The 57373-nt window shown below is 68.7% G+C and carries 48 protein-coding genes and 2 pseudogenes (2 of these 50 running past the window's edge); 26 read left to right on the top strand and 24 right to left on the bottom strand.

What is annotated here, in order from left to right; genetic code table 11:
- Window positions 1-416, top strand: partial view of an alpha/beta fold hydrolase gene (locus tag ACQEV1_RS30595; protein ID WP_433398001.1) — the end only. The gene continues 457 nt to the left of window position 1, outside the view; the window shows 416 of its 873 coding nt (coding positions 458-873); its start codon lies off the left edge, out of view; the stop codon is at window positions 414-416.
- 93 nt (window positions 417-509) lie between these two features.
- Window positions 510-884, top strand: a complete 375-nt coding sequence (locus tag ACQEV1_RS30590; RefSeq protein WP_433397999.1) for an ACT domain-containing protein — start codon at window positions 510-512, stop codon at window positions 882-884.
- Between the two features lie 78 nt (window positions 885-962).
- On the opposite strand, the gene ACQEV1_RS30585 is transcribed toward ACQEV1_RS30590, so the two are convergent.
- Complete coding sequence (locus tag ACQEV1_RS30585) at window positions 963-2609, bottom strand: beta-N-acetylhexosaminidase (protein ID WP_433397997.1); 1647 nt, start codon at window positions 2607-2609, stop codon at window positions 963-965.
- Between the two features lie 77 nt (window positions 2610-2686).
- A complete protein-coding gene (locus ACQEV1_RS30580; protein WP_433397995.1) occupies window positions 2687-3106 on the bottom strand; it encodes a hypothetical protein in 420 nt (139 codons plus the stop codon).
- A 346-nt stretch (window positions 3107-3452) separates the two neighbouring features.
- On the opposite strand from ACQEV1_RS30580, the gene ACQEV1_RS30575 reads away from it, so the two are divergent.
- Window positions 3453-5375, top strand: a complete 1923-nt coding sequence (locus ACQEV1_RS30575) for a beta-galactosidase (protein WP_433397993.1) — start codon at window positions 3453-3455, stop codon at window positions 5373-5375.
- Between the two features lie 73 nt (window positions 5376-5448).
- On the opposite strand, the gene ACQEV1_RS30570 is transcribed toward ACQEV1_RS30575, so the two are convergent.
- Window positions 5449-7860 carry a beta-propeller fold lactonase family protein gene (locus ACQEV1_RS30570; RefSeq protein WP_433397991.1) on the bottom strand — a complete coding sequence of 804 codons (2412 nt, stop codon included), beginning with the start codon at window positions 7858-7860 and terminating at the stop codon, window positions 5449-5451.
- Window positions 7861-8070: 210 nt separating this feature from the next.
- Between ACQEV1_RS30570 and ACQEV1_RS30565 the strand changes: the two genes are divergently transcribed.
- From ACQEV1_RS30565 to ACQEV1_RS30555, 3 genes are read left to right on the top strand one after another with little or no spacing between them, the layout of a single operon-like run.
- Window positions 8071-8979, top strand: coding sequence for an ABC transporter ATP-binding protein (locus tag ACQEV1_RS30565; protein WP_433397989.1), 909 nt, complete (start codon window positions 8071-8073; stop codon window positions 8977-8979).
- The gene (locus ACQEV1_RS30560; protein WP_433397987.1) at window positions 8976-9809 is read left to right on the top strand and encodes an ABC transporter permease; all 834 of its coding nucleotides are present in this window, start codon (window positions 8976-8978) and stop codon (window positions 9807-9809) included. Before ACQEV1_RS30565 ends, ACQEV1_RS30560 begins: the two co-directional genes overlap by 4 nt.
- Window positions 9810-9815: 6 nt before the next feature.
- Entirely contained in the window at window positions 9816-10262 is a 447-nt protein-coding gene (locus ACQEV1_RS30555) for a hypothetical protein (protein WP_285622432.1), read from the top strand.
- 86 nt (window positions 10263-10348) lie between these two features.
- On the opposite strand, the gene ACQEV1_RS30550 is transcribed toward ACQEV1_RS30555, so the two are convergent.
- Together ACQEV1_RS30550 and ACQEV1_RS30545 are read right to left on the bottom strand one after the other, a co-directional pair.
- On the bottom strand, window positions 10349-10792 hold the full coding sequence (locus ACQEV1_RS30550) for a hypothetical protein (protein WP_285571455.1): 444 nt from the start codon (window positions 10790-10792) through the stop codon (window positions 10349-10351).
- 148 nt (window positions 10793-10940) lie between these two features.
- Entirely contained in the window at window positions 10941-11333 is a 393-nt protein-coding gene (locus ACQEV1_RS30545; protein ID WP_433397985.1) for a ribonuclease domain-containing protein, read from the bottom strand.
- Window positions 11334-11593: 260 nt separating this feature from the next.
- Between ACQEV1_RS30545 and ACQEV1_RS30540 the strand changes: the two genes are divergently transcribed.
- From ACQEV1_RS30540 to ACQEV1_RS30530, 3 genes are all read left to right on the top strand, one after another.
- The gene (locus ACQEV1_RS30540; protein WP_433397983.1) at window positions 11594-12985 is read left to right on the top strand and encodes an alpha/beta fold hydrolase; all 1392 of its coding nucleotides are present in this window, start codon (window positions 11594-11596) and stop codon (window positions 12983-12985) included.
- Between the two features lie 195 nt (window positions 12986-13180).
- Window positions 13181-13636, top strand: a complete 456-nt coding sequence (locus tag ACQEV1_RS30535) for a universal stress protein (protein ID WP_433397981.1) — start codon at window positions 13181-13183, stop codon at window positions 13634-13636.
- Window positions 13637-13773: 137 nt separating this feature from the next.
- Window positions 13774-14853 carry an alpha/beta hydrolase gene (locus ACQEV1_RS30530; protein ID WP_433397979.1) on the top strand — a complete coding sequence of 360 codons (1080 nt, stop codon included), beginning with the start codon at window positions 13774-13776 and terminating at the stop codon, window positions 14851-14853.
- A gap of 55 nt (window positions 14854-14908) precedes the next feature.
- Here the strand turns inward: ACQEV1_RS30530 and ACQEV1_RS30525 are convergent, their stop codons facing one another.
- Together ACQEV1_RS30525 and ACQEV1_RS30520 are read right to left on the bottom strand one after the other, a co-directional pair.
- Window positions 14909-15571, bottom strand: a complete 663-nt coding sequence (locus ACQEV1_RS30525) for a hypothetical protein (RefSeq protein WP_433397977.1) — start codon at window positions 15569-15571, stop codon at window positions 14909-14911.
- A gap of 3 nt (window positions 15572-15574) precedes the next feature.
- Window positions 15575-16372 carry a hypothetical protein gene (locus tag ACQEV1_RS30520; protein ID WP_433397975.1) on the bottom strand — a complete coding sequence of 266 codons (798 nt, stop codon included), beginning with the start codon at window positions 16370-16372 and terminating at the stop codon, window positions 15575-15577.
- Between the two features lie 263 nt (window positions 16373-16635).
- Between ACQEV1_RS30520 and ACQEV1_RS30515 the strand changes: the two genes are divergently transcribed.
- The gene (locus ACQEV1_RS30515; RefSeq protein ID WP_285622414.1) at window positions 16636-17379 is read left to right on the top strand and encodes an MBL fold metallo-hydrolase; all 744 of its coding nucleotides are present in this window, start codon (window positions 16636-16638) and stop codon (window positions 17377-17379) included.
- Between the two features lie 49 nt (window positions 17380-17428).
- Here ACQEV1_RS30515 and ACQEV1_RS30510 read toward each other — a convergent pair whose 3' ends face one another.
- Genes ACQEV1_RS30510 through ACQEV1_RS30500 form a run of 3 tightly spaced genes read right to left on the bottom strand, consistent with a single transcriptional unit; the run spans window position 17429 to window position 20197 of the window.
- Window positions 17429-18481, bottom strand: coding sequence for an ABC transporter substrate-binding protein (locus ACQEV1_RS30510; protein WP_285622412.1), 1053 nt, complete (start codon window positions 18479-18481; stop codon window positions 17429-17431).
- Between the two features lie 11 nt (window positions 18482-18492).
- Entirely contained in the window at window positions 18493-19371 is an 879-nt protein-coding gene (locus ACQEV1_RS30505) for an ABC transporter permease (RefSeq protein WP_433397973.1), read from the bottom strand.
- Entirely contained in the window at window positions 19361-20197 is an 837-nt protein-coding gene (locus ACQEV1_RS30500) for an ABC transporter ATP-binding protein (RefSeq protein ID WP_285622408.1), read from the bottom strand. The genes ACQEV1_RS30505 and ACQEV1_RS30500 overlap by 11 nt, the downstream gene beginning before the upstream one ends.
- Before the next feature lie 153 nt (window positions 20198-20350).
- Between ACQEV1_RS30500 and ACQEV1_RS30495 the strand changes: the two genes are divergently transcribed.
- The 7 genes from ACQEV1_RS30495 (at window position 20351) to ACQEV1_RS30465 (ending at window position 26584) form a co-directional block, all read left to right on the top strand.
- The gene (locus tag ACQEV1_RS30495) at window positions 20351-21943 is read left to right on the top strand and encodes an ATP-binding protein (protein ID WP_285622406.1); all 1593 of its coding nucleotides are present in this window, start codon (window positions 20351-20353) and stop codon (window positions 21941-21943) included.
- A 5-nt stretch (window positions 21944-21948) separates the two neighbouring features.
- Complete coding sequence (locus tag ACQEV1_RS30490) at window positions 21949-22614, top strand: response regulator (protein ID WP_433406009.1); 666 nt, start codon at window positions 21949-21951, stop codon at window positions 22612-22614.
- A gap of 220 nt (window positions 22615-22834) precedes the next feature.
- The gene (locus ACQEV1_RS30485; protein ID WP_285622403.1) at window positions 22835-23272 is read left to right on the top strand and encodes a hypothetical protein; all 438 of its coding nucleotides are present in this window, start codon (window positions 22835-22837) and stop codon (window positions 23270-23272) included.
- The gene (locus ACQEV1_RS30480; RefSeq protein ID WP_433397970.1) at window positions 23269-24888 is read left to right on the top strand and encodes a hypothetical protein; all 1620 of its coding nucleotides are present in this window, start codon (window positions 23269-23271) and stop codon (window positions 24886-24888) included. Before ACQEV1_RS30485 ends, ACQEV1_RS30480 begins: the two co-directional genes overlap by 4 nt.
- The gene (locus tag ACQEV1_RS30475) at window positions 24878-25765 is read left to right on the top strand and encodes an NAD-dependent epimerase/dehydratase family protein (protein WP_433397968.1); all 888 of its coding nucleotides are present in this window, start codon (window positions 24878-24880) and stop codon (window positions 25763-25765) included. The genes ACQEV1_RS30480 and ACQEV1_RS30475 overlap by 11 nt, the downstream gene beginning before the upstream one ends.
- The gene (locus ACQEV1_RS30470; protein WP_433397966.1) at window positions 25758-26240 is read left to right on the top strand and encodes a GtrA family protein; all 483 of its coding nucleotides are present in this window, start codon (window positions 25758-25760) and stop codon (window positions 26238-26240) included. Before ACQEV1_RS30475 ends, ACQEV1_RS30470 begins: the two co-directional genes overlap by 8 nt.
- Window positions 26241-26323: 83 nt before the next feature.
- Window positions 26324-26584, top strand: coding sequence for a hypothetical protein (locus ACQEV1_RS30465; protein ID WP_285571406.1), 261 nt, complete (start codon window positions 26324-26326; stop codon window positions 26582-26584).
- A 949-nt stretch (window positions 26585-27533) separates the two neighbouring features.
- On the opposite strand, the gene ACQEV1_RS30460 is transcribed toward ACQEV1_RS30465, so the two are convergent.
- Window positions 27534-28805: a glycosyltransferase family 2 protein gene (locus ACQEV1_RS30460; protein ID WP_433397963.1), complete on the bottom strand. Its 1272-nt coding sequence runs from the start codon at window positions 28803-28805 to the stop codon at window positions 27534-27536.
- Window positions 28806-29117: 312 nt separating this feature from the next.
- Complete coding sequence (locus ACQEV1_RS30455; RefSeq protein ID WP_433397961.1) at window positions 29118-31343, bottom strand: hypothetical protein; 2226 nt, start codon at window positions 31341-31343, stop codon at window positions 29118-29120.
- A 612-nt stretch (window positions 31344-31955) separates the two neighbouring features.
- Here ACQEV1_RS30455 and ACQEV1_RS30450 point away from each other — a divergent pair.
- Window positions 31956-33548: a hypothetical protein gene (locus ACQEV1_RS30450; RefSeq protein WP_285622391.1), complete on the top strand. Its 1593-nt coding sequence runs from the start codon at window positions 31956-31958 to the stop codon at window positions 33546-33548.
- A 1215-nt stretch (window positions 33549-34763) separates the two neighbouring features.
- Window positions 34764-35249: a hypothetical protein gene (locus ACQEV1_RS30445; protein WP_285622389.1), complete on the top strand. Its 486-nt coding sequence runs from the start codon at window positions 34764-34766 to the stop codon at window positions 35247-35249.
- 175 nt (window positions 35250-35424) lie between these two features.
- On the opposite strand, the pseudogene ACQEV1_RS30440 reads toward ACQEV1_RS30445, so the two are convergent.
- A pseudogene (locus tag ACQEV1_RS30440) lies at window positions 35425-35543 on the bottom strand (ATP-binding cassette domain-containing protein); the annotation flags it as partial.
- A gap of 627 nt (window positions 35544-36170) precedes the next feature.
- Here ACQEV1_RS30440 and ACQEV1_RS30435 point away from each other — a divergent pair.
- Both ACQEV1_RS30435 and ACQEV1_RS30430 read left to right on the top strand, forming a co-directional pair.
- Window positions 36171-36449 carry a hypothetical protein gene (locus ACQEV1_RS30435; RefSeq protein WP_433397959.1) on the top strand — a complete coding sequence of 93 codons (279 nt, stop codon included), beginning with the start codon at window positions 36171-36173 and terminating at the stop codon, window positions 36447-36449.
- Between the two features lie 2284 nt (window positions 36450-38733).
- The gene (locus ACQEV1_RS30430; RefSeq protein WP_433397957.1) at window positions 38734-39066 is read left to right on the top strand and encodes a hypothetical protein; all 333 of its coding nucleotides are present in this window, start codon (window positions 38734-38736) and stop codon (window positions 39064-39066) included.
- Window positions 39067-39223: 157 nt separating this feature from the next.
- On the opposite strand, the gene ACQEV1_RS30425 is transcribed toward ACQEV1_RS30430, so the two are convergent.
- Window positions 39224-40183, bottom strand: coding sequence for an ABC transporter ATP-binding protein (locus tag ACQEV1_RS30425; RefSeq protein WP_433397955.1), 960 nt, complete (start codon window positions 40181-40183; stop codon window positions 39224-39226).
- A gap of 2 nt (window positions 40184-40185) precedes the next feature.
- Window positions 40186-40989 carry an ABC transporter permease gene (locus tag ACQEV1_RS30420; RefSeq protein ID WP_285622377.1) on the bottom strand — a complete coding sequence of 268 codons (804 nt, stop codon included), beginning with the start codon at window positions 40987-40989 and terminating at the stop codon, window positions 40186-40188.
- Window positions 40990-41087: 98 nt separating this feature from the next.
- On the opposite strand from ACQEV1_RS30420, the gene ACQEV1_RS30415 reads away from it, so the two are divergent.
- Window positions 41088-41636, top strand: a complete 549-nt coding sequence (locus ACQEV1_RS30415) for a hypothetical protein (RefSeq protein ID WP_433397953.1) — start codon at window positions 41088-41090, stop codon at window positions 41634-41636.
- A gap of 6 nt (window positions 41637-41642) precedes the next feature.
- Here the strand turns inward: ACQEV1_RS30415 and ACQEV1_RS30410 are convergent, their stop codons facing one another.
- The 3 genes from ACQEV1_RS30410 to aceA all read right to left on the bottom strand — a co-directional run bounded on the left by ACQEV1_RS30410 (window position 41643) and on the right by aceA (window position 45480).
- Window positions 41643-42428, bottom strand: coding sequence for an ABC transporter permease (locus ACQEV1_RS30410; protein ID WP_285622373.1), 786 nt, complete (start codon window positions 42426-42428; stop codon window positions 41643-41645).
- Between the two features lie 145 nt (window positions 42429-42573).
- Window positions 42574-44019 (bottom strand): M1 family metallopeptidase, encoded by a 1446-nt coding sequence (locus ACQEV1_RS30405; RefSeq protein ID WP_433397950.1) that lies wholly within the window; start codon window positions 44017-44019, stop codon window positions 42574-42576.
- 165 nt (window positions 44020-44184) lie between these two features.
- On the bottom strand, window positions 44185-45480 hold the full coding sequence (gene aceA / locus ACQEV1_RS30400; RefSeq protein ID WP_285622368.1) for an isocitrate lyase: 1296 nt from the start codon (window positions 45478-45480) through the stop codon (window positions 44185-44187).
- A 151-nt stretch (window positions 45481-45631) separates the two neighbouring features.
- Between aceA and ACQEV1_RS30395 the strand changes: the two genes are divergently transcribed.
- Complete coding sequence (locus ACQEV1_RS30395) at window positions 45632-47068, top strand: helix-turn-helix transcriptional regulator (RefSeq protein ID WP_285622365.1); 1437 nt, start codon at window positions 45632-45634, stop codon at window positions 47066-47068.
- A gap of 89 nt (window positions 47069-47157) precedes the next feature.
- A complete protein-coding gene (locus ACQEV1_RS30390; RefSeq protein WP_433397948.1) occupies window positions 47158-48123 on the top strand; it encodes a glucosyl-3-phosphoglycerate synthase in 966 nt (321 codons plus the stop codon).
- Here ACQEV1_RS30390 and ACQEV1_RS30385 read toward each other — a convergent pair whose 3' ends face one another.
- A complete protein-coding gene (locus ACQEV1_RS30385) occupies window positions 48124-49404 on the bottom strand; it encodes an MCE family protein (protein ID WP_433397946.1) in 1281 nt (426 codons plus the stop codon). It abuts the gene before it with no gap.
- Between the two features lie 236 nt (window positions 49405-49640).
- Here ACQEV1_RS30385 and ACQEV1_RS30380 point away from each other — a divergent pair, with 236 nt between their 5' ends.
- The gene (locus ACQEV1_RS30380; protein ID WP_285622358.1) at window positions 49641-50870 is read left to right on the top strand and encodes an acyl-CoA dehydrogenase family protein; all 1230 of its coding nucleotides are present in this window, start codon (window positions 49641-49643) and stop codon (window positions 50868-50870) included.
- A gap of 815 nt (window positions 50871-51685) precedes the next feature.
- Here the strand turns inward: ACQEV1_RS30380 and ACQEV1_RS30375 are convergent.
- From ACQEV1_RS30375 to ACQEV1_RS30355, 5 genes and pseudogenes are all read right to left on the bottom strand, one after another.
- Window positions 51686-52243 (bottom strand): DUF6328 family protein, encoded by a 558-nt coding sequence (locus tag ACQEV1_RS30375; protein WP_433397944.1) that lies wholly within the window; start codon window positions 52241-52243, stop codon window positions 51686-51688.
- The gene (locus ACQEV1_RS30370) at window positions 52240-52854 is read right to left on the bottom strand and encodes a DUF6328 family protein (RefSeq protein WP_433397942.1); all 615 of its coding nucleotides are present in this window, start codon (window positions 52852-52854) and stop codon (window positions 52240-52242) included. The genes ACQEV1_RS30375 and ACQEV1_RS30370 overlap by 4 nt, the downstream gene beginning before the upstream one ends.
- 371 nt (window positions 52855-53225) lie before the next feature.
- Window positions 53226-53771: a RidA family protein gene (locus ACQEV1_RS30365; RefSeq protein ID WP_433397940.1), complete on the bottom strand. Its 546-nt coding sequence runs from the start codon at window positions 53769-53771 to the stop codon at window positions 53226-53228.
- Window positions 53772-54135: 364 nt separating this feature from the next.
- A complete protein-coding gene (locus ACQEV1_RS30360; protein WP_433397938.1) occupies window positions 54136-54438 on the bottom strand; it encodes a hypothetical protein in 303 nt (100 codons plus the stop codon).
- Window positions 54435-54841 (bottom strand): annotated as a pseudogene (locus tag ACQEV1_RS30355) (transposase). The gene ACQEV1_RS30360 and the pseudogene ACQEV1_RS30355 overlap by 4 nt, the downstream one beginning before the upstream one ends.
- A 350-nt stretch (window positions 54842-55191) precedes the next feature.
- On the opposite strand from ACQEV1_RS30355, the gene ACQEV1_RS30350 reads away from it, so the two are divergent.
- Window positions 55192-57373, top strand: the 5' portion of a protein-coding gene (locus tag ACQEV1_RS30350) for an ATP-binding protein (protein ID WP_433397936.1). 119 nt of this gene lie beyond the right edge of the window; the window shows 2182 of its 2301 coding nt (coding positions 1-2182); its start codon is at window positions 55192-55194; its stop codon lies off the right edge, out of view.

The following is a 57373-nucleotide window of genomic DNA, read 5'->3' as shown; positions in this document are numbered from 1 at the left end:
TGGCGGCTCCAGAGCCGATACCGGAGAAGATGATCGCGGCGGCGCCGCAGGTCCTGGTCGACCACATGCTCGACGCCTGGTCCCGGGTGCCCGGCGTGTTCCCCGAGCGGGTACGAGCCGCCTACACCGCGGCCTTCGCCGATCCGGACACGGTTCATGCCATCTGCGAGCAATACCGCGCGGCCGCCACCTTGGACGTGGCCGATGACCTGGCCGACCGGGGCCATCGGCGCATCGCCTGCCCGACGTTGGTGTTGTGGAGTGCCACCGGCCCGGTCGGGCAGTGGTACGACCCGCTTGAGGTATGGAAGGCATGGGCCCCTGACGTGCGCGGCGGACCCGTCCAGGCCGGCCATTTCCTGCCAGAGGAGGCGCCCGAGGAAACCCTTCGCCACCTGCTGGAGCTACTGACATGAGATTGAGACCGCGCCGGCACCAGAGCCCGTAGATCCTCCGCCCGGAGGCGCAGCACGGTGATGCGAAGGTCCGGCCGTCGTACGCTGACGCTCATGTCCGACGTCTCTGGGCCACCGCCTCGGCAACGACTCCGATCACTGAGCGGGGCCTTTCGCGTCGAGCGTGGGCACGGCGCGGAACCGGGGTCCGTCACCGTGTTCGTGCGGGATCCGGACGGCGTCACCGTCGTCCGTGCCGCCACCGCCGACGACCCGCCGGAAGAACTGTGGCACGGCCTGCGGGGCGTCTCGGCGCACGATCTCGACCAACCGGGGATGCTGGCCGCGCTCCTCGTACCGCTCGCGGACGCCGGCGTGCCGGTCTTCGTGGCCTCCACCTTTGACGCCGATCTCGTGTTCGTGCCGGTGGAGCGGCGCGACGCCGCCGTCGGCGCGCTCAGGGCGGCGGGCCACATCGTGGAGCCCTGACCAGGCGGCGCCCCGGCCACCGCGAGGCGCGACAGCGCCGGCGCCCCCGGTCGGGGACGGCCGGCGCTGCCGCCCCGGTCACCGCGTCGCGCTCTGCGCGTCCCAGGAGATCTCCGGGGAACGGTAGAAGTTGACGCCCATGACCGTCCAGCGCGGTCCCTGGGCGGCGAGGCGGGTCCGGTACTCGTCCCACGAACGGCCCGTCCGCGGCGACCAGCCGATCTCGGCGATGCCGGGGAGGCGGGGGAAGGCCATGTACTCCACCTCATGGATGTTGGTGAGGGTCTCGCTCCAGATCGGCGCCTCGACGCCTCGGATGTTCTGTTCGGTGACGCCGGTGAACAGCGTCGCCGGGTCCCACTGGTAGGACTTCTGCACGCTGACGTACCCGGCCCAGTGCAGGCCGTAGGGGGAGTTCGCGTCGTACTGCATGTCCAGGTACGCGTGGTTCGCCGGCGAGGTGACCAGCTGGACGCCCTTCTGCACGGCCGCCGTGGCCAGCGGGTCGGCGGCCGGTGTGTTGCCGTCGAGGATGCTCCAGTTCTGGGCCAGCGTGGCCGGGCTGCCCTGCACGTCCGCCTGGGCGATCTCGTTCCAGCCGATCATGTTCTTGCCGTGGGCGTGCACGATCGGCTGGAGCCGGTCGAGGAACGTGACGTAGTCCGCGAGCGGTGTGCTGTGCGCCTCGTCGCCGCCGACGTGTATGTACGAGCCGGGGGTCAGCTTCGCGAGCTCGCCGATCACGTCGTCGAAGAACTTGTAGGTGAGGTCCTTGTCCACGCACACCGAGCTGAAGCCGACGCTCGTGCCGGTGTAGAGCGGCGGCGCCTTGCCGTCGCAGTTCAGGTCGGCGTACGAGGCGAGGGCCGCGTTGGTGTGGCTGGGGCTGTCGATCTCCGGCACGACGGTGATGAAGTGCTGCGCCGCGTACCGCACGATGTCGGTGTACTGCTTCTGGGTGTAGTAGCCGCCCGGCCCGCCGCCGACCTCCGTACTGCCGCCGTACGTCGCGAGCCGCGGCCACGATTTGATCGCGATACGCCAGCCCTGGTCGTCGCTGAGGTGCAGGTGCAGGACGTTGATCTTGTACATCGAGATCTCGTCGATGTACCGCTTCGCCTCCGCGACGGTGAAGAAGTGCCGTGAGACGTCGAGCATCGCGCCGCGCCAGGCGAACCGCGGGTGGTCGCTGATCGTGACGCCGGGAACGGTCCACGGTCCCCGTTGCGCGCTGTGACTCTCCACCTTGGCCGGCAGCAGCTGGCGCAGGGTCTGTACGCCGTGGAACAGCCCGGCCGCCGTCGGAGCCGCCAGCTGGACGCCGCCGCGGGACACGTTCAGCTGGTAGCCCTCGGTGCCGAGCTGCGGCAGGGCGGCCAGCCGCAGCGAGATGGCGTCGTGGGCGCCGGCGCCCGCGCCCACCACGGGCAGCGGGTACCCGGTCGAGGGACGCGCCAGCCCGGCCAGGGACGCCGCCACACGGGCGACGTCGGCCGATCTCGACCCGACGACGATCTTGGTGTGCCGGGTCAGCGTGAACGACTGCCCGGGGACCGTGTTCATGGACACCGGCGCCGGGACGATCCGCGGGACGGTCGTCGCGGGGTCGGCCTGCGCGGACGGCGTCACGGCGAGCCCCGCGACGAGCGAGCCGGCGAGGACCCCCGCGGCCGCGATCCGCGTACCGGGACGGGCGGGCCGGCGGCGGGTGGATCTCCACCGCACCGCTCTCTTGCTACCAGTCAACATGTCATGCCTTTCTTCGGCGGGTGACAGGACGAGGTCCGACGGGCCGCGCGGCCTCAGGACGGCGGCGCGGTGAGATGGAGACCGGGGGAGGTCACGTACGGGACCGTCCGCGACTGTTCGACGCGGACGCGGAGGCGGCTCGTGGTGACCGGGGCCGTGAGGGTGAGGACGCGGCTGTATCCGATGGTGGTCACGGCGGTGAGGCGCCGCGGACTTTCCATGCCGAAACAGATGAAAGCGGCGATCCCATTACGCTGCCAGGCGACCTGCCCTGGGCGCGGAACGAGATGCGCGGCCTTGTCGATGATTCGCGTCGCGTCGTCGCAGGAGTCGATTCTCATGACGGAGGACGACCGTATCGGGCCGGCGCATCGGGACTCGGCGGCCTGACCGTGGGCCGCGACGAACGGCGGAGCCGCCAGCGCGATGGCGGCCATCGGCGCCACGGCGAGAGCCCTTCTGAGGTTCGTCATTCCTTCGCACTCCAATAGCCGGAACGGCCCGGATCGTGTTCTCGATCTCCGATTGAGTCAACCCTCCACGCCCGATAAGGGACCGACCACTTTCGGCCTTCGGTCGTGCGCCGACCCCGGATCGCCGGCGGTGCGTGGCTCGCCGGGCCGGGCCCGAGGGCGGTCCGGCAGGCCCCGGACCTGCCCAAGCGCGGATGGCGCCGTGCCGCCGATGGGCATGACCGAGGCCGGCGGATTGCGTGTACGTGCTCGGTTCAGGCCCAAATCGAGCATGGACAATCACCGAACCCCGTACTAGCTTCCATGGCGGCCGCACCTGCCCGATGCGTCACCAGGGAGGCAGAACGTGGAAAGACGTCACTTCCTGCAGGTCAGCACGCTGAGCGCCCTCAGCGCGATGGCGGTGACCGGCAACGCGGCCGCTGCGGCGGCGGGCGAGACGAAAGGACACACGTTCGGCTTCGCCGACGACGGCAGTGAGTTCCTGCTCGACGGGCGGCCGTTCCAGATCCGCAGCGGCGAGATGCATCCGGCGCGCATCCCCGTCCAGTACTGGCGCCATCGGATCCGCATGGCCAAGGCCATGGGCATGAACACCGTCGCGCTGTACGTCATGTGGAACTACATCGAGGAACGGCCCGGCGTCTTCGACTTCCACACCGACCGCCGTGACGTGGAGGCGTTCGTCCGGCTCTGCCAGGCGGAGGGCATGTGGGTGCTGCTGCGCCCCGGCCCCTACGTGTGCGGCGAGTGGGACCTCGGTGGCATCCCGCCCTACCTGCTGCGGCACCCGGACATCAGGCTGCGCGTCAAGACCGCCGACGACCCGCGCTACATGGCGGCGGTGGCGCGGTACATCGAGCGGCTCGCGCCGCGGATCAGGCCGCTGCTCGTCGCGCGCGGCGGGCCCATCCTGATGGTCCAGATCGAGAACGAGTACGGCTCCTACGGCGACGACGCGGAGTACCTCGCCGAGCTGCGGCGCCTGTGGATCGACCACGGCGTGGACGGGCCCTTCTACACCGAGGACGGGCTCTCGCAACTGCAGCGCGATCACACCAACGTGCCGGGTGGCGCGATCGCGCTGAGCGGCGGTGACGCGTCGTCGATCGCGGCGGCGCGTGCGGCGTACCCGGCCGTGCCGGCCATGGCGGGCGAGGTGTACCCGGGCTGGCTGACCCACTGGGGCGACAGCACGTTCCAGGGTGCCGACTCCGACGTCTCCGGCACGATCAGGGACTGCATGGACGGCGGCCTGTCCTTCAACCTCTACATGATCCACGGCGGCACCAGCTTCGGCTTCTTCGCCGGGGCCAACGCCGACGACGCCTCCGGCCACTACCAGCCGGACATCACCAGCTACGACTACGAGGCGCCGATCAGCGAGCAGGGCGTGGCGACGCCGAGGTACATGAACTACCGCGACCTGATCGGGCGCTACCTGACGGCGCCTCTGCCGGCGGTGCCGGCGCCGATCCCCACGATCGGCGGGACCACGGTCGAGCCGGCGCCGTACGCCTCCGTCTGGGACAACCTGCCGGACGCGCTGCCCGCGGACCGGACGGTCGACCCGCGGCCGTTCGAGATGTACGGCCAGAACTCCGGGTTCGTCCTCTACCGCAAGAAGCTCGACGGCTACTCCGGTGGCACGCTCGACATCCGGTGGGTGCACGACTACGCCACGGTCTTCCTCGACGACACCTACGCGGGCGGCTTCTCCAGGCCGTTGATCCCCGACACCGTCGCGAGCGCCCGGCACGTGACGAACGGCGACGCGCCGCTGCCGCTGCCGCCGGCCGGCCAGGTCGGTGACCATCCGCGGCTGGACATCCTCGTCGAGGGAATGGGCCGCACCAACTACGGCCATGCCCTGGTCGACCGCAAGGGGATCCTGGAATCGGTCGCGTTGCGCGACGGCGGCGCCCTGACCGGGGATCTCACCGGCTGGGAGGTGTTCCTCCTGCCGATGGACGACCGGTTCGTCGCGACCCTGAGGGCCGGCGCACGGACCCCGTCACGGCCCGGCGTCTTCTTCCGGGCCACCGTGCACCTGCGGTCCACCGGCGACACCTATCTCGACATGTCGCGCTGGAGCAAGGGCGTGGTCTGGGTCAACGGCCACAATCTCGGCAGGTACTGGGAGATCGGCCCGCAACGGCGGCTGTACTGCCCGGCACCGTGGCTCAGGCGCGGACGGAACGAGATCCTCGTCTTCGACCTGCACCAGACCGAGACGGCACCGATCACCTTCGAGCGCACCCTGCACTGACGCGCAGGACGCGGCCGCCGGGGTTCGGCGGCCGCGCCCGTGTCGCGGTGGTCGGCGCAGCGCCCGAGTCGGCTCAGTCGTCCGGCCCGTGCTGGATCGGCGGCGGCATCACGCTGCCGGCCCCCTTGACGCTCTCCCAGATCGCCTGGTTGAGCTGTTGCTCGGGAGCGCGGTCGGCGGAGCTGAAGTCCATCCGCCGCGACTCGGCGGCCATCGGGGCGTTGGCGCCGTTCTTCTCGGTCAGCGACTGCTTCGGCGTGATCGCGTCGAACGGCACGGTGTTCGGCCGGCCGGTGAAGCCGGCGGTCATCGGCGTGGCCATCGCGTCGAACTGGGTCAGCGGGCCGATGCCGTCGAGCAGTTCCATGGTCCGCATCATCGACACGGTGCTGTACTGCGTCGAGTCCACCTTCCCGGTCTGGGTGTACGGGCTGACCACCAGGGCGGTGGTCCGGTGGGCGTCGACGTGGTCGGGCCCGTTCTGGGCGTCGTCCTCGGTGATGAAGATCGCCGTGCTCTTCCAGTACGGGCTGTGCGAGACCGCGTCCACGACCCGCCCGACCGCCAGGTCGTTCTCGGCGACAAAGGCTTTCGGCGTGAACGCGCCGGGCGTCGTGCCGCTGGTGTGGTCGTTGCCGAGCCGGAGGAACTCCATCCGCGGCAGGTTCCCATCCCCGACGTACTGGTCGAACTCCTTCTTCCACGCGTCGACCCGGCTGTTGTCGGTGAGGCCGAGGCTCTGCGCCGCGTAGTCCGGGTCCGTGTGGCCGGCCAGCCGGGGCTCGGTCGCGAACACCTTCGCCGGCAGCGGACCGCCCGCCCACATGCCGTAATTGCGGTAGGAGATCCCGGCGTCGTCGAGGCGGTCCCAGATCCGCGAGTCACCGGTGACCTTGCCCGGGTCGGTGGCCTGGTTGGTGTACACGTCGTCCGAACGGCCCCGGCCGCCGTACGCGACGGGCCACAGGTGCTCGTTGTAGCTGTTGGACTCCGAGCCGGTGGCCCACTCCCAGCCGTCGGAGGAGACCGCGCCGTCGGCGTAGAAGTTGTCGAACGTGACGAACCGGCGGGCCAGCGTGCGCTGGTTCGGCGCCACGTCGTCGTCGAAGAGGTTCAGCGACGGGTCGCCGTTGCCCTTGCCGAGCGAGCCGAACACCTGGTCGTAGGTGCGGTTCTCCTTGACGACGTAGATGACGTGCTTGATCGGCGAGGAGTCCCCGGGCCGGGCCGGTACGACAGGGTGCCCCTGCTTGCCGTGCGGGCCGTCGAAGCGGTCGTTGACGCGGACCTGCTTGGTGTAGTGCGCCAGGGCACTCGGGCTCGGCACGGGCACCGCCGAGAGCGTACCCATGATCATCGAGGCGACGTACTGGGAGTAGTCGGTGAGGGTGACGTTCGGGCCGCGCGGGTTCGGCCCGGCGCCGAGGCCCTTGGCGTTGGTCACCAGCAGCGTGGAGCCGTCGTGGGTGAGCGTGACCGAGGTCGGATACCAGCCGACCGGGATCAGCCCCCGGACCCGGCCCTTGGCCAGGTCGACGACCGCGACGTCGTTGTTGCCGGCGTTCGCCACATACAGGGTCCCGCCGTCCTCGGACACGTCCAGCCCCTCAGGGCTCGTGCCCACCGGCGCTCCCCGGTACGGCGCGAGGTCGATGTAGCGGCTCACCTCGGTGGCGCCCGGCCGGATGACGGCGATGCGGTCGGCGTCGGTCGCGGCGACGTAGAGATCCTTGGTCACCGGGTTGCGGGTCATCGTCGTCGGGTGGCTGCCCACCGTCATCGTGGCCCGGCCCGCGAGCGTCGAGGCGTCGAGCACCGAGACGGTGTTCGTGCCCCAGTTGGAGACGTAGAGGCTCTTCTCGTCGGGTGAGAGCGCGACGCCGTACGGGTTGGGTCCCACGGTGCCGACGGCGCCCAGCACCGTGCCGCCGGCCGTGTCGACCTCGGAGACCCGGCCGTTGCCGTTGTCCGCGGCGTACAGCCGTTTGCCGTCCGCCGACAGGACGATGCCGGCCGGGAACGAGCCCTTCGGCAGTGCGATGGGCGTGCCTTCGGTGAGGCCGTCGCCGCTGCGCGTGTACACGCGGATCTTGTCGTTGCCGCCGGCCGAGGCGTACAGCTTCGAGCCGTCCGGGCTCCAGGCCAGGCCGATGAACAGCGCTTCGGGTGATGTGTAGTCGATGTGCTGAAGCGTCGCGCGGGTGTTCGCGTCCAGGAGCGACAGCGACTGCGTGTGCGTGCCGTCGTTGCTGACGGCGAGGTACTTGCCGTCGGGGCTGAGCGCGGTGGCGAACGGCTTCTCCCCGAGCGGAGTCTGGTGCCCCGCGGGAGTGACCCGCCAGCCGTACGTGACGACGGCGGTGCCGTCGGGGCGTGGGCCGACCCGGTCCGATGGCGTCGTCGCCGCCACCGCCCCGGCCAGGCCGCTCACGGTGAGCACGGTGGCGCCGAAACCGACCCACCAGCCCCGGAGGATGCGTCTCATCCGGACTCTCCTTCAAAGGAATCGATGAGAGAACCCCGCGAGGCTAAGCAGGTTAAGGATCTTGCAGACGACGGCAAGGGAAATATCGGCGTAAACAGTGACCAATGCGTCAACTGGTAACGATCACGACAGAAGGGCGTCGGCCGGACGTCGCCTACGGGAAGTCCGGCCTGCCTAGCGTCACCCGCGTTGTCTCGACGAAGGGGACGAATGCCGACCACCGCCCTGGACGCGAGGGGCCTCATCAAGCGGTACGACGACGTCGTCGCGCTGGACGCCGTGGACCTGCGGGTCGCGGCCGGTTCGGTGCACGGCCTGCTCGGCCCCAACGGCGCGGGAAAGACCACCCTCCTGCGCGTCCTGCTCGGCCTCACCCACCCGGACGCCGGTACCGTCCACGTGTTCGACCGGCCGATGAGCGACTCACGCGGCCGGCTCCAACCGGACGTGGCCGGATTCGCGGAGGCCCCGCGGTTCTACCCGTTCCTGACGGGCCGGCGGAACCTCGAGCTGCTCGCCGCGTACGACCAGGATGACGGCAACGGGCGCGTCGAGGCAGTGCTCGACCGGCTGGGCCTGACGGCGAGGGCCGGATCCCGCGTCGCCGGCTACTCCCTCGGCATGCGTCAGCGCTTGGGCGTCGCCGCCGCGCTCGTACGCCGCCCGCGCCTGCTGATCCTGGATGAGCCGGCCAACGGCCTGGACCCGGCCGGCATCCGCGACCTGCGCGAACTGCTGCGCGAGCTGGCCGCGGACGGCGGCACCGTGCTGCTCAGCAGTCACCAGATGGCCGAGGTCGAGGCCTTGTGCGACGAGGTCACGATCCTGGGATCCGGCACGGTCGTCTACGACGGTTCCCTCCAGCGACTGCGCGAGAGCGCGCCCGCGCCGGAGTACCGGCTGCGGACGGTGGACGACGAGGCCGCGCTCGCGCTCGCGGAGGACGAGCTGGCCGTGGCTGCCGGCGACGGCCTCACCGTCCGGGCTCGGGCCGAGGCGCTCGACGGCTACGTGGCGAAGCTGGTCGCGGCGGGGATCGGGGTACGCGAGCTGCACCAGTCGGTCTCGCCGCTGGAGCGGATGTTCTTCACGCTGACGGAGGCCGGTGGCGCCCGATGACGACGGACCCGCGACCGCACGGCGTCGCGACGGCGTACCGCTGGGAGATGGAGAAGCTCGCCGCCCTGCTGCGGGTGCGTCTCACCGCGGTGGCCTGTTTCCTGGCCCCCTTCGGGCTGGTGGCCGCGCTGCGCCTGCAGGACGCGGTGCCCGCCGACACGCTGTTCGGCCGATGGACTCACTTCAGCGGCTTCGCCACGCCGATGGTGGTGCTGGTGTTCACCGGCCAGTGGGCGCTGCCGCTGCTGACCTGCCTGGTCGCCGGCGACATCTTCGCCTCCGAGGACCGGTACGACACGTGGAAGACGATCCTGACCCGCTCGTGCACCCGCCTGGGCGTCTTCTGGGGCAAGGCGTTCGCGGCCATGACCTTCGCGGTGCTGGTCGTCGTTCTGCTCGCGCTCGGCAGCCTCGCCGCCGGGGTCCTGGTGATCGGAGCGCGGCCGCTGGTGAGCCTGTCCGGCACGCTGATCCCACCGGGGCAGGCGGCCGGGCTGGTTCTGGAGAGCTGGGCGACGGCCGTCCCGCCGACGCTCGGCTTCACCGCGATGGGGCTGCTGTTCTCGGTCGCCACCCGCAACGGCCCGGCGGGGATCCTCGGGCCGAGCGCGGTCGGCCTGGTCATGCAGCTGCTGAGTTTCGTCAACGGGGTCGACGTCCTACGGCACCTGCTGCTCACCACGCCGTACGGCTCCTGGCACGGGCTGATGTCGGCGCACCCCTACTACGCGCCGCTGCTGTGGGGAGGGCTGGTGTCCGCGGTCTATCTCGCCGGCTGCCTGGCTGCCGGGTACCTGCTGCTGCGCCGCCGTTCCTTCGACGAGGGCTGAGCCGTCATGACATCGAACCGGACGAGACCACTGGCGACGCTCCTCACGGGCGCCGCGCTCCTCGCCGCCTCGGCGGGCTGTGGCACGGTCGACATCACGCGGGTCAAGCTGCAGGACGACGTCGGGCCGACGTACCGCAACATGTACGTGCTCCAGCACCGGCTGCTCGGCCAGGACACCGACGCGCCCGCGCGGCTCGCCACCGCGGCCTGCGCCAAGGGCGGCCCGGAGACCCCGGACGAGGGGCCGGGCGACGACTGGACCTGCCAGGTCTACTGGCCGGTCAACGGCACGCTGCAGACCTTGAGCTACGAGGTGCAGGTCAAGGCCACCGGCTGTTACACCGCCCAGGGCCCCGCCTACAACGTCGGGCAGCAGAACCTTCACGACCCGGACGGCCGCACGGTACCGAACCCGCTCTACGCCTTCGACGGCTGCCTGAACACCGGCTGAACCCGCGTCACCGTCCGCGTTGAGCGCGCCGGGCGCGGCCGCCGGGATCCGGCGGCCGCGCCCGTGTCGCGGTGGCTGGGCGCCGGCTACCGGCGCGCGACGACGATCACCTGGAAGGCGGTCTCCGGGCCGGGAACGTTCAGCCGGCCGACGGAGCCGGCGGCCCACGCGCGCAGCTGGACGGGGCCGAGCGGCTTGCGGACGACCATCGGAACGTCGACGCTGACGCGGCGGCCGGCGTCGAGCCCACCGAGTTCGCAGCGGAGGTTCGCGGCCACGTGCGTGCAGCCGGGACCGTCCTTGACCGTCCAGCCGGTCGGCACCGACGTGATGAGCCGTACGTGGTCGAGGTGCCCGTCGCCGGTGTTGGTCACCGTCCAGCGGACGGTCTCGACCTCGCCGACCGCGGGTCGCAGGTGGCTGGCCTGACCGGTGACGGTGAGGTGACTGCCGGCGCGAGTGGCGCCCGCGTTCGGTGCCAGGCAGAGCAGGCCTGCCGCGGCGAGCGTGGTGACGGTGAGTGTGCGCATGACGTACCCCCTGAGAATGCGCCTGAAAGAGCGACTGCCTCAGACGCTGTCACCGGGGGCGGCGCGCTCGCCGCGATCACGCGCCGATTTCCCGACTCATTGCCCGATCGCGGCGAGCGGTTGGCCTGGGCGGACCGCCCGGTGACCCTCAGCAGCCGAAGTCGATGGCGTCGAACGTCACGTAGTGGTCCGAGGTGTAGTAGTCGGTGCCGCTCCCGGCGGTGACGATCCGCCGGGCCCCGCGGTCGGACGAGCCCGGCGTCTTGACGGTGTACTCGTGGTAGTAGCCCTGCGGTTCCTGGGGGAGGACGCCCTCACGGTTCTGGAAGACCTCGCCGTCCTGCGGATAGGGGAACGGGCCGCCCTCGGCGATGAGCTCCAGGGTGTCGTCGGCCTCCGGCGGCAGCGCCGAGTGGCAGACGGTGCCGGTGGACAGCGGCACCACCGACGAGTGGGAGGCGTGGGCCAGCAGGCCCGCCGTCGCCAGCACGGGTACGAGGACGAGTGAGCGGAGACCGAGTCTCCTGCGGGGAGTACTCATGTCCAGAGACTTGCCGGTCCGGTCAGGGTCCAGTCAAGGGAGGGCGGATGAATTCGGGTGTCCGTGCGGTGACGCGCGGGAAGACCCATGAGAAGACGCACTGTTCAGCGATACAGCGGGCGAACATGGCCGATACAGGTCAGCGCACGGCTCCGGCGGGCCGGGTTTCGCCGGACGCGGTTCCGTGCAGACAATCCGGCATGCGCTGCTGTGTCTCCCGGTTCACTCGGGCCGCTCGCTCACGAGCGCTCATCGCCGCGGTGGTGACCGCGCTGACGGCGGGCCTGGCCGGCCCGGCCGCGGCGGGTCCGGCGCCGCGCCCGGCCGCCGCCGCACCGAGGCTGCGGGATCCGCACCCATGCCAGGGCCAGCCCGGGTTCACCTGTTCGACCATGACCGTGCCGCTGGACCATCGCGGCCGGGTGCCGGGCACCCTGGATTTGCAGGTCGCCACCGCCGACAACGTCGACGCGCCCAAGGGCACCCTGCTCTTCCTCAGCGGCGGGCCGGGCCAGCCGGGCGTCTCGATCGCCGACCGGATCGCCCACCAGCGGCTGCCGGAGATCGCTCGCCAGTACCGGTTCGTGCTGCTGGACCAGCGGGGCACCGGCCAGTACGGCGCGATCGACTGCCCGCTGCTGCAGGCCCAGGTGGGCAGCTCCGACATCGCCGCGCCGACACCCGCCGCGGTCCGGGAGTGCTCCGGCGTCATCGGCGACGACAAGGGTCTGTACGGCACCGAGCAGACCGTCGGCGACTACGAGTCGCTGCGCCGGGCGCTCGGCGTCGACACGATGGTCGTCGACGGGGTGTCGTACGGCACCTTCACCGCGGCGCGTTACGCGGCCGTCCACCCGACCCGCGTCCGGCGGGTCGTGCTCGACTCGGTGCTGCCGCACGTCGATCCCGAGGCCGACGACGGCCTGTACATCGTCGGCCTGCACGCCGAGGCGCGCGTGCTGCGCGACGCCTGCGCGGCGGCGCCCGCCTGCGGCTTCGACCCGGCCGACGACCTGGCCTGGGTGGTACGGCACCGCGGCGACGCGGACGGCGTGCGGATCTTCGACACGATCGTGTCGTACGAGTTCGCCGACCCGACGTACCGGAACGCCGGCGCCCTCCCCGGCGGGCAGGGCGACATCGTCGGCGCGCTGCACGCCGCCCGCCACGGTGACTCCTCGCGCCTGGACGCGCTGCTCGCCTTCTTCAAGCCCGGCGGTGACGAGCTCGCCGGTTACAGCTCCGGCCTGCACATCGACGCGTTCTGCTCCGACAGCGTCTGGCCGTGGGGCCGCTCGGACACGCCGACGGCCGGCCGCCAGGCCCGCCTCGACCGTGCGTTGCGCCGGATCCCGCCGGAGCGGTTCTGGCCGTACACCCGTGCGACCGCCGCCGGCAGCGGTTTCACCCAGGAGTGCCTGCGCTGGCGCTCACGGCCGTCCGCGGAGCCGCCGGCCCGGCTGCCGGACGTGCCGGTGCTGCTGCTGACCGGTGACCACGACCTGTCCACGCCGACGGAGTGGGCGTACGAGGAGGCGCGGCACGCCCTGGACGGCAAGGTCGTCGTGGTGAAGGGCGCGTCGCACTCGATCCAGAACCGTGAGCTCGGCCACGCGGGCCGCGACGCGGTCGCCGCCTTCCTCGGCGTGTGACCTGCGGAGCGGGCCGTCGCGGGGGCGCTCCGCAGGCGCGGAGTGCCAGGGCGACGGTGCTCACGCGCGGTCCTTCTGGCATTCTTGCGGATTCGTGAGCGCCCCCTCGGACCGGTCCGCCCCCGCGGCCGGGCCCGCCCGTGCGCGGACCGTGACAGGGTGGACGCCTCCCGTCGGCATTCGGAGCGTGGTCGTGTGGCCGTGATGGTGTGGATCAACCCGGCTGCCGCATGGGAGAGCGCGGTGGACGCGGTCGCCGGCATGGCCTTCGAGGAGATCGTGCTGCTCCTCGTCACCGAGGGCGGCGGCGCGGCGGCGCCCGACACCCTCACGGGCCTGCTCGGTCCGGCCGGCCACGAGCCCGGCGAGGCCTTCGCGGGCGTCGAGGAGGAACAGGCCGCCGCGCTGTTCGACGAGGCCGAGGCCCGCATGGGCCGTCCCGTCCGCCGCCTGTGGGAGCGGGGCGTCCCCGAGCACGAGGTGGTCACCGCGGCGAGCGGCGCCGACCTGCTCGTGTGCGTACGCGACGGCGCCCCCGGGCTGCCGGGGCCCGACAGCCTCGGCCCCGCCACCCGTTTCGTCGTCGACCACGCGCCGTGCGGGGTTCTTCTCGTCTGGCCGGGGGACAGGTCGCCGCGCGGGAAGGGGTGACCGCGGGGAAAGGTGAACACTGCGCGAACCCCGCGGGGCGGTCACCGGGTACGTCCTAGGGTGCGTCCGGCGACGGCGAAAGCGCCGGGCGCGTCCGGTGCCGGGGAGAGTCCTCGCGTCGATGTCTTGGGGGAGCCATGGGCCTGACGGGCCTGCCGTTGCTGGTGCTGGCCGTTCTTCTCGCGCTGGGCGCGCCGGTGGCCTGCCTGGTCCTGTGGAACCGCGTCCGCGGACGCGTGGCGGCCGCCGTGCGGTTCGCGATGATCGTCACCTGCCAGGCGCTGGCGCTGCTGCTCGGCGGGGTCGCGATCAACGACCACTACGGCTTCTACGCCTCATGGGAGGACCTGGTCGGCGGCGGGACGGGGGAGACCGCCGCGATCCAGGCGGCCGGCCCGGCCGGGGCCGGCATCGGCCGGGCGGACTTCCGGCGCGACCGGTCCCTCGGCGAGGACGTCTACTCCGCGACCTACAGCGGCGAGCACTCCGGCGTCCGATCACGGATCCTCGTGTGGGTGCCGCCGGGATACGACTCCCCGGCCGGCGCTCGCCGCACCTATCCGGTCGTGGAACTCCTGCCCGGCTATCCCGGCAGCCCGTCGACGTGGTTCCACGCCGTACGCGGGGTCGGGGCGCTCCAGGACGCGATCGCGGCCCGCCGGGCCCACCCGTTCATCCTGGTCGCGCCCACCATGACGGTCGAACCGGGCCGCGACACCGAGTGCGTCGACTTCCCGGCCGGTCCGCGCGTCGAGACCTGGCTGGCCGATGACGTGCGCACGGCGGTGACGAGCGCCTTCCGCGCCGAGTCCGGGCGGGACTCCTGGGGGGTCATGGGGTTCTCCACCGGCGGTTACTGCGCCGCCAAACTCGTCCTGCGCCGCCCGGACCTGTTCGGCGCCGCGGTCAGCATGCAGGGCGACACGACGCCGCAGACGCCGCAGGTCCGCGCCGACCCGGCGCTGGACGCCCAGAACTCCCTCCCGGAGATCCTGCGGACCCAGCGGCCGCCGGTCGGTCTCCTGCTCGCCGGCACCCGGCAGGACCGCGCGTCCTACCGCGAACTCGTCCGGCTCGTGCCGCTCGTACGGCCGCCGACACAGGCGTTCGAGTACGTGCTGAAGAACGGCGGGCACAACGCCGCCGTGTGGAACTCCATGCTGCCGAACGCCTACGCCTGGCTCAGCGACCGGCTGTCGTTCCCACGCCCGGCCTGACCCGGACGTGACGAGGCGGCGGACGCGCCGAGCGCCCGCCGCCGTCCGTCCGTCGTCAGTGGCCCAGGACGCGCTCGATCAGGGAGCCGTAGCCGCGCAGCGCCACCCGGAGCCGCTCGGTGTCGGACTCCTCGCCCTCGCCCCAGTGGTCGTCGAGCCGCTCCCGCAGCCGGCCCAGCGCCGCGGTGAGCTCGTCCACGGTCTCCCGCGACAGGGCGCTCGCCTGCCGTACGGCGTCCGCCGGGTCGTCCACGAAGTCGCCCTTGACCTCGCGCCAGCGCGTCCGGAACCGCTCGGCGGCGTCGGCGTCGATGAGCCGGTCGACGGTGAGCTCGTCGGCGGCCGTCGGGGCGGCGCCGGTCGCCGGCGGCTCGGCGCCCTCGGACACCGTCTCCTCTTCGGCGGTCGAGTCCGAGACGATGATCGGTTCCTCGGTGCCGAACGGCTCGCCGTAGCGGCCGCGGCCGGCCTCGTCCTCGGCCGTCGCGTCCGCGGTCTCCTCCGAGGAGACCGGCTCGCCCTCCCGGCCGGTCGCGGTTCCGGCGGGTTCGGTGGAGGCGTCCTTGTCCCAGACCTCGCCGACCAGCGGCTCCTCCTCACCGGAGGCCGCGGCCCGGTGCTCACCCTGGTCGGCCTCCTCGGCGGGCCAGCCCGCGACGGGCCGGTCCTCGGCCGGTGGGCGGGGGTCGTCCAATGAGCGTTCGTGGTAGCCGTTCATCGCCTACGCTCCCTCGTCGTCGCGCCGCGCGGTCCGCGTGGTCCGTGCGCGGGTCTTCGTGTCGGTCTCGGCGCGCTCGGCGGCGGCCTTCACCTTCGCGCCGGTCTTCGTACGCGGCGCGGTGCCGTCCCGCTCGGCCTCCGCTTCCTCTTCGGCCGTCTCGCCCCGCGCGCCGGTCTCGGTCGCGGGTGCGGCCGTCGTCTCCGACCCGGCCGCGTCCGGCTCGGCGGCGCGATCGGTGGCGTGGTTCGTGGCGTTCGCGTCGTCGCCGATGTCGAGCAGCTCGGTGAACAGCGCGCGGTAGTGCACCATGGCCTGCCGCAGGTCCTCGGTCGAGGCCTGCCCGCTCCCGGCACGGGAGCCGATGTCGTGGGCCTGCCGGTACCGGCCGATGGTGGCGGCGTGCTCGACGGACAGGTCCGCGACCTGCTGCTCGTAGCCCTCGTCGGCCGGGTAGCCGCGCTCGCTCATCACCTGGTGGATGAGCCGGTCGGCCTCGCTGACGGCGGTCTCCGGCGCGTCCACGAAACGCTCCTGGACCTGGCGCCACTCGCCGAGGTGGCGCTCGCGCACCTCGGGGGCCAGCGGACGGATCTCCAGCTGGTCGTGACGCTTCTGCCGGGCGAGCAGTTCCTGCTCGGCCTCGCGGGTGCTCTCGTGGTCCTTCACCGCCCGGTCGTACTCGGGGCCGAAGCGCTGCCGCAGGCCGCGTCGCCGCGCCTGCGCCCGGGCGAAGTACCCGGCGACGGCCAACACCACGAGCACGACTATGACGATGACGACCACTGCGACGGTCGACATGGTTGCCTCCTGAGGTGCGGTTGCCAGGCTCTTCTGCCCGTCTAAAACGCCCTAAAACAACCCGGTAAGGGCGCTGTGCCGGGATTGCTCGACGGGGCGGTGAAAACGGTGCCAGGCCGCGTATCGGCAGCTCAGGCGGTCCGTAGGCGATCGCGGGGGCGCGGCCGGTCTGATGTGTGAGATAACGACTCAGAGACGCCACCGGATGACGTTCCGTGGCGAGTCGGCACGAGTCCCGACACGACCGATGGGAGCTGACGCGAATGCGCATGACGGTGCTCGGCAGCTGCGGGGCGTGGCCCACGCCCGGACGCGCGTGCAGCGGCTATCTGGTCGAGAGCGACGGATTCCGGCTGCTCATCGACCCCGGGTACGCCACGCTGCCGCGCCTGCTGCGGCACGTCGACGCGCGGGAGGTGGACGCGGTCCTGGTGAGCCACGGGCATCCCGACCACTGCGCCGACCTGAATCCGCTGCTGCGGGCACGGGCACTCGATCCGGACCCGGCGCCGAAGCTGCCCGTTCACGCGCTGCCCGGCGCCCTCGACCGGGTCCTGGCCCTCGACCGGCCCGGCATGCTCGACGACGCCCTCACGCTCCGCACCTTCACCGCGGGCGGGCGGTTCGAGATCGGCCCCTTCACGGTCGATACGTGGGCGCTGCCGCACTTCGTGCCGAACGCGGGCCTGCGGCTGACCGCGGAGGGCAAGGTGCTGGCCTACACCGGCGACACGGGGCCGTGCCGCGAACTGGCCGAGCTGGCCCGCGACGCCGACCTGTTCCTCGCCGAGGCGACCCATCCGGAGGTCGTGCCGGCCGAGGACGCCCGCTACCTGTCCAGTGCGCGGCAGGCCGGCGAGTGGGCCACGAAGGCCGGCGCCGGGCGCCTGATGCTGACCCATCTGTGGCCCGGCACGTTCGCCGTCCACGCGGAGGAGGCGGCCCGCCGGACGTACGCGGGACCGGTCGAGGTGGCGCGCGAGGAGGAGACCGTCCCGATCGGCTGAACGCGCGAAGGGCCGGCGCGGGCGCCCGCACCGGCCCTTCGCGCGTTTCCTACTGCTTGGGCGCCTTGGCCGCGAACTCGGTCGTGTAGGTCTTGGACAGGTCGACGGTGTCCTTCTTGCCCTTGACGTTCGGGGAGAACTGGGCGAGGACGTTCAGCACGTTCTTCGCGCCGTCGGCCGGCATCATGCCGTCCCCGTTGAACATGCCGATGCTGTCGGCGACCGCCTTCTCGTACAGCTTGGGGTCACCGCCCGCGTAGTCGGCCGGCATCTTGGCCGCGATCTCCGCCGGCTTGTGCGCCTTGATCCAGCCGAGCGTCTTGACCAGGGCGTTCGCCAGCTTCTGCACGGCCTGCGTGTGCGTCTTGACGTAGTCGCAGCTCATGTACAAGGAGCTGGACGGGTACAGGCCGCCGAGCGCGGCGCGCGCCCCCGCCTCGGTGCGCATGTCCAGCAGGACCTTGCCCTTGCCGGTGCTGGTGAGCTGGGCGACGGTCGGGTCGGTCGTCATGCCGGCGTCGATGCCGCCGTTGTTCAGGGCGGCGATGAACGTCTGGCCCGCGCCCGCCTTCACCGTCGTGTACGCCGACGTGGGCACGCCGTTCTTGGTCGCCAGGTACTGGGTGAGGAAGTCGGTGGACGAACCCGGGCTGGTCACGCCGAGCTTGAGGCCCTTGAACGCCGCGGGCGAGGTGATCCGGCCGGCCTTGGGCGCCGAGACCACCTCGGCCTCGCCCGGCACGTCGGCGAGCTGCACGACGCTCTCGATGCACTTCCCCTTGGTCTGCAGGTCGATGGTGTGGTCGTAGAACCCGACGACGCCCTGCACGTCGCCGGAGAGCAGCACGTTCTCCGCCTGGGCGCCGGCGGGTTCGGTGAGCAGCTGGACGTTGATGCCCTGCTCCTTGAAGTAGCCGAGCTGCTCGGTCAGCTTCGCGGGCAGGTAGATGACCTTGTCGATACCACCGACCATGATCTTGATGGTGTCGTCCTTGCCGCCGTTCCCGCTCGACGCGGAGGTGCGCGAGTCGCGGCAGGCGCTGAGGGACAGGGCGGTGGCAGCGGCGAGCGCGGCCGCGGCGACGCGAGTGGCCGTACGCATGAGGGGCTCCTTCAGATCTGTGCTTCGATGCTGGACGCGGGGGGACGCCAGCGCAGGAGGCGGCGTTCGAGCAGGGTGAGCAGCCACTCGGCCAGCAGAGCGATCACCGTGATGATGATCATTCCGGCGTAGATGCCGGCCGAGTCGAACGTGCCCTGGGCATGGTTGATGAGCAGGCCGAGGCCCTTGTCGGCGCCGCTGTACTCGCCGACGATCGCGCCGATGATCGCGAAGCCGAACGCCGAGTGGAGGGAGGCGAGGATCCAGGACGTGGCGCTGGGCACGACGATCGAGGTCAGCACCTGCGTCCGGCTCGCCCCGAGGATCCGGGCGTTGTTCACCAGGTTCCGGTCGACCTCGCGGGCGCCCTGGAAGGCGTTGAAGAACACCGCGAAGAACACCAGGACGAACGCGGTCGCGACCTTGGACGACATGCCGAGGCCGAACCAGATGACGAACAGCGAGGCCAGGATGATGCGGGGGATGGCATTGGCCGCCTTGATGAACGGCGCGCACACATCGGACAGGAAGCGGCTGCGGCCCAGGACGATGCCGAGCACGACGCCGCCCACGCTGCCGAGCGCGAAGCCGATCAGCGCCTCTTCCAGCGTGTAGGCGATCTGCGTCCAGATCGAGCCCTGCGAGGTGCCGCTGGTGAACCAGTCGACCAGCCGGCTCCAGATCGCGCTCGGCTTGGAGTAGTAGAACGGGTCGATCCAGTGGGTCGCGGCCAGCTCCCACGAGCCCAGCACGGCCACGACCAGCAGCACCCGTACGGCGTTGATGCCGGTGAGGCGTCGCCGGTGAGCGGCGCGGGCCTGGGCGACCGCGGCGGCCTGGCCGTCGTCGACGCTGTCGGCCTGGGCGGGTTCCCTGGTGTCAGGCAGCACGATCCGCACCCCTCTCACGGGTGATCTGGACCTCTTCGCGCAGCGACTCCCAGACCTCGCGGTAGATGTCGAGGAACTCCGGGGTGAGCCGGATCTCCTCCGCGTCGCGAGGCCGTTCCAGCGGGACGTCGAAGGACGCCTTGACCGTGGCGGGTCCGGCGGTCATCACCACCACGCGGTCGCCGAGCACGACCGCCTCCTCCAGGTCGTGGGTGACGAACACCACCGCGGCGCCTCGCGCCGTGCCGGAGCCCGACCACAGCCGCAGCAGCTCGTCCTGCATCAGGCCGCGCGTCTGCACGTCCAGAGCGGAGAACGGCTCGTCCATCAGCAGGATCGACGGTTCGTTCACGAGCGTCTGGGCGAGCGCGACGCGCTTGCGCATGCCGCCGGACAGCTGGTGCGGGTAGTAGGACTCGAAGCCGCCGAGGCCGACCCGCTCCACCCATTCGCGGGCCTTCGCGCGGGCCTCCCGTTTGCCCGCGCCGCGGTAGCGCGGGCCGGTCGCGACGTTGTCGAGCACCGAACGCCAGGGGAGCACGGCGTCGGTCTGGAACATGTAGCCGACGCCCTCGGGGATGCCGCCGACCGGTGTGCCGTGCACCAGCACCTCGCCGCCGGAGGGGGGCTCGAGGCCGGAGACGAGCGACAGCGTGGTGGACTTGCCACAACCGGTGGGGCCGACCACGGCCACGAACTCCCCGGAGTCCACGGTGAGATCGAGGTCGCGGACGGCCGTGTGCACTCCGCCCGACGACGAGCGGAAACGCTTTGTGGCGCCGCGAAGCTCGATCGCGGGGCCGTCAGGGGTCTCTTGCGTGGGCATGCCGCCAGACGCTACGAGCATGTTTCGGGCGCGTTAAGCCTTGCCCGCGATGTGGTCACAAGCCGCGTTAACCGCGTTGACCGCATAAATCGAGGTTTTGCGCGTTCTGCGCGCGAAGCGGGTGGAGCCCGGTTCGGTTACGGTTTGCAGGTCATGCCCCGACCTGCCCGTATACGCTTCGCCCACCAGGTGCTGATCCTGCAGATCGGCGTCGTGGTGCTCGTCGCCGTGACCGGGTACGGCATGGCCGCCTGGGTGCAGTGGGGCGAACTGCGTCACCAGTACGGCTGGCGCGCGCTGACGCTCGCCCGCGCCGTCGCCTCCGACCCCGTGATCGGCGACGCCGTGGCGAGCGGCGACCCGCAGGGCGTGGTCGAGGACCGCGCGGAGCGGTTCCGCGAGGCCACCGGCGCGCTGTTCGTCGTCGTCACCGACCGGCACGGCATCCGCCTGGCCCACCCGAACCGCGCCGAGATCGGGCGGAGGGTCAGCACCGACCCGTCGGCCGCCCTGTCCGGGCACGAGGTCATCGTCTTCGAGCGTGGCACCCTCGGGCTGTCCGCGCGGGGCAAGGTCCCGCTCCACGACCACGTGGGGAGCCTCGTCGGCGAGGTCAGCGTCGGGTTCGACGCCGGCGAGATCGACCGGCGCGTGCACCGTACGCTGGCGGTCGCGGCCGGGTTCGCCGCGGGCACGGTCCTGCTCGGCGTGGCCGCCTCCGCCGGGATCGGCCGGCGCCTGAAGCGCCAGACCCTGGGCCTCGAACCCCACGAGCTCGCCGAGCTGGTCCAGGAGCGCGAGGCCGTGCTGCACGGCATCAGCGAGGGCGTGCTCGCGCTCGACGACGGCGGCCGGGTGACGGTCTGCAACGAGGAAGCCGCCCGGCTGCTCGACGTCACGCCCGCCCGCCACACCGCGGTCGCCGACCTGCCGGTGACCGGCCGGCTCCGGGCCGTGCTGGAGGGCGAGGAGGTGCCGCCCAACCTGTTCGTCGTCTCCGGCGACCGGGTCCTCGTCGTCAACCGGCGCGAGGTCAGCCACGGCGGACGGCGCCTCGGCGCGGTGATCAGCCTGCGGGACCGGACGGACGTGGAGTCGCTCGCCCGTGAACTGGACGCGGTGCGGACGCTGTTCGACGCGCTGCGCGCGCAGCGGCACGAGTACGCGAACCGCCTGCACACGCTGTCCGGTCTGCTCCAGCTCGGCCACTATGAGGAGGCGGCCGGCTACATCCGTGCCCTCGCCGAGGTCCCCGCCGCGAAGGAGGAGCCGCCCGGCACCGTACCCGATCCTTACCTCGGCGCCTTCCTCGCGGCCAAGGCCGCCGTCGCCGCCGAGAAGGGGGTCGAGCTGGAGATCGCCGAGACCACCTGGGTACCCGGCCGCGTGTCCGAGCCGCTCGACGTGACCACGGTGCTCGGCAATCTCGTCGAGAACGCCCTGGAGGCCGCGCGGCTCGGCCGCCGCCGGCCCGCGCGCGTCGAGGTCGAACTGCTCGGCGACGGTCACGACCTGCACGTGACCGTGGCCGACTCCGGCGAGGGCGTGCCGGAGGAGCTGAAGGAGGCGATCTTCCGTGACGGCGTGTCCACGCGCCAGGCCGACGGCGGTCGGCCGCGGGGCCTCGGCCTCGCGCTCGCCCGTACGGCGGCGCGGGCGCGCGGCGGCGACATCGTCCTCGTCGACCCCGGCGAGGACGAGGTGGGTGCCGTCTTCGTCGCCCGGCTTCCGGAGGTGCTCAATTGATCGACGTGCTGGTGGTCGACGACGACTTCCGCGTGGCCCAGGTGCACGCCGGGTTCGTCGAGCTCGTGCCGGGGTTCCGCGTCGCCGGCCGGGCCCGTACCGCCGCCGACGCGCGGGCCAAGGCGGCCGGCGCCGACCTCGTGCTGCTCGACGTCTACCTGCCCGACGAGTCGGGCCTGAACCTGCTGCCCGACCTGGCCGCGGACGTGATCATGGCCACCGCCGCCACCGACCAGGAGTCGGTGCGCACCGCGTTCTCCCGCGGCGCCCTGCACTACCTGATCAAGCCGTTCACCGCCGGTGAGCTGGGGGAGCGGCTGCGCGCGTACGCGCGGTACCGGGAACGGCTGGCGAACGGCGGTCAGCTGACGCAGGACGACGTCGACCGCGCCGTGCGCGTGCTGTACGACGTGCCGCGCGGCGTCCCGCGCGCGGTGAAGGGCCAGTCGCCGGTCACCTCACAGCTCGTCGCCGAGGCGCTCCGCCGGGCCGACCGGCCCCGCTCGGCGGCGGAGATCTCCGATGAGGTCGGGATCTCCCGCGCGACGGCCCAGCGGTACCTGGCCTCGCTCGCGCAGTCCGGCCGGGCGCTGGTGACGCTGCGGTACGGCACCACCGGCCGCCCCGAACACGAGTACGCCTGGCGCCCCGGAGCATCGTTCACGACCTGACGTCCGGTTCCGGGTATATCCGCTACCGCGCCAGTCCATACCGGCGCACGGCCGCGCAAATCCCGACATCGGGCAGCGGCCGAACATAGTCTGTCATTTCTGTCATGCACTCGACCGTGCATTGGCTGATATATGCGGCAGCCTGGCCCGATCTGTCTACCTCGGTTTTTGTTGGGCGTGAACCGGGAAGAGCCACCAGTACATCCGGGGGAACGCAGTGATGGACAGAAAGTGCATTATCGTGAAACGAATTATTATCGATAGTGACGAAGTCTTGCGCTGTGAAGCGAGAGTCCTGGGCCGCTATCTGGTGGGAGGACCGCCGGATGAGCCGGCCGTGACGCTCTATGTCAATGCGATAAAGACCAGGGCGTGCGCGATGAGTGAGCGTGAGCGCAAACGCCTGGCCTTCATCCATCGCCATCCCTGGGCGCTCGGATTCGTCGACGCGGGTCTTACTCTGATCGATTCGGCGTCTGAAATTCGCCATCGCATTTATATCATGTTCTCGATCCTGGAGTCCTCTCCCCGTTATCACCATCGATTTCTTCCCGTGCGCCGCGGCTGGTGGTACTCCACCGTCGTCGGCTCAACCGTCATCACCGGTGTCACCAGAACGATCGTAGGCACCATTCTGGTCAAGGTGATCACGCAGTGAACATCGCTGGTTTCATGGTCGTCGGCTCCGGTTGCTCTGCGGCGATGGCCGCGCAGACCCTGGTGGATGCGGGTGCGGACGTCACCATGGTCGACGTGGGGATCGACAACCCGGAGTATCACTCACAGGTCCCGGAAAAAGACTACATAGATATCCGGCGCAACGAGATCGACCAACATCGCTACCTGATCGGCCAGAACGCCGAGGGTGTGGTGTGGGGTCACGTCGGTAAGGGCGCCCAGATCACTCCGCCGCGTCGGCACATGATCGAGAAGGTCGACACGTATCTGCCGGTACGGTCCAGCACGTTCTCGCCGGTCGAAAGCCTGGGGTACGGAGGCCTCGGCATCGGCTGGGGGTTGCAGTGCTGGGAGTTCTCGGACGCCGACATCAGGGCCGCCGGACTCGATGAGACCCGCATGCGTGACGCATACGAGGTCGTAGCCCAGCGGGTGGGCATCAGTGCCACCAAGGACGACGCCTCGCCGTACACCATCGTCGACCTGAAGACCTATCAGCCGCCGGTGAACATGGACCGAAATCATCAGCGGATCCTCAACAGGTATCAGGCGCACAAGAACTACTTCAATAAAAGAGGGTTCGTGCTGGGCCGGACGCCGCTCGCCCTGCTCACGGAGGACATGGACGGGCGAGAGAAGTACGCCTACCGCGACATGGACTACTACACCGACAACGGCCGGAGCGCCTGGCGTCCTTGGGTCACCGTCGACCAGCTCAAGGGAAGTCCGAACTTCACCTATGTCGGCGGTCATCTGGTGACCCGCTTCGTCGAGAGAGACGGGTTCGTGGAGGTGGAGTGCCTCACGATCCCTCAGCATGAGAAACGAGTCCTGCGTTGCAGAACGCTCGTACTCGCCGCCGGGGCGCTGGGCAGTGCGCGGGTCGTGCTGCGGAGCATGGGAGAGTCGCACACGAAGCTACCTTTGCTGTGCAACCCGTACAGTTTCATTCCTTGCGTGCAGTTGTCGATGGTGGGCAAGGAAGTAGAGCGTAAGAAGCTCGGCCTCGCCCAGCTTTCGCTGATCCTGGACGAAGAGAGGGGCAAATCCGGGTTTTCCATAGCCTCTCTGTACAGTTACCAGTCGCTCATGCTCTTCAGGCTGATGGGCCAGGTTCCGTTCTTGGGTTTCTCGGACGCCCGCCACATCATGCGTTACCTGATGTCGGGGCTGGTGATCATGGGTGTGCATCATCCGGACAAACGCTCCTCGAAGAAGTATCTCCAGCTTGTCGGCGATGCGAGCTCCCCTGTTGGCGACCACCTCGACGCGAGCTATGTACTCGACCAGGCGGAGAAAGACGAGTTCGTGCGGCGCGAGCGTAAGTACATCGCTGCGGGGCGGCGGCTGGGCATATACGCGACCAAGCGGATTAACCCGGGATACGGCGCGAGCATTCACTATGCCGGCACCCTGCCGTTCAGCGATCGAGATAAGCCTCTGACGTTGAGTCCGAGCGGCAGGCTGCATGGCACCCAAGACGTCTATGTGGCCGACAGCTCGGGATTCAACTATCTTCCGGCCTGCGGTCTTACCTTCTCTCTACTGGCGAACGCGCACATCACCGCACAGAAGGCACTCAAGCATGAGCGATGAGCTCCCGACCGTTTTCGTCACCGGCGCCGGCGGATTCGTCGGCTCGCAGTTGGTGAGTTTCCTCGCTGCAAGAGGATGGAATGTCGTGGCCTCGGTACGCGACCCAGAGAGATTCGAGACGCGCGAGAACGTTCGCTATGTCGCTCTTGATCTCGGCAAGACGTTCGATGTGACGATGTTCAAGGGCGTCGACTATCTGGTCCATACCGCGTACGTGAAGCTCGATCGCGCCCACAAGGATGCCTTCGACGTGAACGTAGGTGGCACCGAACGTCTGCTTGCGGCGGCCCGGGAGCAGGGCGTAAAAAAGTCGATATTCATGTCGAGCATGTCGGCCCATGAAGACGCTGTATCGATATATGGCCGTCAGAAGCTGGCCATTGAAAGCATGCTGGACGACTCGAACGACGTGATATTGCGCTGCGGGTTGATAGTCGGCAGCGGTGGCATCGTGCAGCAGATGGCCAAATTCATGCGGACCAAACGGATCGTGCCGCTGGTGGATGGCGGAACTCAACCGCTGCAGATCATAAGCATACATGACCTGCTTCAGGTGATCGAGCAGGTCTTGGAGCGCGACCTGCACGGTCGATTCGTGGTCGCCAACCCCGAAGTCTACGCGTACAAGGAGCTCTACAAGGCCATGGGCAGGCAGCTCGGAGTGAACCCGATCTTCCTTCCGGTGCCCTTCTTCGTGCTGCTCACCGCCATGCGCACCATCGCGTTCCTGCGCCTCCCGCTCGCGGTGAACGAGGATAATCTATGGGGGCTCAAGAAGCTGCGTGCCGTCGATAACGCCGCAGACGTCAAGGAGCTGGGTGTCAAGCTCGATACGCTGCACGAGGCGCTGACTCGATTGGGGACACTCGATGCCTAGCGGCATCACCGCGTTCGCGGGGAAGCTGCTCCTGCAGCCGACCAGCCACGGATTCGTACAGTTCTTCAGGTACGGCATCGTGGCGGTCATCGCATTCACGGTCGATTTCGGACTGCTCTATGTGTTCACCAGCTTACTTTCTTGGTTCTATCTGCTGTCGGCGACATCGTCCTTCGTCATCTCTGTCGCCGTGAACTACCTGCTCAGCACCGTATGGGTGTTCGCTGAACGGGCCAGGCGTGAGCGTGGCGTCGAACTCGCGTTGTTCGTCGGCATCTGCGCCGTCGCCCTGTTGCTCAATGGCATATTTATGTGGATTTTCACGTCGGTTATCGGAATATTCTACCTGACTTCGAAGCTGATAACCGTCACCATCGTGCTCTTCTGGAGTTTCGGCGCGCGGCGATTTCTGTTCCATGCCTCCTGCTTGCGAAGCGGACGGCTTGGCAGGTTCCTTTCCTGGCAATCGGAATAGGCGACATCGTATTTGGGTATGACCAGAACATATGTGCACGCAGCAGCCTCACCGAGTGGGGCGAGAACTAGGGATGCCCAGCCATGAGTGGACCATACGAGGCCGAGTGCGAGGCCACCGCTGAAGTGCGCGACGTCTACGCGGGATACCACAAACGCGGGGTCATGCGGGAAAAGACCCTCAACCGGCTTCTTCGTACTTGCACTGATCACGGGCTTGAAGTGGGCTCGTACGACCGGGAAGTCCTTCGATGGCTCGCTGGACAGAAACCGGAGGCGGCCCAGGTGATCGTCGGCCTGGTCCACCGCGCCGCCGCCCTGAGAGAGCGAGTCGAGCAAGCCTGATGGACGGCGGGTCGATCCGACCTCGACGCCACGAGAACCGGCCGCTCCGTGGCCTGGCTCGTGGCGAGGAGACGGTCGTGAAGGCCCGGCAGGACACTGCCTCCCGCCCCGGGAGCTCGCCGGCATCGACACCCGCACCTGGTCTCGTTCCCTCGGAGACGAGCCGATCGCCGTCGCCGACCTGAGAGGTCGTCCGGTGGCGCGGCGGGGTGCGGGCATGCCGTTGATCTTCACTGCGTACTACGGCCCGTTTCCCGACCCGAGCACGCCAGGTGCCGATATTCCGACCCGATAACGGACTCACGGTCCGGGTGAGCAGGGCGCCGGCGTCGGCCACGGGCTCCGCGGCGGGCATGGACGACACCGCTTCGGAAGCGGTGCTCATCAAAGACTTCGAGCCGGATGCGACCTCATGCGGCGGCGCGCGCCTTCCACCCCTGACGACGGTCGGGCCGACGAACCGTCGACCAGGTCCGTGGCCGTGGCCCGGCCGGCGAGGTCCGCACCACACCGCCCAACCGTGATGTCGCGGGCGGAGAACTTCTTGAGCCGCCCGATCGCCGCAGACTCGATCCGCGTCCGCGTGCATGACCGAGTCCCGAGCGTCCCCGCGTACACGATCCGGCACCCGCCGGATCTCCGTGAAGTCCCGGATCATCGTGGATGCTCCCGGCCTTCTGATGGGCCGCTCGAAGTCGTTGACGTCGCGTTCGGAGGCCGCTCCCGCCGGGGATGCCGCGACCATCGACCATCAGCGAGCGTCTCATGTCCCGCGTGCGCCGATCCATCGGAGAGGGACCGGCGCACGCGCCGTCGTCGGGTGCCGACGACGCGGTCGCAGGCGTCCGGCGAGGTGCTCTTCAGCTGCGCGAGGACGCCGCGCTTGATCCATTCGTCACGTCGGTCGCGGATGGTGCTCGCCGGTTCGAATCACCGACCCGGCTCCGCGTCATGCCGTCTTGGCAGGGTTCATGCTCTCGGAGTCCGCGCTCGTGGCGCCGTTCTCGGTCCGTACGCGCTGGACCGCCGCGTCCACGACGATGGCGGCCTCCTCCGCCGGGTCGGCGACCAGCGGGTGGGAGGGGCGGCGGATCCCCAGGATGCTGACGAACAGCGACGCGAAGATCATCTGGAAGCTCATGATGAGCGCGGTGGCGGCCGGCACGACGATGCGCAGCAAGGCGTGCGGGTCGAGCTGGCCGAAGCTGTGGCCCTGCCAGTGGATCAGCGAGGCGACCAGGCCGACGAGACCGGCCAGTGCCAGGAGGCCGCCGACGACCAGGCCACGCTCCAGGCTCCAGGACCGGATGACGCGTTGCACCCGCGGGTCGTGAGGAAGGAAGCCCTCTTCCATGGCATAGACCTTGGTCAGTAGGGCTGACAGCACTGCTTGGAAGCCGATCACCAGTATCGCCGAGGCCCCGGCAAGGGTGTCGACGTCGAAGGCGATGTCGCCGACGTGGATCGGGCCCGCGGACAGGGTGATGCCGCCGATCAGTCCGAGGGTCATGAGCAGCAGGCCGGGGATGAGGAACAGCCAGCGGGGGCTGTAGAGCATGAGGAAGCGCAGGTGTCGCCAGCCGTCGCGCCAGGTGCTCAGGTGCGGGGCGCGGGAGCGGCCGTCGGGCGAGAGTGTGGTGGGGACCTCGCGGATGTCGTACTTGGCGAGGGTGCAGCGGACCACCATCTCGCTGGCGAACTCCATGCCGCCGGTCTGCAGGCCGAGTCGCAGGATCGAGTCGCGGCGGAAGCCGCGCAGCCCGCAGTGGAAGTCGCCGATCTTGCTGCGGAAGAACAGCCGGCCGACGAAGCTGAGCACCGGGTTGCCCAGGTACCGGTGCAGCGGCGGCATGGCGCCGGGCGCGATGCCGCCCTTGAAGCGGTTGCCCATGACCAGGTCGGCGCCGTCCCGCAGCTCGGTGAGGAACGGCATCAGCGAGGTGAAGTCGTAGGAGTCGTCGGCGTCGCCCATGACCACGTACGTGCCCCGAGCCGCCCGGATGCCGCCCATGAGGGCGTTGCCGTACCCCTTCTCGCTCACCGGCACGACGCGGGCACCCGCGTCGCGGGCGAGCTGCTGGCTCCCGTCGGTGCTGCCGTTGTCGGCGATGATGACCTCACCGTCGACGCCGTGCTCAGCGAAGAATCCGAGGGCCTTCCGCACGCATGTCTCTACGGTCTCCGCCTCGTTCAGGCAAGGCATCACCACGGAGAGTTCCATGTCCTGTCCTCCATTGTCCTGTGCCGCCAATTTCCGGGGGTTTCGACTGACCTCGTCATTGTTCCGACAATGGCATGTGTTACCCGTGAAGCCTGCCGTCAAGCGACGACGCGCCGCGAAGCAACAACCTTTAGCCCTACATGAGGACTTCCGGCCGATGCGGCCAATCACGCGCGCAGATGCTCCGTCCAGTATTTCGACGGACGTGTCGCATAAATTCCCATGCGTGGAGCCGATATCTATCTTCGGAAATGTCCCCTTAGTGGGGATCTTAAATTCCGCGCCGTCGCTTCCACGCGGAGACGTCCGTGATCATTCGGACGTAAGGGCGCCTATCGGGGAGGCTTGGGTGTCGGTCCACACTGGGCCGCCTGTCGGTAGCGTCTTCCACCGCTGTGAATTGGCCCGTAGCGGCTGAAGGTCGGCATCCGTCCGCGTGATGGCCACCCATGTCGAAGCCTGATACATGTGCAGGGGATCTACGTCGCCATCACCGGTCAGCGAGGCGAGGCCGGCCGACCGTGCGGTTGCCTGCAGCATCGGCGCGAGATCGAGGTTCCTCTTGGTGACGTGGAACGCGACCACCCCTCCGGGCCTGAGCTTGCGAACGTACAGCTGGAGCGCCTCACGGGTCAGCAGATGGGTCGGCACCGCGCCGGAATTGAAGGCATCCAAGATGATCATCCCATACCGGCCGTCGGGGGCCTTGTCCAGCTCGACCCGCCCATCGCCGAGAATCACGTCTACGTCGGCCTGGCTGCCGGTCAGGTAGCCGAACCGTTTCCGAGCGATATCGAGGCTCGCACGGTCGGGTTCGAAGAAATCGATCTGCTGCCGGGCGTGTCCGTAGCTCGCCTCGGCTCCTGTTCCCAGACCGACGACGGAGATGTTCTTACTCCGATCGCCGTAGTTCGCGAAAAGGTCGCCGAGCGGTCCGGGCCGTCCGTAGTACGAAACGGGCATCGACCGTATGGGAAGCGTTGCGTACTGGTAGCCGCGCATGGTCGCGCCGTCGGAGAGAATCGTCCAGCCACCTTGGGAATAGACCTCGTACGCGCCGAAGAACGTGCGCTCCCGGAAGGAGTCGTCCGGAGTCTGATACCAGAAGAGCGCACCGGTCGTCAGCAGCGCGCCGACCGCCATCACCCGGGGCCGCGATACGGCGAGAACACACCACGGCATGCAACCCGCCACAGCGATCGCGATGAGCCAGTAGCGGCCGAGATTGAGGTCCACAGCGACGACGAGAAGGGGACCGGCGAGCACGAACGACTTGACCAGCCCTTCGATTCCCGGCAGCCGCCATGCCTTGTTCGCGGCCGGTTGCCGGCGCAGCGCCAGGGGCAGGACCGCGAGCGCGGTCATGACCAGCGGAAGCTCCGCGCCCCAGTTGAAGACCATCGGGGCGATGAGGCTGTTGAAGGCGCCGCCGAGCGCGCAACCGAGCGAGACGATCACCAGGAACTCGGTCAGTCGACGCGGAGCCGGCCGGTCCCGCGCCAGGAGGCCATGGCAGGCCAGACCGGCGACGAGGACCAGCGCGAGGCAGAGCGCGATGTCGGCGGCCAAACCGCGGTGGAGATACAGGGTCCACGGAACAACGGCTGCGCTGATCGCCGCGGCCATGACCGTGGGAGTCATCCAGCGCTGGTTCCTCAAACCGAAGGCGATGATGAGCGTTGCGACGTAGAGGGCGAACGGCACCACCCAGATCAGCGGGATCGCGGCGATGTGGGCGGAGATACGCGTGGTAACGCCGAGCATGAGGGACGACGGGATGAAGGCCAGGCCGAGCCAGCGTGCCCTCCGCGCCCAGGAGACCTGCTCGGGCGGGACGGTTTCGGTTCCCGCGGGCGCCTCCGAAAGCCCGGCGAAACGGAATCGCATGACCAGTCCGCACGCGACCGCCAAGGCGATGAACACGCCATAAGCGACCATCCACCAGCGAGCCTGAGTCGCCAAATTCGCCATCGGCTCGATGACGAGCGGATAGGCGAGAAGCGCGAGCATACCGCCGATATTGCCTGCGGCGAAAACGAAGTATGGGTTGTCGGACCGAGGAAGACCTGACGATGAATACCAACGCTGAACGAGTGCTCCGATCGTGGAGAGTGCCGCGATCGGTGCGCCGACGACCATTGTCAGTGTGAGCAGAAGCCAGAGCGCGGGTGATGTCGACCCAACGGTTTGTGACCAGGCCGGCACGGTGAACGGCAGCAGGAAGAGCGGGGCGATGGCCAGCGAAATCTGGATCAGGAGCCGGCCACGGGCGCCGAGCATGCGCTGCGACCAATGCGTATAGGCGTAGCCCATCAGGATCACGACCTGGAAGAAGAAGATCGAAGTGCTCCAGACCATTGGTGATCCGCCGTAGACGGGCGACAGCATTTTCGTCACCATCGGTTCCATGACGAACAACAGACTAGAGCCGATCAAGGCTGTCAGGGCGAAGAGTGTGACCGCGACGCCATCAGGTCCTCTGGTCGGTCTCGCCCCGCCGACGTCGATGCGCGGCGCGACTTCAGCGGCAACACCCATGTCCATACTCCTACAAAAGTCCGAATAAATCGTACGAGTCCATATGTGAATTACTTGCTCGCCCCGGCGGCGCTGCTGTCGCTCTTCCCGGTTCTTGCTTTACAAAACTCGGGCGGACAGACAGGGACCACTCGGGTGTTCATGCATAGTTCCTGATTCAAGTCCGGACCTACCCAAATGCGCGCGAGATGCTGCGCATTGACCCATGTCGTGCGAATATCGGGCCGGGCTTGAACACCGGCGTCTTCGGCGGTTATCCTCCGCCGTGGATCACGGCCGGGTGTGAGGCCGCCCAGAGGTGAGAAAGCGGTGCGTTTGCCGCCATTTGCGGGTCGGCTCGTCGCTACTTACGTGTAGCCGTCGTCTGGGGCCGCGGCCGGCTCTACTTGTGTCGCAGAGTTGACGAACACTTTGTCAATATTTGCCGATTAGCGAGTTCAACACGACGGAGATGCCATGGGATTGCTTGGGGCCACAATATCGCGGGAGAGCTCCGTTTCCGTACCCGCAGGGCTCATGCGTCGCATCCGGCCCTGGCCTCTGCTGCTCCTCGGCGGCTGGATTCTTCAAGTGGGAATCCGGTGGGCGCTTGGCATATATCAGAGAGTTCCAATGCTCATCCCGGACGAGTCGGGATATCTCCTGGCGGCACGGCTGATCACGGGCGGAGCGGCCGGTGATCTCTCCGGGCGGACCTTCTACCAGGCCGGCTACCCGCTCGTCCTCACTCCCGCATTCTGGCTCAGCAGTGATCCGGCGACCGTCTACCGTCTCGTCATCCTCATCAATGCGCTGGTCGGCGCATCGGTCTTCGCACTCGCATACATCGCACTGCGCCGTCTCGACCTACCGCGCGGGCGCTCCTACCTGCTCGCGACCGTGACCGCTCTCCTGCCCTCGCAGCTCTACTACGGCCAGTTCGCCATGAGCGACGCCGTACTGCCGGTGGCGGTCCTCGGCTGGCTGCTCCTCGTACACGCGTGGATCACCAGCGGACGGTTGGGATACGGCGTGGTGGCGAGCCTCGTCGCCGCCTACACCTACTGCGTGCATGGACGGGGCGCGGTCATCGTGGTGGCGCATGCGGGTCTTCTGGTCGCCGTACTGTGGCGGCGCTGGGCGAGCAGGCGGGACATCGTCGTGACGGCCAACGCGCTGGTCGCCGGGTCGGCCGCCGCATGGGCGCTGAACGGCTGGGTTAAGTCACGAATCTATCGGGGTGGCGTCCAGGCGCACGGCGAATGGCTGCTGCATCGGCTGACCAGCCTGGACGGGATGGGGTGGACGATCGGCCTGACCGCCGGAAAGCTCTGGTACCTCATCGTTTCCACGTGGGGCGTCGCAGGCGTCGGCCTGGTGGCCCTCGGCGTAGTGGCTGTTCGCCGTCGCACACCGCCCGCGACCCGGGCGGTGGCGTGCCTCACGCTCGCCACCGTGGTGGGCATCGCGCTTGCCATGTCCGCTGCGACCGCGGACGAGAAGACCGTCGCCAACTTCGCCTATGGCCGGTATCTCAGTTGCCTGGCTCCGGTGGTCTTCCTGGCCGGGGCGGTGTTCGCGACTCGCTGCACGAGAAGGGCGGCCATGTGGGCGGTGCTCGCCTGTGCGGTGCTTGCCTTCGCGACAGCCGGGATCGTGCGGGTGCAAGCCGGCGGTCGGCTGTCCACCCAATTCTTCGGCACGGCCGACTTTCCTGAGATCTGCGTCCTCACCTGGAACTGGAACGCCCTGCAGTTGTGGTTCGCCACGTGGGTCGCGCTGGTGCTGCTGATACTGGCGGCCCTCATCATCACGAGCGGCGGCAGAGACGGATGGCGCATCGTCGCCGTTGGCTTCATCGCTCTCGATCTGACCGTCATGGCCGTGTCCACCGAACGGGAGACCCGGGCGTGGGAGGACAGGATCGAGGCTGCCACGAGCCTGGCCCCGGCCGGACTACGCCCCCAGGACCATGTCGCGGTCAATTATGTCGATCTGTCGTGGAGGATCTGGGTTTCACAGGCCTTCCAAGTACGCAACGGTCTGAAAGCGATTGATCGCTTTCGCCGAGAGACGCTCGCGCCGGATGTGACGCTCGTCATCGTGCCTTGGGACCTGGGGAAGACACCGCAACAGAGCTGGCCCGCCGCCCCACCGAACTGGCGACCTGTGTCGATCCGCCAAAGCTACGCCGGAGACTGGGTCGCCTGGCGCCGTATGGGGTGAGCCCCTCGTGATGAGGCGGGCGATCGGGCTGACGTGTTTCCCAGTGCGTTGGTCACCGACGCCCAACTGCGGCCGCTAGAAGGCTAGAGTCTCCCCGAAATCCAGTGGCATATCACGCGAGGATCCGCTCCAGGGAAATCACGTTGTCCTCCGCGTCCTCCGCGTGCGGGAAGTGTAACGCCCCAGCAGCCGCGACGATCGCCATCCCCGCCGGTCCTGCCGCGATGGGCCATCCCGCCGTGTGACCTGAGCCCCGACACGGCTCGCCGGATCGAGCGTCTGACCATCGTGGAACAACCGCGAGCAATATGCATTGCTCGACTATTAACTCGGTCATGTACGTCATGGAGGACGGGAGGGGTATCCATATCACAGTTCTATCGGTCCGATGCGATAAAACCCTATCTTCCGACTTTGATACAGCTGTCCAAATTGACTCGTTAAGGAAATAACGGCCGGTCGGCGGATCGGTGACGGCCATGGAATGAATATAGGGCGAATGTGGAAGTCTTCGGTGACTCGGACATAAATGTCTCATGGTCGTGCTCTGGAGCCTTCCAATTTCCAGCTAAGCCCTTTTTGGTAGCGCATTACCCGATGGGAACGTTGTTCGCGGCAAGGCCGGGGAATACATGCTATACGGCACTCTGAGTACATATATGAGCGCCCTGTAGGTGAGAGCCATCGCGCCATTCCGAAAAAGAGGAGACCATGCTTAAAAAGACGATCATGGCTACCGGAGTGCTTGCCGCAGTCGGCGGCAGCATTCTCGCAGCCCTCCCCGCGTCTGCCCAGGTTCCCGGGGACGGCTGGGGTCGGGGCAGCAGCGCGCACTCCCGCAGTACTTTCTTCCACGGCCATCGGAACCGTAACTGGAATGGGTCCGAGAACGAGCACTTCAATCACATCAGGCTGCACATCCGCAACCGCAACAACAACATCGCCGTCGCCCGTACTCGACCCAGCCGAGCCGAACAACTAGCGATCATCGAGGCCATCGGACCCACTGGGCCCACCGGCCCGACGGGCCCCACCGGGCCTACTGGTCCGACCGGTGCGACAGGTGCCACTGGTCCGACGGGTCCGACCGGTGCGACGGGCGCCACTGGTCCGACGGGTCCAACGGGTGCGACCGGTGCGACGGGCGCCACCGGCCCGACGGGTCCGACCGGTCCGACCGGTGCGACCGGACCCACCGGACCCGCGGGTCCGACCGTGTGCCTCGACTCGACGGTTCAGGGCAATACGAAGTTCGTGTCGTTGACCCGGAACAACCAGGTCTTCGTCGCGCAGGTCGACCTGACGCCGACTCCCGTAAGCCAGGGTTTCCAGAACGCGACCTCGGCGCTCACCCAGCCGCCATTCCAGAACTTCGTGCCGGTCTGCGCAACGGTGACCGTTCAGGGCAACAACCTGCACATTACGGCGCTCGGGGCCGACAACTCGGTCATTCAGACCGCCTGCACGATCAACCCGCTGCCGATCCAGTTCCCGGCCGACTGCTCGGTTCCGATCGTGGTCGGTTCGACGCCGGCCCTGCAGAGGGCCTTTGCCAGAAGCCTCCTGGCCGGCCAGCGGGCGCTCGGTAGGGGGGAAGTCGGCTCATTCGCTACGGGTCGACGCCACCGCTTGGCCGACGCACCGTCGAACGAGGCTGCCGAGGGCAACGGTCTCGCGGTTCGCCACAGCCAGCTCTGGTGAGCCGTAGGGGCTGAACCGTACGACGGTAGATCGAACGAATGGTGATTTCCGGGCATCCTCGATTGCGGGGATGCCCGGACGTCATTGATGAGGACGTGCCTTGTCAGTGATCGTTTCCGTGTGCCTGCATGGTCAGCGGGATCGTCGTGCCGCGTCAGGAAGTCGCGCACGGTCAGGTCGCCTTGCTCACGAGGTCGAGGCCGATCGTCGGCTCGTCCAGCACAAGCAACTCGGGGTCCGCACCAGGGCCGCCGCGAGGTCGTCGCGCATGCGCTGTCCGACGCTGACCGGCGTACCCGCAACCTCAGGGCGTTGCTCGCGGCTGAAAAGAGGGTCGTACTGCGGATCGCCGAGATCACCCGGGTGCCTGAGCCGCTGGATGTAACCGGGGTCCTCGGCAACCTGGTGGAGAACGCCCTGGAGGTGGCGCGGATCGACCGCCGCCTGTGTACAGCGGCCGCAGCGCCCGCAGGCCGGCGAACGCCGGGCGGCCGGGGACGCGGCGACCGGTGGCCGTCTGTTACCGCTCAGGGCGGTCGGCGCGCCCGCGCGCCGCACCTTCGTGCCGTGGCTGCTGCCCGACGGCCAGGTCGCGGCCGGTGTCGCGCCGAACCAGATGTCCGGCCAGCGTCGGTCGAGGTCGAGTTGCTCGGCGACGGGCTCCGGCCTGCACGTCACCGTCACCGCCTCGGAGGATGGCGTGCCGGCTTACCTCGGGGGGGCCATCCTCCGCGACGTGTATCCAGGCGTCCGGCCGACGGCGGTCCGCCGTGGGCCTCGGCCTCGTGCCGGCCCGCACGGCGGCGCGGGCGCGCGACAGCGACGCAGCCCTCGCCGGCCTGCTCGCACGTAAGCGACGACGAAGTACGAGACTTCTGGCAACGCCTCACGAGCCGCGACACCACTTTCCCCTCGTGACCCGTGCCTGCGGCTGGTGACCTCCTGCGCGTCAGGGGCGTCGCGGTCAAAGAGGGCGAGAACGCCTGCCTCACCGTGACACTCGTGCCCCATGCCGACGATGCGGAACCGAGCTACCTGCTCGCCGCGCCCATCGGTGACATCGCCCCCGTCCTGGTGCCTGCAGATCTCTGGCGGCATCGGCGCCGGATCACCATGAAGATGTTCTATCCGGTAAGTCTTCATTTCGGCATCGATCTGCGGGCCGGCCGGATCCCCAAGGTCGGATGTCGGGTGTGCTGACTGAGCCGAAGTTCGCGGGCAGCTCTATCCAGGCAGGTGAACCGTCTCCCGCCAGGACCGGAAACGGTCTCCGATGCCTGGTTCGCCGCCGCGTCCGCCGCGTTGGTGGCCATCCTGGCGAGCGCGGACGGTCGCGCGCAGGACCGGCCGCGCCGGGCATCGACCGCGCCCAGGGGCTAGGTCGACCTTCGCCGCAAGGACATACATGACCAGGCGAACAACGGTCTGGTCGACGCGGACGGGCGGCCGACCGCCGGTTCCTCCACCGGCCCCGGCACTTTCGGCGGCGCACGATCCGAGGTCTCGGACGCTGACGTCGACACGGCCCGAGTCCGCCTCGTTCCCATGGGGCAGGAGGACGTCGAGCGGATCAGAAACCGTTTCGGGTCGATCCACGCGATCTCGTGATCTTCGGCGCGTTGGGCCGGAAATCTTTCCGGCCCAACGATGACGCCGAAGCTGAGAGCAGGCCGTGGCGAAACTGCTCGACGGTGCCGGCGGCGCACCTCGCGCACCTGACAGACCTCGAGTTCGCTCCGTCGTGCGAGGGCCAAGGGTGCGCAGTGGATCGAAAGTGCCATATTTAGAGATATCCGGACTGAACTTCAATCGAACAGCGGACCGGTCGGAGGTCGGCCGGCCCTGCGGATCGAGCGTCTGACCATCGTGGAACAACCACGAACGATATGTATTGCTCGACTATTAACTCGGTCATGTACGTCATGGAGGACTGAAGGGGTATGCATCTCACGGCCCCGTCTGGGCCTATGCGATAAATTCCTATTCTCCAACTTGATACAGGTGTCCAAATTGACTCGTTACAGGAAAGAGTGGCCGGTCGGCGTCCTGGTCAGGCGGCCTCCGCCGACTCGGGTGGACGTCGGATAAAGGGCGGCTCGTGGTCGCGGTTTGCATCTGTGACGCTAGCCACCTGCGGTGGGCACGATGCATGATGTTCAATGCGTGAAGGTCGGAATCCTACCCGGTTGACCCCTGTCGCGAAGATCTCGTTGATCTGAGATTTGAACCCGACTTCAGAGTGGAGCTTAGGCTGCTCAACAATGACGATCGAGTTTCTGTCGCCGACCGCGCGAACGGCCGTTTCGAGCGTGCCGTATGGTCTGCACTTCGGGGCATTCAAATTTCCAGCTAAGCCCTTTTTGTTGGCGCATTACCTGGCGGGCACGTTGTTCACTGCGAGGCATGGGAAGACTCACGATGTGGCACTCCGAACACATATCTGAGCGCCCGTGCGTGAAAGCCATCGCGCCATTCCGAAAAAGAGGAGACCATGCGTAAGAAGACGATCGTGGCTTCCGGAATGCTTGCCGCAGTCGGCGGCGGCGTTCTGACAAGCCTTCCCGCGTCCGCCCAGGTTACCTGGGACGGCTGGCGCTGGGGCCGGGGTAGCAGTGCGCACTCCCGCAGTGCTTACTGGAACCACCATCGGAACCGTAACTGGAATGCGAACGAGAACGAGCACATAAATCGCATTCGTTTCAACGCCAACAGCCGCAATAACGTGATCAACATTATCCGAGGACGCGACGGGCGCGACGGGCTCAACGGGCTCAACGGGGCTACGGGTCCCACCGGGCCGACGGGCGCGACGGGCGCGACTGGGCCGACGGGTCCGACCGGTCCCACGGGTCAGACTGGGCCGACGGGTCAGACGGGCGCGACCGGTCCGACAGGTCCGACCGGTCCCACGGGTCAGACTGGGCCGACGGGTCAGACGGGCGCGACCGGTCCCACGGGTGCCACCGGACCGACGGGTCAGACTGGGCCGACGGGTCAGACGGGCGCGACCGGTCCCACGGGTGCCACCGGACCGACGGGTCAGACTGGGCCGACGGGTCAGACGGGCGCGACCGGTCCGACAGGTCCGACCGGTCCCACGGGTCAGACCGGGCCGACGGGTCAGACGGGCGCGACCGGTCCGACAGGTCCGACCGGTCCCACGGGTCAGACCGGGCCGACGGGTCAGACGGGCGCGACCGGTCCGACAGGTCCGACCGGTCCCACGGGTCAGACCGGGCCGACGGGTCAGACGGGCGCGACCGGTCCGACAGGCCCGACCGGTCCCACGGGTGCCACCGGACCGACGGGTCAGACGGGCGCCACTGGGCCGACAGGCCCCACCGGCCCGACGGGTGCCACTGGACCGACGGGGGCCACCGGCGGTCAGTGCATCGATACGAGCGCCATCGCACAGGCCGGGCCCAAGAACGTCGGGCTCGTCAGTACCGGGCAGGCCTTCGGTGGGAGCGAGACGAACCCGGGTGTGGGTCCGGTCGCGTTCACGCAGATCCCCGGCCTGGTGGGCCAACCGGTCTCCTGCATCTCGCTCGTCACCGTGAGCAACAGTGCGGTGCAGGGCACGTTCGTCACCGCGCGTACGACCGACGGGCGAATCCTCGAGGCCGACTGCCCGACCATGGGCTTCCCGACCGGGTGTGTGAACTTCACTCAGATCGGTGTGGCACCCGCGTTCATGAGGGCTGACCAGCTGCGCGCCCTCGCCGCCCAGCGGCACCAGCCGGCCGAGAGCCCGGTCGGACCGGGCGAGGCTGCCGAGGGTAGCGGTCCCGAGATTCGCCAGAGCCAGCTCTGGTGAGCCGTAGAGGCTGGACCGTACGACGGTAGATCGAACGAATGGTGATTTCCGGGCATCCTCGATTGCGGGGATGCCCGGCCGTCATTGATGAGGACGTGCCTTGTCAGCGGTCATCTCCCGCGAGCGAGCGGGCGCGATGACCACCCGCGGCTCGGCATCACGAGCGGGTGGGAACCCCGGTCCGGTACAGGCGGGTGATGACATCCTCGATGCCCGGCTCACGTAGGGAGATGTCCTCCACCTCGTACCGGCTCGCGACCGCGGCGACCACCGCCGCGGCGTTGACGTCGGACGGGATGGCGAGCCACTGGCGCGGGCCGTCCGTGCGTACCACTCGCGCGCCGTCCACCTCGATCGGTGGCGCGCTCGCGGCGAGGTCCACGATGAGCAGGCGGTCGACGTCGACGGTCTCCCGCAGCCGCTGCACCGACCCGTCGTAGGTGAGCTGTCCGTGGTCGATGACCATGACGCGGCGGCACAGGCGTTCGACGTCGCCGAGGTCGTGTGTGGTCAGCAGGATCGTGGTGCCCTGTTCCTCGTTGAGCCGGGTCAGGAAGGCGCGCACGGTCGCCTTGCTGATGACGTCGAGGCCGATCGTCGGTTCGTCGAGGACGAGGAGTTCCGGGTCGTGTACGAGTGCCGCGGCGAGATCGCCGCGCATGCGCTGGCCGAGGCTGAGCTGCCGCACCGGGGTGTCCAGGAACGACCCGAGGTCCAGCAGTTCGGTGAGCTCGGCGAGCCGCGCCCGGTGCACCGAGCGCTCGACCCGGTACAGATGGCGTACGAGTGTCAGGCTGTCGCGCAGCGGCAGGTCCCACCACAGGGTGGTGCGCTGCCCGAACACCACGCCGATGCGCCGGGCGAGGGCCGTACGCTGCCGGGCCGGGTCCAGACCCGCCACACGTATCCGCCCCGACGACGGCGTGAGGATGCCGGTCAGCATCTTGATCGTGGTCGACTTGCCGGCGCCGTTCGGGCCGAGGTAACCGACGAACTCACCCGCCGCGACGGTGAAGGAGATCCGGTCGACCGCGTCCACGAGCGTGCGGCTCCGCCGCAGCAGCCCGGCGCGGCGGCGCAGGGTGAAGGACTTGACGACCTCGTCCACCTCGATCAACGTCAGCTCCCCGTCGACTGGTAACGGCGCAGCCCGCCGCGCCAGGCGAGGGCGGCGAGAACGGACAGCGCCGCCGCGACGAGCGGCGACGCGAAGCGGAAGAACACCGGCAGACCGAGCGGATCGGGCCGGTCCAGGACGTACAGCGCCGGCTCCCAGTTGACGAAGGCCAGCGGCAGCACCCAGGTCAGGCCGCGCAGGACGTCGCGGCCATAGATGCTCAGCGGGTACTGCGTCAGGAAGCCGCCGCCGTAGGTGATCGAGTTGCCCGCCTGCTTGCCGTCGACGACCGCGAACTGCCACGCGGCGGAGAGCACCCAGAGCGCCCAGAAGATCCACAGGCCGCCCGCGACCATGAGCGGGAGCACCGCCACCCGTACGGGGGTCCAGTGCACGTCCAGGCGGGTGAGCGCCACGACGAACATGGTCCCGGTCGGGATCAGCTTGCCCAGCCGGCGCGGGTTGAAGTCCTCGGTGGCGATCTGCAGGAGCGGGCTCACCGGGCGCAGCAGCACGGTGTCGAGCGTGCCCTTGCGGATGTGCTCGCCGAGCCGTTCGACCGTGCCGAGCGTGATGTCGGCCAGCGAGAAGGACAACCCCGACGTGCTGTACAGGAACATCACCTCGGCCAGGGAGAACCCACCGAGCCGGGGCGTGTGCGCGAACATGATCAGGATCGCGACCAGGTCGAGCGAGCTGGACACGGCCTGCGTGAGCAGCAGCATCACCATGGACGCGGGGTACTGCGCGGCCGACCGCATCCAGGTGCCGGCCAGCAGCACGTACGTGCGCACGGCCTCAACCATCGTCCACCTCCGGCCTCCGCCGTGCTCTTGATGGACGGTCCGCAGGAGGTGTGAGATCCCTTGGGAGAGCGGGGGACCGGAGACGAGAGGGCGCGGGGATGCACCGATGGCAGCGGGCCGTCGCCGTGGCGTCGGCGGTGGCCCTGGCCGCGTGCTCGCCCTTCGGCGGGAGCGGCGCACCGGTGCGCGGCACGCCGCCGTCCGCGGCCCCATCCGCGTCGGCGCGGGCGTCGGGAACCGGGCACGTCTGCGTCGGGTCCCACGGTTCCAGGAGGGTGCCGAGCCACGGACTGGTGAGTGTCGGCTCCCGGCCGACCGGGGTCGTCGCCGTGTGGTTTCCGGGCATGAACCAGCGGCCGTGCCGGGCCGCGCTGACCCGCGGGAACGCCGTGCTGGCGCGGCGCCTCGCCAAGGACATCAGGGCGGCGCCGAAGTGGCCGTCCGGAACGTTCAACTGCCCGAGCGACGACGGCGCCGGCGCTCGGCTGTACTTCCAGCGGTCCGGGTCCACGCTCGCGGACCTGGCCGACGTCCAGCTCTCCGGCTGCAAGGGAGTCGACGCCCCGGGACGGTCGGCCCGCTGGATGACCGACCGGCTCCTCCGCGACCTCTCGTCGATCGAGCCCGCTCCGTGGCGCCCGCGGTGACGTGCGTCAGCCACCGTTGACCACCAGCTTTCGGCGGGCGGCCGACGTGAGCAGCCGCCCGGCCGCGAGCAGTGCCGCCGCCCAGGCGGCCTGGAAGGCGTACACGGTGAGCAGGTCGGTGCGCTTGCCGAGGAAGACGTCGGCCGGAAGCTGGATCAGCGCTCCCCAGGGGAGCAGGTCGGCCACCGCCCCGAGCCGGCCGGGGAAGACCACCAGCGGGACGATCAGGCCGGAGAAGAACATCGACGTGATCAGACTGATGGCGTTGACGCCGCGGTCGTCGTGCACCCAGAAGACCACCAGCGAGGTGAGGTAGCGCAGGCCGAAGCTCACGAGCATGGCGAGCAGCACCGCGCCGGCGAAGGCGGCCCAGGTCGCCGGCGTGGGCCAGCGCAGGGGGAAGACGAGCCAGCCGGCGAGCAGCGGCATCGCGCCGCGCGACACCAGCGCGAACGCGGTGCGGCCGATGTCGTCGGCCAGCCACCAACCTTGCAGGTCGGCGGGCCGGTGCAGGTCGACCGCGACGTCGCCGGTGCGGATGCGCTCGGTCAGGTCCAGGCCGCCGCCGAAGATGCGCATCGGCTCGATCAGCGACTGGGTGAGGAAGCTGAACGTGATGGCGTCGGCCGCGTCGTACCCGCCGAGCGAGGGCCGGGCGTGCCACAGCGCGATCAGCACGCCCGCGCGGATGAAGCCGAAGACGGTGTTGGTGAAGGTCGCCGAGAGAGCCGCGATGCGGTAGGTGGCGTGGCGCCGGAACGCGTAGGCGGCGATCCAGGCGTAAAGCCGCATCGTGTGTCGCACCCCTCACTGACGGTGACCGTCCGGGCGCACCGAAGATCGCGGCGCGCGCACCACCGGCTGACACCGTACGGGTGAGACGTCGCCGCCCGCCACACGTTTTCGGCGTGGCGGGCGGCAGTGGGAAGAACCGGGGTCAGCCCTGGGGCAGCGGAGGCCGGCCGGGGGAGTGCAGCCAGGTCTGGAAGAAGGAGTCGAGGTTCTGGTGCGCCACCTTGTTCGCGAGCGCGGTGAACTGCTCGGTGCTCCCGTTGCCGTACTTGTGCTGCTCGAACCACGTGTGCAGCAGCGAGAAGAAGGCGTCGTCGCCGATCTTCTCCCGCAGGAACTCCAGCACCATGCCGCCGCCGCTGTAGACGCGGTCGTGGAACATGGTGTCGCGCTGCGGGTCGGCGATCACGACGTTCCACCACGTGTCGGTGGCGCCGTGCCGGTTGTACGTGGCGCGGGCCTGGTCGTGGACGGTCGCCCCGCCCTGCTTCTCGGCCCACAGCCACTGCGCGAAGGTCGCGAAGCTCTCGTTGAGCCAGACGTCGTTCCAGTCCTGTACCGAGACCGCGTCGCCGAACCACTGGTGCGCCAGCTCGTGCGCGATCGTGTTCGTGTTGCGCACGTCGGAGTACAGCGGGCGGGTCTGGGTCTCCAGGGAGAAGCCGATCGCCTGCCCGTTGTACGTCGCCAGGTCGGCGATCGCGCCGGTGGAGTCGAAGGCGAACTTGCCGAAGGTCTTCGACCACAGGTCCGTCGCCTGGGCCGTGGTGTCCCAGAAGAAGGCCATCGGGTCCGGATGGTTCGGGTCACGCCCGATCAGCTTCGGGTCCACCGCGACCGTCTCGGGGATGCCGCCGGGGGTCTTGCCGGTCTTGAACTGCCACTGGCCGATGTCCGCGGTGGCCAGGTAGGTGGCCATCGGGTACTTCTCGTCCCAGACCCACGTCGACCGGTCGCCCGTGGTCCGCTGGGAGACCAGCCGCCCGTTCGCGATCACCGACCGGTCCTTGGGCACGGTGACACGGAACGTGAACGAGGCCTTGTCGCTCGGATGGTCGTTGCTGGGGAACCAGGTCGAGGCGGCGTTGGGCTCGTCACCCATGAAGGCGCCGTCGTCGGTGTGCACGAACCCGTACGGGGAGCCGAACACGACCGGCGAGCCGACGATCGTCTGGGGCACGCCCCCGTACGTGACCGCCACGACGAATCGCGCGTTCTTGCGGATACCGTGGCGCGGCGTGATCTGCAGTTCCTGGCCGTCGCGGGTGAAGGTGGCGGACCGTCCGTCGACGGTGACCTTGCTGACGTCGAGCTGCTGCAGGTCCAGGTCGAAGCGGGCGAGGTTCTGCGTGGCCCGTGCGGTCACCGAGGTGGTGCCGTCGAGCCGGTGCGTCGCCGGGTCGTAGGAGAAGGCGACGTCGTAGTGCTGGGCGTCGTAGCCTCCGTTGCCCTCCAGCGGGAAATAGGGGTCACCGATGCCGGTGGCACCCGGGGTGAACTGGGGTCGCGTGTTCGCGAGCGCTGCCGGGGTGAGCGCGACCAGGCTTACGGTCGACGTGGCGATGGCCAGCAGCACGCGTTTTTTGCGCATGTCGGTCCCTAGATGCAGAGGATCAACCGGAAAGGGCAACTCTTACCGCCTTGTGCCCTCTGTCGGAAACTTTGACACAAGTGGGCGTTGGTCGGAAAGTTGCAGAATCAAGAGGATCCCCCGGCCTGAGCCGGGGGATCCTCTCACGACCTGGACGCCTGACCGTCAGTGAGCCCTAACGAACTGCTCCTCCTCAGTGGAGCCCTTCAGCGCCACCGTCGAGGAGTCCGGCGAGATCGCCGTGCTGACCAGGTCGAAGTAACCGGTGCCGACCTCGCGCTGGTGCTTGGTGGCGGTGTAGCCGGCCGCCTCGTCGGCGAACTCCGCCTCCTGCAGCTCCACGTAGGACGTCATGCCGTCCTCGGCGTAGCCCTTGGCGAGGTGGAACATCGAATGGTTGAGCGAGTGGAAGCCGGCCAGCGTGATGAACTGGAACTTGTACCCCATGTGCCCCAGTTCCCGCTGGAACTTGGCGATCGTCGAGTCGTCGAGGTGCTTCTTCCAGTTGAACGACGGGGAGCAGTTGTAGGCGAGCATCTGGTCGGGGTGCTCCCGCTTGATCGCCTCGGCGAACTGCTGGGCGACGTCGAGGTCCGGCGTGCCGGTCTCCATCCAGAGCAGGTCCGAGTACGGCGCGTAGGCCAGGCCGCGGGCGATGCAGGACGAGATGCCGTTCCGCACCCGGTAGAAGCCCTCGGCGGTGCGCTCGCCGGTGATGAACTCCTGGTCGCGCTCGTCCACGTCGCTCGTGATCAGCGTCGCGGCCTGGGCGTCGGTCCGCGCGACGATCAGCGAGGGAACGCCGGACACGTCGGCCGCGAGGCGGGCGGCGTTCAGCGTCTTGATGTGCTGGCCGGTCGGGATGAGCACCTTGCCACCCAGGTGGCCGCACTTCTTCTCCGAGGCGAGCTGGTCCTCCCAGTGCACCCCGGCGGCACCCGCCGCGATCATGCCCTTCATCAGTTCGAAGGCGTTGAGCACCCCGCCGAAGCCGGCCTCGGCGTCGGCGACGATCGGGGCGAGCCAGTACGGCGCCTTCTCGTCGCCCTCCGACCAGGAGATCTGGTCGGCGCGCATGAGGGCGTTGTTGATGCGGCGCACGACGGCGGGGACCGAGTTGGCCGGGTAGAGGCTCTGGTCCGGGTAGGTCTGCCCGCCGAGGTTGGCGTCGGCGGCCACCTGCCAGCCGGACAGGTAGATCGCCTTCAGGCCCGCGCGCACCTGCTGAACCGCCTGGTTCCCGGTCAGGGCGCCGAGCGCGTTGACGTAGTCGGTGTCGTGCAGGAGCCGCCAGAGCCGCTCGGCGCCCAGCCGGGCCAGCGTGTGCTCCTCCTGCACCGAACCGCGCAGCCGGATGACGTCCTCGGCGGTGTAGTCACGATCGATGTTCGTCCAGCGCGGGTCGGTCTCCCACTGATGCTGCAGCTCCTCGGCTGCGCCCTTGAGGCGACGGTCGCTCATCTCGATGCCCTCCTATGTCGTCCCCTGGGTGCGTATGCCTCAAGTGTCTGGCCGGGATCGGGCCTAGTGAACCGCGGAGTAACAAGAAGAAATCGGAAAATTCTGCTAACGTGAAGCTGTGACGGGCTTTCAGAAAGAAGAAACGCTGAACTTGACGAATGGTCTAGACCTCGTGACGTTCGGCCAGCGGATGCGCCATCTCCGTAAGGTTCGCGGTTACACCCTCTCCGACCTGGGCGAACGCGTGGGCCGGGCACCCTCGCAGCTCTCGCTACTGGAGAACGGCAGACGCGAGCCGAAGCTGTCACTGCTCCAGGCGCTCGCCACCGCCCTCGACGTCCCGATCGAGGAACTTCTTCGCAAACAGCCGCCGAACCGGCGCGCCCAGCTGGAGATCGCGATCGAGGAGGCCCAGCGGGACCCGCTCTACCAGAGCCTCGGGCTGCCCCATCTGAAGATCGGTAAGCGGGTGCCCAACGACGTCCTCGAACACCTGCTCGCCATGTACGAGGAGGTCAAGCGGAGCCGTACCAAGCCGACCGCGAGCCCGGAGGACGCGCGCAAGGCCAACGCCGAGCTGCGCCGGCAGATGCACGACCGGGGCAACTACTTCGGCGAGATCGAGGAGATCGCCGCCAAGACCCTGGAGGCGGTCGGCTACCGGGCGGGCGCGCTCTCCCAGGGGATGCTGCTCGCGCTCGTCACCAACTTCGGCTTCACCCTCCGCTACGTGCAGGACCTGCCGCGATCCGTACGGTCCGTCACCGACCTGCGCAACCGGAGGATCTACCTCGAGCGCCAGCAGCTCGGCATGCACACGCCCCGCACGATCCTCCTGCAGACGCTCGGGCACATCGCCCTCGGCCACGCGGTGCCCAAGGACTTCGCCGACTTCCTCCGCCAGCGGGTCGAGGCCAACTACTACGCCGCCGCCACGCTTCTGCCCGAGCGATCCGTCGTGCCGTACCTCCAGGAGGCCAAGGCCGACCGGGAGCTGTCCATCGAGGACCTGTGCGACGTCTTCTCCGTGTCGTACGAGATGGCCGCCCACCGGTTCACCAACCTGGCAACGCATCACCTCGAGCTGCCGGTCCACTTCACCAAGAACGACGAGAGCGGCACGATCTACAAGGCCTACGCCAACGACGGGCTGGTCTTCCCCTCCGACGAGCACGGCGCGATCGAGGGCCAGCGGATGTGCCGCGAGTGGGCCGGACGGCACGTCTTCAACGCCGACGACCGCTTCTCGATCTACTACCAGTACACCGACACGCCCACCGGAACGTACTGGTGCCTCTCCCACATCGACCCGAGCCACGAGAAGGAGTTCGCGATCACGCTCGGCGTGCCGTTCGAGCACTCCCGCTGGTTCCGCGGCCGTGAGACCACGCGCCGGGTCACCTCGTCCTGCCCCGACGGCGACTGCTGCCAGCTGCCCCCGGCCGCGCTGGCCCAGCGCTGGCAGGGCTATGCCTGGCCCTCGGCCCGCGCGCACTCCCACGTGCTGTCCGTCCTGCCACCGGGGGCCTTCCCCGGCGTGGACGAGGTGGACGTCTACGAGTTCCTCGACCAGCACGCGTCGGGATGACGTTTCGCCGGTGTGACGCCGGCGAAACGGCGGCGAAACCGCGTCGGGGCTCAATGGGCACAAGCCACCCAGGAGAAGGGGGACCCCCGTTGCTGCCCCAGGTCGAGGATTGGCTGCGCCGCCGCACGAGCTCCGCCGCGGACTGGCCGGTGGAGGAGCTGCTCGAGGCGAAGGGCGGTACGACGGTGAGCGTCGTGCTGCCGGCCCGTGACGAACGCGAGACGGTCGGGGAGATCGTCGCGGCCATCCGCCGCGACCTCGTCGACGGCGCGCCCCTGGTGGACGAGGTGATCGTCGTCGACTCGCGCTCCACCGACGACACCGCCGCGGTCGCCGCGGCCGCGGGCGCCCTCGTGGTCGCCCAGGACGACGTGCTGCCGCAGCTCCCGCCGATGTCCGGCAAGGGGGAGGCGCTCTGGAAGTCGATGCACGTCGCCCGCGGCGACCTGCTGGTCTTCGTGGACGCCGACCTGCGCGACTTCACGTCGGCGTTCGTCGCCGGCCTGCTCGGCCCGCTGCTGACCGACCCGTCCGTCGGTTACGTCAAGGCCTGCTACGACCGCCCGTTCGTGAACGGCGGCACGACCGTGGCCCACGGCGGCGGCCGGGTGACCGAGCTCGTCGCGCGGCCCCTGATCAACATGCACTGGCCCCTGCTCGCCGGCGTCCTCCAGCCGCTCGGCGGCGAGTACGCCGGCCGCCGAGCGCTGCTCGAACGCCTGCCCTTCGTCACCGGGTACGGCGTGGAACTCGGCCTCCTGGTCGACGTGCTGGAGTACGCCGGCCTCGACGCGATCGCCCAGGTGGACCTCGGCACCCGCGTGCACCGCCACCAGTCCGCCGAGGCGCTCGGCGGCATGTCCGGGCAGATCATGCAGACGGCCTGGTCGCGGCTCGAGCGCCAGGGCCGGGTCGTACGCCTCGAACCGCCGTCGACCACGCTCACGCAGTTCCGGCGCGTCGCCGGCGGCCATGAGATCCGGCTCAGCGACGTGGCCGTCGGGGAGCGGCCGCCGGTGATCGAGGTGGCGGACCACCTCCGCTCGGCCGTCTGATCAGGGACTGCCCGGCGGCGAGAGGATGCCGCCGAAGGTCGGGTCGGGGTTGGTGGAGTTCTTGGCGCTCGGGCTCCGGCCCTGACTCTGGCTCTGCGCGGGCGCGTTGCCGCCGTACGCGTCCGCGGGCGGCGGGACGACGTCGTAGTGGGTCGTCGCCGTGGTCAGCGGCGACAGGTCGAGGCCGAGCGCGTTCAGCGGCACGCCGAGGGCGTTGAGCGGCTTGAGCAGCGCCTCGCACTGCTTGGGCGGTGCGCCGAGGGAGTAGGCCAGCGAGCACAGCCACATGGCGATGTTCTGCGACTGCTGCAGGTTGAGACGCGCGTGCAGCGTGCCGTCCTGCGGGTCGTACACGCTGGCGGCGTTGGCGGCGGCCACCGGCGCCTTGTCCAGGAACTGCTGCAGCGCCGCCTTCTCCTTCACCAGGACACCCGTGATCTGGGCGAGCCCCTGGACGTTAGCGGCGATCTCGGTCTTGTTCTGCTTGACGAAGCCCGCGACCTCCCGCAGCGCCACCGACAGGCTGCTGACCGCGGCCCGCAGCTCGGCCTTCTCGCCGTTGAGAGTGCTCGACACCGAGGCGAGGTTCTGGGAGAAGGAGCGGATCTGCCGGTCGCTCGCGGCCATCGCCTGAGTGATCTTGGCGAGGTTCTGCACCGTCTGGGTGGCGTTGCCGCGGTTGTCGGACAGGACCCGGCTGACCTCGGACAGGTCCTGCAGGGTCTGCTTGAAGTTCTCGCCCTGCCCGTTGAGGGTCTCCGCGCTCGACTTGAGCAACCGGGACAGCGAGCCGTTGGCGTTGGCGCCCTGCGGGCCGAGGGCCTTGGTCAGCTCGTTGACCGCCTGGTTGGCGTCGTCCAGCTCGACCGGCACGGCCGTGCTCGACAGCGGGAGCGTCGCGCCGTCCTTGAGCGCCGCGCCGTTGCGGTAGACCGGCGTGAACTGGATGTAGCGGTCGGCGACCAGCGACGGCACGATGATCACGGCCTGGGCGGTGGCCGGCACCTTGCGCTTGGCGTCGTAGGCCATCTTGATCTCGACCATGTTGCCCTTGGGCGTGACCTTGGTGACCTTGCCGACCTTCACCCCGAGAACGCGGACCTCGGTGCCGGGGTAGACGCCCGTGGCGCGCTCGAAGTAGGCGGTGACGTGGGTCTGGGGCTCGCCGGGCCACAGCACGGCCACGAGCGAGGCGGCCACGATGACGACGAGCAGGAGAGCGCCGTACGTGAGTACGGGAGTGCGGGCATTCCGGCGGCGGCCGGAGCGGAGCAGACCCACGCAAGCTCCCATTCTTCTGGAGTGACCTGGGCGGAGCGCGAAATAAGTTACCTCTTACCGCAGGCCGGGGGTACCGGTTGTTACAGCCTCGTGACTCGCCATGCATGAGTCAACAGTTCTTTTGGCGCATTTGTGAATCTGGCCACGATGTTACCGGCGGTAACGCCATCGGGTCTACGCTAAGAGACACCGAGTCCAATAGCCCGGCCCTTGGGCCGCCCCGAGACGGAGGAAACATGTCGGACGACGGCGCCCCGGCCTTCTCGCTCGAACTGCCCGAGGACATCCAGCAGGTCAAGGACTGGGTGCACGAGTTCGCCAAGGACGTGATCCGGCCGGCGGGCGAGGAGTGGGACGAGCGGGAGGAGACGCCGTGGCCGATCCTTCAGGAGGCCGCCAAGATCGGCCTGTACTCGCTCGACTTCTTCGCCCAGCAGTGGTTCGAGGAGTCCGGTCTCGGCATCCCGGTCGCCTTCGAGGAGCTGTTCTGGGGTGACGCGGGCATCGGCCTGTCCCTCGTCGGCTCCGGCCTGGCCGCCGTGTCGGTCGCGGCCACCGGCACGCCCGAGCAGACGGGGGAGTGGGTGCCCCAGATGTTCGGGACGCCGGACGACGTCAAGCTCGGCGCGTTCTGCGCCTCCGAGCCCGACGCCGGCTCCGACGTCGGCTCGATCCGTACCCGCGCGGAGTACGACGAGGCCAAGGACGAGTGGGTGCTCAACGGCACGAAGACCTGGGCCACGAACGGCGGCATCGCGAACGTGCACGTCGTCGTCGCGTCGGTCGACCCGTCGCTCGGAACGCGCGGCCAGGCGAGCTTCATCGTCCCGCCCGGCACGCCCGGCCTGTCGCAGGGCCAGAAGTTCCGCAAGCACGGCATCCGCGCCTCCCACACCGCCGAGGTCATCCTGGACGGCGTGCGCGTGCCCGGCTCGTGCCTCGTCGGCGGCAAGGAGAAACTCGACGAACGCCTCGCCCGCGTGCGCGAGGGCAAACGCGCCGCCGGCCAGGCGGCGATGCGCACGTTCGAGGCGTCCCGCCCGACCGTCGGCGCCATGGCCGTCGGCATCGCCCGCGCCGCGTACGAGTACGCCCTGGACTACGCACGCGACCGCGAGCAGTTCGGCCGCAAGATCGGCGACTTCCAGGCGATCGCCTTCAAACTGGCCGACATGAAGACGTCGATCGACGCCGCCCGCCTGCTGGTCTGGCGCGCCGCCTGGATGGCCCGCAACGGCAAGGACTTCGGCAGCGCGGAGGGCTCGATGGCCAAACTGTACGCGGGCGAGACCGCGGTGAAGGTGACCGAGGAGGCCATCCAGATCCTCGGCGGCAATGGCTACACCCGCGACTACCCGGTCGAGCGCTGGCACCGCGACAGCAAGATCTTCACGATCTTCGAGGGCACCTCGGAGATCCAGCGCCTGGTCATCGGCCGCACGGTGACGGGACTGCCGGTACGGTAGCGTCTCCGCAGGTCACCGGCATTGCTTGGTGATCGCCTCACGGGTTGGAGGCGTGCCGTTCAGCCTTCCGCGAATGCGCGTCGGTCTCGGCCCTTTCCCGTTGTTTCCCCGCCCGGTGCTGAGTTGGTGCTGACAGCCTAACCGTTAGCCATGCGCCGTGGACTGGACAGCGGCGTCGATGTCTGTCTGTGCGTCGAGACGCCAGGGGGTCGCGCCGCTGAGCTCGGACGGCACTGCCTCGTCGGTCTGTTTCTCGGGGATCGGGCCGGTGCGTAACCGGCGAAATGCTCAAGGTGGACGGTGACCAGGCGGGTGGGTCTGCACTTGCACGGGGAACCGCGGTCGGATCCGTTCGTGTCCGTGGGAAGTGACCCAAGCCGGCGCGGGCCGAGAGCGGTTCCGTACTGGCTCGGGCGCCGTGTTGCCCGCATAGGTCGTCCTTGGCCCATGGATGAGCAGCGCGTTCACCCCGCGTGTGACTTCGCCACCCAACGGCGAGTTCGTCCGGCGGGTTTGGCCACGCTCGCGCGACGAGAGATGTCTACGCGAGTCCGGGTTCGCGGGAGTAGTTCGGCTCGACGCCGTCCCCCATCCACAGGTGCCTGGCTAGATCGGGGGTCGGCCCCACCCGTCGAAACGGTATTTCGTATGCGGGCTGCCACGGAAGCAGCCTGTGCCAACGATGCTCCAATTCTGCCGGAAGAATTCGATGACGCGTCCATCTGCGAGGGCAACGTCCTGGCGACGGGAGTCGTCCGCGGCCAACCAGTCGGCGGCGGGTCCAGGGCAGGGGCAGCCCCCTGCCCTGAAGGCGATCAGCGGCAGCGGTTGAGGTTGATGAACGGCATGACGTACCAGCAGCCGACGAACCAGGCCACGATGCCGGCGGTGATGGCCCCTGCCGCCCAGTTGCCGGTCACCGCGACGAAGACGAGGGTCAGGGCGCTGACCATGGAGATCAGCATGAAGCCCATTGCGACCTGGGTCAGGCGATTGGCCGCCTGTACGAGTTCGCGCTTCATCCGGTGGCCGTACACCAGGCGGTGGAACGCCGCTGGCGCGATCAGCAGGCCGCTCGTCGCCACGCCGGCGATCAGGCTCGTCACGTACAGGACGCGGTCGGCCGCCGTGTGCACGGCGAACTCGGGCGCGAACGGAGCGGTCAGCAGGAAGCCCACGAGGAGCTGCACACCGGTCTGCGCGACGCGTACCTCCTGGAGGATCTCGGCGAACGACCGGTCCGCCCGCCGCAGCGTCGGCGTCATCACGTCGGACCGCGCATGCCTGCAGCCGGGGCACTCCGGCCAGCTCGCCATGTCATCCGTCTCGCCCGCGGACGCCGCCGCACGGGTCTCGTCCTGGACCGCGGTCATGACTTCACCGCCGCACCCGGCACTTCGCCGTGGTCGTGCCGGCGCCGGTTCGCCATCGGCATGACGAACCACAGGAACGCACACCAGACCACCAGTCCGGCGCCCAGCGAACCGGCCAGGGCCCAGTCGAGGACGCAGCTGAGTACGAGGATCACCGCGGCGCCCACCGAGACCAGCACCAGCGCGAGCCCGATCAACGCGCACCGGTGAGCCGTACGTACGAGGTGCCGTCGCAGGTCCGGACGGTGCAGCACCAGCCGGTTGAAGGACGTCGGTGCGATCAGCATCGCCAGCGCCGCCGCGGCCGAGACCAGTGAGATGACGTAGAAGTGATGCTGCCACGGCCCGGACTGCTGGAACCGTGACGTGAAGGCCAGTCCGAGCAGGAAGGCGAGGAGGATCTGCACACCGCACTGTGCGATGCGCACCTCCTGGAGGATCTCTGCGTATACGCGGTCGAGGCGTGCTCGCGAGGTCTCGCCTCGAACCTGCAGGTTCCAGTGTTCGTGCTCCACCGCCGTGGAACATGAACAGGGCTCTTTCTCTCCGGTACGCGACCGCGCCGTGCGACGCCGGCCTGCCCAGTGCTTCGCTCCACCTTCTACGGCCATCTCAGGCCCCAACACTGTCACGAGTCCACGCCTCCTACCGAACGGTTAAAAAACCCCCGTTGAACACACAGTTAAGTACGTCGTTTCGCACCCCTGTAGTTCATGGTCGATCGCGGGTTTTTTCGCCGGGGCGGCGGGCGGGGACGTGGTCGCCGCGGCGGCGGCACCGGGAAGGTCCAGGCGCGCGTGAGTGGTCCGGGAGTTGCAGGTTTGGCCAGGAGCAGGCGAAAGCTGCTGGTAGATGGGTTGATCACCACAACCCATACCGTCCGGCCAGAAGTTTTCGGGCGCTGTCCTGCCGTACCGCCGTCGATTTGTCGCGTTCAAAGCTAGGCAGGCGACTTTGAATCGCCCTGGATTCATGTCGAGCTTTATGGCAGTGCCCGGCAGGCAGTCACCTCGATCTCAATCATGAGTCCGGGAACAAGGAGCTGGTTCACCTGAATTGTCGTGGAGGTCGGGAATGGCCCGTCAGCGTAGATGCTCTTGCGATACGGCAAGGCGTCGGTCAAGGCGGCCATATCGGTTACATACATGTTCTCGCGCACGACATGGCGAAAGTCGAGACCGTATTCGGCCAGGCTCTCTCTGATGCGCTGGTAGATGAATTTCATCTGAGCGGCGAGGTCGCCGGAGGCGACGGGGTTGAAGTCCCGGTCGAGTGCCGCCGTACCCGACAGCCATAGAGTGTTGTCCACGCGGACGCCCTGAGAGAAGCCGAGGGAATGTTGCTGTGCCTCCCAGTAGTAGAAGAGGTCGGTGCGCTTGGGCGCTACGGCTGCCGACGCCTCGGGAGTGGCGAGTTGGCCGGTGATAGCGGCTACTCCCGCAGCGCCGACGCCGGTCAGGAGACGGCGGCGGCCTGCTCCGTTATCGCGTAGGAACTCGTCTGAGTTCGGCTTGCTCTGAGCAGTCATCTTTGCGCGTCTCCTGTGATGAGGGAGGTAAAGTATTGGAGGTCGCTCCTATGGGAAGCGTGGCGACAACCAGAGACGGCCATCACAACGCGGCCTGCGCTTTCAGCTAAAAGCGCACGCGGCTCCAGTCAGTCCTCGTGGGAACCAAGAGCGGAAATGATCCGCTGCTCGCTGAGGGAGAGCTGTATCGTCCCGGGCGGGCTCGTAACTCGTAAGTAGTCAATGGTGGGAGCGGCGCCCATGGAAAACCCTCCTGGCCGTTGTTTCGGTTATCCGAATCCGGCGCATTGGCGTGGCTAGAGAGAGTGTTTGTCCGCTACGGGGCTTTCGTCAAGGTCTATGAGCCAAAATCTTTAAGAGGCTGTCAGCGATAGGCCGGCGCCGACGCCGGCAGCGCCCACCGGGCACCGGGCACCGGCGATGCCGCCTGCCGGACCGGCACGATCACCAGCCACCGCCCGGCGTCCGCCGGCGTCGGCGTTCCGACCGCTGAGGTGGCCGGTAGCGGCAGCACCGCATCCGGAACGGGTGCCGGCGACGTGCCCTGTCGTGCCAGAGATTCAGGGGAGAGGGTTGGTGCCAACGACCGGAGTTGAACTCCCCTGGTCTCAATGCCGTTCTCCCGGCAGCCCTGCCCGGCCGCGCTCAACGGCACCGCCTCGATCACGCCGCCTCGAGGCCGGCGTGGGCGTCGCTGATGACCAACCCGACCCCGTGGAGCCCGCGGTCTTGAGCGAACGCAGGAACGCGGTCCAGAACACGCCGTCCTCGCTGTCCCCGACATGAAACCCCCAGCACCTCGCGGCGTCCGTCCGCGGCGACTCGGTCGCGACCACCACGGCTTGGGAGACCATCCGGTGATCGACCCGGGCCTTGCAGTACGTCGCGTCCAAGAACACGTGCCGAAACGGCTGATCGGCCGGCGACCGGTCGCGGAACGCGGCGATTGCGACGTCGAGTTCGGCGCAGATCCTGCCGGCTTCGGATTTGGAGATGCCGGTGTCGGCGCCGAGGGCTTCGACCAGGTCGGCGGCCTTGCGGGTGGAGGTGCCGTGCAGGTGGGCCTCCATGCTCGCCGCGAATAGTGACTGGTCCACTCATGCGGCGCCGCGCCGATCACCGAGGTCGGTTCCGCTTCGACCAGAGCCTGGTAGATCGTGGGCCCGCCTGGCGGATCCGATCCTCGACATCAGCGCCATTGAGCACATCGAGGGCCCCGGTCAGGGCAGACTGGTCCAGAGCCATCGTGTGATGTGCCCCTTTCGAGAGGACCATTGGCGTGGATCTTGTTGACCGCCACCCTTGGCGTGTGAGTCACCACGCCGAGGAGCCCGACCACTTTCACCAAGCTGGGACGTCACCCGAGACGACGCCTGCTGGACTTCTTTCGCCGTGATGTCGGCAGGTGATCCCCTGCGTCATGTCTGACCTGAGCGGCTGCGGAGAAGGGAGTAGTCCCATCACCGATCGACTTGGCTTCGCGGAGTTGCTGCGACGTCATCGGCGCGCGGCGAACCTGACGCTGGAGCAACTCGCCGAAGCGTCGGGGGTGAGCGTCCGGACTCTCTCGGACATGGAGCGGGGGCGTAGCCGGGGACCTCAACATCGGACCGTCATCGCTCTCGCCAAGGCGCTTGCTCTCGCCGAGGAAGCCAGTGACCAGCTCGTTCAACTGGCGCGAGATGGCCGGCTGCGGACTCACTGGACACGTCCGACCGGTCTTTGTAACCTTCCCCGGTCCGTTGACGACTTCACCGGCCGAACCGCGGAACTCGACTGGATCGATGATCTGGTTCGCACCGGTGACTCGCCGGGTACGGCCGGCGTGGGACTCGTCACCGGCCCGGCCGGTCTGGGAAAGACCACGTTCGTCGTTCGCGCCGCGCACGTCCTGAGGCCGGAGTTTCCGGATGGGGTGCTGTTCCTGGACCTGTTCGGCATGTCCCCTCAGCCCCTCGCCGTGGACGAGGCCTTGGCGCTGCTGCTTCGTGCGCTCGATACCGCAGAGCGGCAGATACCTCATGATGTGCCGGGACGTGCTTCGTTGTACCGAGCGTTGATGGGGGACAAACGCGTTCTGGTCGTGCTCGACAACGCCGCCTCCGAGGAGCAGGTCCGTCCGCTGCTGCCGGGCCCTGGTGGGGTAAGGGCTCTGGTGACCAGTCGGCGGCTGCTGGCCGGCCTGGAGGGTGTACGCAGGCTGAGCCTGACGCCTTTGTCCCTGGTGGAGTCCGCCGACCTGCTGACGGGAATCGTGGGTGAGTCCTCCACCTCGGACCAGAAGACCGCATTCACCGCGCTCGCTGGTCTGTGCGGTGGGTTGCCACTCGCGCTGCGGATCATAGGAAACCGATTGGTCAGTCGGCCCGAATGGAGCGCTGCCGAACTCGCATCGCGATTGGCCGGTGAGGAGCGCCGTCTCCACCACTTCAGGGCCGGCGACCTCAAGATCGCCAATGCGTTCGGGATGTCCTATGGACAACTCCCGGCCACCGCGCAGAAGGTCTTCCGCCGACTCGCACTGGTGCCGGGCCGGGGCTTCGACGCCACTCTCGCCGCGGTGGTCGGCGAGCTCCCGATCGAGGACGCCTGGGACGCTCTCGACGAACTCGTCGACCTCGGCCTGCTCCAGGACAGCACCTCGGGTCGCTACCGCTTCCACGATCTGGTCCGCCTGTTCGCCCGCGAACGGCTGGACGCGGACGACACCGATGCCGAGCGTGACACGATCAGCGAGACGCTGATGTCGTGGCTGCTGCGGATGGCCACCACCGCCGGACGATGGTTCGAACCCGCTTACGGCCCTGCGAATCGGGCCGACGCCGACCTCGCCGAACTGTCCTCCCCGGAGGAAGCCGACCGCTGGCTGCGTGTGAACGTCGACAACTGGCTCGGCGCACTGCGGTATGCGGCACGCAGCGCTCAGCACGCCCGAGTTCTCGACGGTGCCGAGTCGATGCACTGGTTCTCGGACCGGTGGGTGCACGCACCGCACTGGCACGAGGTCTTCACGCTCGGTGCGGAGGCCGCCGCCGCCTTGGGCGATCTGGCACAGCAGGCCACACAGCTGAACTATCTCGCGTGGGTTCATCTGGTGCCGCCGTACGATCCAGAGGCCGCGTTGCGGTCTGTGGCCCAGGCATTGGATCTGGCAACGCGAAGCGGAACCACGGCCCAGATCGCATGGGCTCACCAATACTCCGCGGCCGCGTATCGACTGCTCGGACGGCTCGACGAAGCCATTGGCTCGGCATCCTTGGCGGCGCAGATGTTCAAGGCCATCGGCGACATGGACGCGTACGGGCCCTGTCTCGACAACGTCGGCGACTGCCTCGTCGAGGCCGGACGCTACGACGAGGCATTGGAGCAATACCTCAAGTCCCATGAACTGACGAGCACCGAGGGATCCGGGATGACTCCGAGCATCGCGGTACTCCTTCGGCCGTACTCGCTCGCCCGAGTCGGTGAATGCCTGAGGTTGCTCGGTCGCCAAGCCGAAGCGATAACCGCGCTGACCGAAGCGACCGCTCTCATGGATCAATCCCAGGTGTCCAACTTCCGGGGTGGTCGCGCCTTGGAAGGACTCGGGGCCCTCCTGGCCG

The sequence above is a fragment of the Actinoallomurus sp. CA-142502 genome (assembly GCF_050936355.1).
GTDB lineage: Bacteria > Actinomycetota > Actinomycetes > Streptosporangiales > Streptosporangiaceae > Actinoallomurus > Actinoallomurus iriomotensis.
Note: the sequence above shows the minus strand (reverse complement) of the source record. Positions and strands in the feature narration are given on the sequence as shown.

Excerpts from the sequence above, each read along its gene's own strand:
- ACQEV1_RS30590 (WP_433397999.1), top strand. The coding sequence starts at position 510 with ATGTCCGACGTCTCTGGGCCACCGCCTCGGCAACGACTCCGATCACTG.
- ACQEV1_RS30580 (WP_433397995.1), bottom strand. The coding sequence starts at position 3,106 with ATGACGAACCTCAGAAGGGCTCTCGCCGTGGCGCCGATGGCCGCCATC.
- ACQEV1_RS30570 (WP_433397991.1), bottom strand. The coding sequence starts at position 7,860 with ATGAGACGCATCCTCCGGGGCTGGTGGGTCGGTTTCGGCGCCACCGTG.
- ACQEV1_RS30565 (WP_433397989.1), top strand. The coding sequence starts at position 8,071 with ATGCCGACCACCGCCCTGGACGCGAGGGGCCTCATCAAGCGGTACGAC.
- ACQEV1_RS30560 (WP_433397987.1), top strand. The coding sequence starts at position 8,976 with ATGACGACGGACCCGCGACCGCACGGCGTCGCGACGGCGTACCGCTGG.
- ACQEV1_RS30555 (WP_285622432.1), top strand. The coding sequence starts at position 9,816 with ATGACATCGAACCGGACGAGACCACTGGCGACGCTCCTCACGGGCGCC.
- ACQEV1_RS30550 (WP_285571455.1), bottom strand. The coding sequence starts at position 10,792 with ATGCGCACACTCACCGTCACCACGCTCGCCGCGGCAGGCCTGCTCTGC.
- ACQEV1_RS30545 (WP_433397985.1), bottom strand. The coding sequence starts at position 11,333 with ATGAGTACTCCCCGCAGGAGACTCGGTCTCCGCTCACTCGTCCTCGTA.
- ACQEV1_RS30530 (WP_433397979.1), top strand. The coding sequence starts at position 13,774 with ATGGGCCTGACGGGCCTGCCGTTGCTGGTGCTGGCCGTTCTTCTCGCG.
- ACQEV1_RS30525 (WP_433397977.1), bottom strand. The coding sequence starts at position 15,571 with ATGAACGGCTACCACGAACGCTCATTGGACGACCCCCGCCCACCGGCC.
- ACQEV1_RS30520 (WP_433397975.1), bottom strand. The coding sequence starts at position 16,372 with ATGTCGACCGTCGCAGTGGTCGTCATCGTCATAGTCGTGCTCGTGGTG.
- ACQEV1_RS30515 (WP_285622414.1), top strand. The coding sequence starts at position 16,636 with ATGCGCATGACGGTGCTCGGCAGCTGCGGGGCGTGGCCCACGCCCGGA.
- ACQEV1_RS30510 (WP_285622412.1), bottom strand. The coding sequence starts at position 18,481 with ATGCGTACGGCCACTCGCGTCGCCGCGGCCGCGCTCGCCGCTGCCACC.
- ACQEV1_RS30500 (WP_285622408.1), bottom strand. The coding sequence starts at position 20,197 with ATGCCCACGCAAGAGACCCCTGACGGCCCCGCGATCGAGCTTCGCGGC.
- ACQEV1_RS30495 (WP_285622406.1), top strand. The coding sequence starts at position 20,351 with ATGCCCCGACCTGCCCGTATACGCTTCGCCCACCAGGTGCTGATCCTG.
- ACQEV1_RS30485 (WP_285622403.1), top strand. The coding sequence starts at position 22,835 with ATGGACAGAAAGTGCATTATCGTGAAACGAATTATTATCGATAGTGAC.
- ACQEV1_RS30475 (WP_433397968.1), top strand. The coding sequence starts at position 24,878 with ATGAGCGATGAGCTCCCGACCGTTTTCGTCACCGGCGCCGGCGGATTC.
- ACQEV1_RS30470 (WP_433397966.1), top strand. The coding sequence starts at position 25,758 with ATGCCTAGCGGCATCACCGCGTTCGCGGGGAAGCTGCTCCTGCAGCCG.
- ACQEV1_RS30465 (WP_285571406.1), top strand. The coding sequence starts at position 26,324 with ATGAGTGGACCATACGAGGCCGAGTGCGAGGCCACCGCTGAAGTGCGC.
- ACQEV1_RS30460 (WP_433397963.1), bottom strand. The coding sequence starts at position 28,805 with ATGGAACTCTCCGTGGTGATGCCTTGCCTGAACGAGGCGGAGACCGTA.
- ACQEV1_RS30455 (WP_433397961.1), bottom strand. The coding sequence starts at position 31,343 with ATGGGTGTTGCCGCTGAAGTCGCGCCGCGCATCGACGTCGGCGGGGCG.
- ACQEV1_RS30450 (WP_285622391.1), top strand. The coding sequence starts at position 31,956 with ATGCTCATCCCGGACGAGTCGGGATATCTCCTGGCGGCACGGCTGATC.
- ACQEV1_RS30420 (WP_285622377.1), bottom strand. The coding sequence starts at position 40,989 with ATGGTTGAGGCCGTGCGCACGTACGTGCTGCTGGCCGGCACCTGGATG.
- ACQEV1_RS30415 (WP_433397953.1), top strand. The coding sequence starts at position 41,088 with ATGCACCGATGGCAGCGGGCCGTCGCCGTGGCGTCGGCGGTGGCCCTG.
- ACQEV1_RS30410 (WP_285622373.1), bottom strand. The coding sequence starts at position 42,428 with ATGCGGCTTTACGCCTGGATCGCCGCCTACGCGTTCCGGCGCCACGCC.
- ACQEV1_RS30405 (WP_433397950.1), bottom strand. The coding sequence starts at position 44,019 with ATGCGCAAAAAACGCGTGCTGCTGGCCATCGCCACGTCGACCGTAAGC.
- aceA (WP_285622368.1), bottom strand. The coding sequence starts at position 45,480 with ATGAGCGACCGTCGCCTCAAGGGCGCAGCCGAGGAGCTGCAGCATCAG.
- ACQEV1_RS30380 (WP_285622358.1), top strand. The coding sequence starts at position 49,641 with ATGTCGGACGACGGCGCCCCGGCCTTCTCGCTCGAACTGCCCGAGGAC.
- ACQEV1_RS30375 (WP_433397944.1), bottom strand. The coding sequence starts at position 52,243 with ATGACCGCGGTCCAGGACGAGACCCGTGCGGCGGCGTCCGCGGGCGAG.
- ACQEV1_RS30370 (WP_433397942.1), bottom strand. The coding sequence starts at position 52,854 with ATGGCCGTAGAAGGTGGAGCGAAGCACTGGGCAGGCCGGCGTCGCACG.
- ACQEV1_RS30365 (WP_433397940.1), bottom strand. The coding sequence starts at position 53,771 with ATGACTGCTCAGAGCAAGCCGAACTCAGACGAGTTCCTACGCGATAAC.